Source organism: Rhizobium leguminosarum (assembly GCF_001679785.1).
GTDB lineage: Bacteria > Pseudomonadota > Alphaproteobacteria > Rhizobiales > Rhizobiaceae > Rhizobium > Rhizobium leguminosarum_R.
Genome location: NZ_CP016287.1, coordinates 57672 through 114094 on the forward strand (window position 1 = coordinate 57672; position 56423 = coordinate 114094).

General features: G+C 60.8%; 54 protein-coding genes and 3 pseudogenes (1 of these 57 only partly in view). 25 read left to right on the top strand and 32 right to left on the bottom strand.

What is annotated here, in order from left to right; translation table 11 throughout:
- The 3 genes in view from BA011_RS24685 to BA011_RS24695 are tightly spaced (at most 11 nt apart) and all read left to right on the top strand, a layout consistent with a single transcriptional unit that may run on beyond the window.
- Window positions 1–303 carry the 3' portion of a DeoR/GlpR family DNA-binding transcription regulator gene (locus BA011_RS24685; RefSeq protein WP_029871591.1) on the top strand. It extends 474 nt beyond the left edge of the window, so only the last 303 of its 777 coding nucleotides appear in the window; its start codon lies off the left edge, out of view; the stop codon is at window positions 301–303.
- Complete coding sequence (locus BA011_RS24690) at window positions 300–1070, top strand: triose-phosphate isomerase (protein ID WP_065282692.1); 771 nt, start codon at window positions 300–302, stop codon at window positions 1068–1070. Before BA011_RS24685 ends, BA011_RS24690 begins: the two co-directional genes overlap by 4 nt.
- Window positions 1071–1081: 11 nt before the next feature.
- Complete coding sequence (locus tag BA011_RS24695; protein ID WP_065282693.1) at window positions 1082–1537, top strand: RpiB/LacA/LacB family sugar-phosphate isomerase; 456 nt, start codon at window positions 1082–1084, stop codon at window positions 1535–1537.
- A 99-nt stretch (window positions 1538–1636) separates the two neighbouring features.
- Here the strand turns inward: BA011_RS24695 and BA011_RS24700 are convergent, their stop codons facing one another.
- On the bottom strand, window positions 1637–1819 hold the full coding sequence (locus tag BA011_RS24700; protein WP_065282694.1) for a hypothetical protein: 183 nt from the start codon (window positions 1817–1819) through the stop codon (window positions 1637–1639).
- 197 nt (window positions 1820–2016) lie between these two features.
- Between BA011_RS24700 and BA011_RS24705 the strand changes: the two genes are divergently transcribed.
- The 5 genes from BA011_RS24705 (at window position 2017) to BA011_RS24725 (ending at window position 5631) form a co-directional block, all read left to right on the top strand.
- The gene (locus BA011_RS24705; RefSeq protein ID WP_065282695.1) at window positions 2017–2916 is read left to right on the top strand and encodes a Ku protein; all 900 of its coding nucleotides are present in this window, start codon (window positions 2017–2019) and stop codon (window positions 2914–2916) included.
- A gap of 12 nt (window positions 2917–2928) precedes the next feature.
- The gene (locus BA011_RS24710; protein WP_065282696.1) at window positions 2929–3747 is read left to right on the top strand and encodes a Ku protein; all 819 of its coding nucleotides are present in this window, start codon (window positions 2929–2931) and stop codon (window positions 3745–3747) included.
- Between the two features lie 8 nt (window positions 3748–3755).
- Window positions 3756–4814 carry a non-homologous end-joining DNA ligase gene (gene ligD, locus BA011_RS24715; protein ID WP_065282697.1) on the top strand — a complete coding sequence of 353 codons (1059 nt, stop codon included), beginning with the start codon at window positions 3756–3758 and terminating at the stop codon, window positions 4812–4814.
- Between the two features lie 147 nt (window positions 4815–4961).
- The gene (locus BA011_RS24720) at window positions 4962–5195 is read left to right on the top strand and encodes a BrnA antitoxin family protein (RefSeq protein WP_065282698.1); all 234 of its coding nucleotides are present in this window, start codon (window positions 4962–4964) and stop codon (window positions 5193–5195) included.
- 40 nt (window positions 5196–5235) lie between these two features.
- Entirely contained in the window at window positions 5236–5631 is a 396-nt protein-coding gene (locus BA011_RS24725; RefSeq protein WP_065282699.1) for a hypothetical protein, read from the top strand.
- Window positions 5632–5731: 100 nt separating this feature from the next.
- On the opposite strand, the gene BA011_RS24730 is transcribed toward BA011_RS24725, so the two are convergent.
- From BA011_RS24730 to BA011_RS24755, 6 genes are all read right to left on the bottom strand, one after another.
- The gene (locus BA011_RS24730; RefSeq protein WP_020485891.1) at window positions 5732–6631 is read right to left on the bottom strand and encodes a carbohydrate ABC transporter permease; all 900 of its coding nucleotides are present in this window, start codon (window positions 6629–6631) and stop codon (window positions 5732–5734) included.
- 40 nt (window positions 6632–6671) lie between these two features.
- Window positions 6672–7604: a carbohydrate ABC transporter permease gene (locus BA011_RS24735; RefSeq protein WP_065282700.1), complete on the bottom strand. Its 933-nt coding sequence runs from the start codon at window positions 7602–7604 to the stop codon at window positions 6672–6674.
- An 83-nt stretch (window positions 7605–7687) separates the two neighbouring features.
- A complete protein-coding gene (locus BA011_RS24740; protein WP_065282701.1) occupies window positions 7688–8992 on the bottom strand; it encodes an ABC transporter substrate-binding protein in 1305 nt (434 codons plus the stop codon).
- A 146-nt stretch (window positions 8993–9138) separates the two neighbouring features.
- On the bottom strand, window positions 9139–10206 hold the full coding sequence (locus BA011_RS24745) for an ABC transporter ATP-binding protein (RefSeq protein ID WP_065282702.1): 1068 nt from the start codon (window positions 10204–10206) through the stop codon (window positions 9139–9141).
- Between the two features lie 166 nt (window positions 10207–10372).
- On the bottom strand, window positions 10373–11359 hold the full coding sequence (gene denD, locus BA011_RS24750) for a D-erythronate dehydrogenase (RefSeq protein ID WP_065282703.1): 987 nt from the start codon (window positions 11357–11359) through the stop codon (window positions 10373–10375).
- A 21-nt stretch (window positions 11360–11380) separates the two neighbouring features.
- Entirely contained in the window at window positions 11381–12109 is a 729-nt protein-coding gene (locus BA011_RS24755) for a FadR/GntR family transcriptional regulator (RefSeq protein WP_065282704.1), read from the bottom strand.
- 209 nt (window positions 12110–12318) lie between these two features.
- On the opposite strand from BA011_RS24755, the pseudogene BA011_RS45230 reads away from it, so the two are divergent.
- Both BA011_RS45230 and BA011_RS24765 read left to right on the top strand, forming a co-directional pair.
- Window positions 12319–12614: pseudogene (locus tag BA011_RS45230) on the top strand (PRC-barrel domain containing protein).
- Window positions 12615–12687: 73 nt separating this feature from the next.
- Complete coding sequence (locus tag BA011_RS24765) at window positions 12688–13323, top strand: hypothetical protein (RefSeq protein ID WP_065282706.1); 636 nt, start codon at window positions 12688–12690, stop codon at window positions 13321–13323.
- Window positions 13324–13386: 63 nt separating this feature from the next.
- On the opposite strand, the gene BA011_RS24770 is transcribed toward BA011_RS24765, so the two are convergent.
- On the bottom strand, window positions 13387–13866 hold the full coding sequence (locus BA011_RS24770; RefSeq protein ID WP_065282707.1) for a hypothetical protein: 480 nt from the start codon (window positions 13864–13866) through the stop codon (window positions 13387–13389).
- 323 nt (window positions 13867–14189) lie between these two features.
- Window positions 14190–15068: an alpha/beta fold hydrolase gene (locus BA011_RS42115; protein ID WP_151343561.1), complete on the bottom strand. Its 879-nt coding sequence runs from the start codon at window positions 15066–15068 to the stop codon at window positions 14190–14192.
- Window positions 15069–15281: 213 nt separating this feature from the next.
- Between BA011_RS42115 and BA011_RS24785 the strand changes: the two genes are divergently transcribed.
- Window positions 15282–15836: a methyltransferase family protein gene (locus tag BA011_RS24785; RefSeq protein ID WP_065282710.1), complete on the top strand. Its 555-nt coding sequence runs from the start codon at window positions 15282–15284 to the stop codon at window positions 15834–15836.
- A gap of 340 nt (window positions 15837–16176) precedes the next feature.
- Here BA011_RS24785 and ligD (BA011_RS24790) read toward each other — a convergent pair whose 3' ends face one another.
- Window positions 16177–18822, bottom strand: coding sequence for a DNA ligase D (gene ligD / locus BA011_RS24790; RefSeq protein ID WP_065282711.1), 2646 nt, complete (start codon window positions 18820–18822; stop codon window positions 16177–16179).
- Between the two features lie 178 nt (window positions 18823–19000).
- Here ligD (BA011_RS24790) and BA011_RS24795 point away from each other — a divergent pair, with 178 nt between their 5' ends.
- Window positions 19001–20698 (top strand): SLC13 family permease, encoded by a 1698-nt coding sequence (locus tag BA011_RS24795; RefSeq protein WP_237352727.1) that lies wholly within the window; start codon window positions 19001–19003, stop codon window positions 20696–20698.
- The gene (locus BA011_RS24800) at window positions 20644–20889 is read left to right on the top strand and encodes a DUF6429 family protein (RefSeq protein ID WP_041365332.1); all 246 of its coding nucleotides are present in this window, start codon (window positions 20644–20646) and stop codon (window positions 20887–20889) included. The genes BA011_RS24795 and BA011_RS24800 overlap by 55 nt, the downstream gene beginning before the upstream one ends.
- Here BA011_RS24800 and tnpC read toward each other — a convergent pair.
- Genes tnpC through tnpA form a run of 3 tightly spaced genes read right to left on the bottom strand, consistent with a single transcriptional unit; the run spans window position 20858 to window position 23324 of the window.
- Window positions 20858–22501, bottom strand: a complete 1644-nt coding sequence (gene tnpC, locus BA011_RS24805) for an IS66 family transposase (protein ID WP_065282712.1) — start codon at window positions 22499–22501, stop codon at window positions 20858–20860. The genes BA011_RS24800 and tnpC overlap by 32 nt on opposite strands.
- Window positions 22502–22548: 47 nt before the next feature.
- The gene (gene tnpB, locus BA011_RS24810; protein WP_064246224.1) at window positions 22549–22899 is read right to left on the bottom strand and encodes an IS66 family insertion sequence element accessory protein TnpB; all 351 of its coding nucleotides are present in this window, start codon (window positions 22897–22899) and stop codon (window positions 22549–22551) included.
- On the bottom strand, window positions 22896–23324 hold the full coding sequence (gene tnpA, locus BA011_RS24815; RefSeq protein ID WP_065282713.1) for an IS66-like element accessory protein TnpA: 429 nt from the start codon (window positions 23322–23324) through the stop codon (window positions 22896–22898). Before tnpA ends, tnpB begins: the two co-directional genes overlap by 4 nt.
- Window positions 23325–23414: 90 nt before the next feature.
- Here tnpA and BA011_RS42120 point away from each other — a divergent pair.
- Window positions 23415–23603: pseudogene (locus BA011_RS42120) on the top strand (SLC13 family permease); the annotation flags it as partial.
- A gap of 60 nt (window positions 23604–23663) precedes the next feature.
- On the opposite strand, the gene BA011_RS24820 reads toward BA011_RS42120, so the two are convergent.
- The 7 genes from BA011_RS24820 to araD form a co-directional block, all read right to left on the bottom strand.
- Complete coding sequence (locus tag BA011_RS24820) at window positions 23664–24725, bottom strand: Ldh family oxidoreductase (protein ID WP_065282714.1); 1062 nt, start codon at window positions 24723–24725, stop codon at window positions 23664–23666.
- A gap of 71 nt (window positions 24726–24796) precedes the next feature.
- Entirely contained in the window at window positions 24797–26317 is a 1521-nt protein-coding gene (locus BA011_RS24825; RefSeq protein ID WP_065282715.1) for an ABC transporter substrate-binding protein, read from the bottom strand.
- Between the two features lie 123 nt (window positions 26318–26440).
- Complete coding sequence (locus BA011_RS24830; protein ID WP_065282716.1) at window positions 26441–27346, bottom strand: 5-dehydro-4-deoxyglucarate dehydratase; 906 nt, start codon at window positions 27344–27346, stop codon at window positions 26441–26443.
- A gap of 12 nt (window positions 27347–27358) precedes the next feature.
- Window positions 27359–28834: an aldehyde dehydrogenase (NADP(+)) gene (locus tag BA011_RS24835; RefSeq protein ID WP_065282717.1), complete on the bottom strand. Its 1476-nt coding sequence runs from the start codon at window positions 28832–28834 to the stop codon at window positions 27359–27361.
- A 66-nt stretch (window positions 28835–28900) separates the two neighbouring features.
- Entirely contained in the window at window positions 28901–29611 is a 711-nt protein-coding gene (locus BA011_RS24840) for a ribonuclease activity regulator RraA (RefSeq protein WP_065282718.1), read from the bottom strand.
- A 22-nt stretch (window positions 29612–29633) separates the two neighbouring features.
- Complete coding sequence (locus BA011_RS24845) at window positions 29634–30824, bottom strand: L-talarate/galactarate dehydratase (protein WP_065282719.1); 1191 nt, start codon at window positions 30822–30824, stop codon at window positions 29634–29636.
- Between the two features lie 9 nt (window positions 30825–30833).
- Window positions 30834–32570 (bottom strand): L-arabinonate dehydratase, encoded by a 1737-nt coding sequence (gene araD / locus BA011_RS24850; RefSeq protein WP_065282720.1) that lies wholly within the window; start codon window positions 32568–32570, stop codon window positions 30834–30836.
- Window positions 32571–32713: 143 nt separating this feature from the next.
- On the opposite strand from araD, the gene BA011_RS24855 reads away from it, so the two are divergent.
- The gene (locus BA011_RS24855; RefSeq protein WP_065282721.1) at window positions 32714–33433 is read left to right on the top strand and encodes a GntR family transcriptional regulator; all 720 of its coding nucleotides are present in this window, start codon (window positions 32714–32716) and stop codon (window positions 33431–33433) included.
- Window positions 33434–33460: 27 nt separating this feature from the next.
- Here BA011_RS24855 and BA011_RS24860 read toward each other — a convergent pair whose 3' ends face one another.
- The 7 genes from BA011_RS24860 to BA011_RS24890 form a co-directional block, all read right to left on the bottom strand.
- Window positions 33461–34408: a 2-hydroxyacid dehydrogenase gene (locus BA011_RS24860; protein WP_065282722.1), complete on the bottom strand. Its 948-nt coding sequence runs from the start codon at window positions 34406–34408 to the stop codon at window positions 33461–33463.
- On the bottom strand, window positions 34405–36039 hold the full coding sequence (locus tag BA011_RS24865) for an ABC transporter ATP-binding protein (RefSeq protein WP_065282723.1): 1635 nt from the start codon (window positions 36037–36039) through the stop codon (window positions 34405–34407). The genes BA011_RS24860 and BA011_RS24865 overlap by 4 nt, the downstream gene beginning before the upstream one ends.
- The gene (locus BA011_RS24870) at window positions 36032–36958 is read right to left on the bottom strand and encodes an ABC transporter permease (protein WP_186806585.1); all 927 of its coding nucleotides are present in this window, start codon (window positions 36956–36958) and stop codon (window positions 36032–36034) included. The genes BA011_RS24865 and BA011_RS24870 overlap by 8 nt, the downstream gene beginning before the upstream one ends.
- Before the next feature lie 3 nt (window positions 36959–36961).
- Window positions 36962–37876 carry an ABC transporter permease gene (locus BA011_RS24875; protein WP_065282725.1) on the bottom strand — a complete coding sequence of 305 codons (915 nt, stop codon included), beginning with the start codon at window positions 37874–37876 and terminating at the stop codon, window positions 36962–36964.
- A gap of 159 nt (window positions 37877–38035) precedes the next feature.
- Window positions 38036–38911, bottom strand: a complete 876-nt coding sequence (locus BA011_RS24880) for a DMT family transporter (protein WP_065282726.1) — start codon at window positions 38909–38911, stop codon at window positions 38036–38038.
- 268 nt (window positions 38912–39179) lie between these two features.
- On the bottom strand, window positions 39180–39461 hold the full coding sequence (locus tag BA011_RS24885; RefSeq protein ID WP_025397396.1) for a hypothetical protein: 282 nt from the start codon (window positions 39459–39461) through the stop codon (window positions 39180–39182).
- Window positions 39462–39634: 173 nt separating this feature from the next.
- Entirely contained in the window at window positions 39635–40099 is a 465-nt protein-coding gene (locus BA011_RS24890) for an NUDIX domain-containing protein (RefSeq protein WP_025397397.1), read from the bottom strand.
- 392 nt (window positions 40100–40491) lie between these two features.
- On the opposite strand from BA011_RS24890, the gene BA011_RS24895 reads away from it, so the two are divergent.
- Window positions 40492–41172 carry a peroxiredoxin-like family protein gene (locus tag BA011_RS24895; protein ID WP_065282727.1) on the top strand — a complete coding sequence of 227 codons (681 nt, stop codon included), beginning with the start codon at window positions 40492–40494 and terminating at the stop codon, window positions 41170–41172.
- A 90-nt stretch (window positions 41173–41262) separates the two neighbouring features.
- Here the strand turns inward: BA011_RS24895 and BA011_RS42125 are convergent.
- The 3 genes and pseudogenes from BA011_RS42125 to BA011_RS24910 form a co-directional block, all read right to left on the bottom strand.
- Window positions 41263–41600 (bottom strand): annotated as a pseudogene (locus BA011_RS42125) (TOBE domain-containing protein); the annotation flags it as partial.
- A 144-nt stretch (window positions 41601–41744) separates the two neighbouring features.
- Complete coding sequence (locus tag BA011_RS24905) at window positions 41745–42704, bottom strand: HD-GYP domain-containing protein (protein WP_186806586.1); 960 nt, start codon at window positions 42702–42704, stop codon at window positions 41745–41747.
- An 83-nt stretch (window positions 42705–42787) separates the two neighbouring features.
- Window positions 42788–44605, bottom strand: a complete 1818-nt coding sequence (locus BA011_RS24910; RefSeq protein ID WP_065282730.1) for a putative bifunctional diguanylate cyclase/phosphodiesterase — start codon at window positions 44603–44605, stop codon at window positions 42788–42790.
- Window positions 44606–44986: 381 nt separating this feature from the next.
- Between BA011_RS24910 and BA011_RS24915 the strand changes: the two genes are divergently transcribed.
- From BA011_RS24915 to BA011_RS24955, 9 genes are all read left to right on the top strand, one after another.
- A complete protein-coding gene (locus BA011_RS24915) occupies window positions 44987–45310 on the top strand; it encodes an antibiotic biosynthesis monooxygenase family protein (RefSeq protein ID WP_065282731.1) in 324 nt (107 codons plus the stop codon).
- A gap of 105 nt (window positions 45311–45415) precedes the next feature.
- On the top strand, window positions 45416–46426 hold the full coding sequence (locus BA011_RS24920; RefSeq protein WP_065282732.1) for a LacI family DNA-binding transcriptional regulator: 1011 nt from the start codon (window positions 45416–45418) through the stop codon (window positions 46424–46426).
- 42 nt (window positions 46427–46468) lie between these two features.
- Window positions 46469–47743, top strand: coding sequence for an ABC transporter substrate-binding protein (locus BA011_RS24925; RefSeq protein ID WP_065282733.1), 1275 nt, complete (start codon window positions 46469–46471; stop codon window positions 47741–47743).
- Window positions 47744–47815: 72 nt separating this feature from the next.
- Window positions 47816–48667, top strand: a complete 852-nt coding sequence (locus BA011_RS24930; protein ID WP_039618440.1) for a carbohydrate ABC transporter permease — start codon at window positions 47816–47818, stop codon at window positions 48665–48667.
- The gene (locus tag BA011_RS24935; RefSeq protein ID WP_065282734.1) at window positions 48664–49521 is read left to right on the top strand and encodes a carbohydrate ABC transporter permease; all 858 of its coding nucleotides are present in this window, start codon (window positions 48664–48666) and stop codon (window positions 49519–49521) included. The genes BA011_RS24930 and BA011_RS24935 overlap by 4 nt, the downstream gene beginning before the upstream one ends.
- Before the next feature lie 13 nt (window positions 49522–49534).
- Window positions 49535–50593 (top strand): ABC transporter ATP-binding protein, encoded by a 1059-nt coding sequence (locus BA011_RS24940; protein ID WP_065282735.1) that lies wholly within the window; start codon window positions 49535–49537, stop codon window positions 50591–50593.
- Between the two features lie 19 nt (window positions 50594–50612).
- Window positions 50613–51881 (top strand): MGH1-like glycoside hydrolase domain-containing protein, encoded by a 1269-nt coding sequence (locus BA011_RS24945; RefSeq protein ID WP_065282736.1) that lies wholly within the window; start codon window positions 50613–50615, stop codon window positions 51879–51881.
- A 90-nt stretch (window positions 51882–51971) separates the two neighbouring features.
- Complete coding sequence (locus BA011_RS24950) at window positions 51972–52247, top strand: ribbon-helix-helix domain-containing protein (RefSeq protein ID WP_065282737.1); 276 nt, start codon at window positions 51972–51974, stop codon at window positions 52245–52247.
- Between the two features lie 66 nt (window positions 52248–52313).
- Window positions 52314–52556, top strand: coding sequence for a type II toxin-antitoxin system RelE/ParE family toxin (locus BA011_RS24955; protein WP_237352729.1), 243 nt, complete (start codon window positions 52314–52316; stop codon window positions 52554–52556).
- Between the two features lie 38 nt (window positions 52557–52594).
- Here the strand turns inward: BA011_RS24955 and BA011_RS24960 are convergent, their stop codons facing one another.
- Both BA011_RS24960 and BA011_RS24965 read right to left on the bottom strand, forming a co-directional pair.
- On the bottom strand, window positions 52595–55222 hold the full coding sequence (locus BA011_RS24960) for an AAA family ATPase (protein ID WP_065282739.1): 2628 nt from the start codon (window positions 55220–55222) through the stop codon (window positions 52595–52597).
- Entirely contained in the window at window positions 55219–56343 is a 1125-nt protein-coding gene (locus BA011_RS24965) for a metallophosphoesterase family protein (protein ID WP_065282740.1), read from the bottom strand. Before BA011_RS24965 ends, BA011_RS24960 begins: the two co-directional genes overlap by 4 nt.
- Window positions 56344–56423: the final 80 nt, after the last annotated feature.

The window sequence follows — 56423 nt, forward strand, 5'->3', positions numbered from 1 at the left end:
GAGGCCCTGTCGCGGCTGAGGGCCGATATCGCCTTCATTTCGACGCCCGCCGTCAGCGGCGGGCGCGCCTATCACATGGACGACAACGTCGTGCGCGCCAAACGGGCGATGATCGCGTCGTCGACCAGGACCTGCCTTCTGGTCAACCACCAGCGCATCGGCCACACCGCCCTGCATGTCATGGCGGATCTGGCCGACTTCGACGCGATCATCACCGACAGCGCACCGGATGCTGCTGTCCTGGAGGAATTCGAGCAGGCGGGCATTACGCTCACCATCGCATCAACGCAGGATCCGACATGACCGAAAAGCCGCGCTTCTGGATTGGCACCAGCTGGAAGATGAACAAGACGCTTGCTGAAGCAGAACACTTCGCCCGCGGTCTCGAAGCTGCCGATGCCACACGCGACCCGCGTATCCAGCGCTTCGTGATTCCATCTTTCACGGCCGTGCGCGAGGTCAGGGCGATGCTTGCCAAGACCTCGGTGAAGGTCGGCGCCCAGAACATGCATTGGGCCGACCAGGGCGCCTGGACCGGCGAAGTCTCGCCGGTGATGCTGAAGGACTGCAATCTCGATCTCGTCGAGCTCGGCCATTCCGAGCGGCGCGAACATTTTGGAGAGACCGACGAGACCGTGGGGCTGAAGACCGAAGCGGCCGTTCGCCACGGTCTCATTCCGCTGATCTGCATTGGCGAGACGCTTTCCGACCGCGAAGGCGGAAAGGCTGCCGACATCCTTGCGACCCAGGTGCGCGGCGCGCTTTCGAAACTTTCAAGCGCCCAGAAAGGCGTCGAGATCCTGCTCGCCTACGAGCCCGTCTGGGCGATCGGTGAGAAGGGCATTCCGGCGACTGCGGATTATGCGGATGCCCGCCAGTCTGAAATCATCGCCGTTGCCGAAGCTGTGCTGGGCCGGAAGATCCCCTGCCTTTATGGCGGGTCGGTCAACCCGCAGAACTGCGAAGAACTGATTTCGAGCCCGCATATCGACGGGCTCTTCATCGGCCGTTCGGCCTGGAATGTCGAAGGTTACCTCGACATCCTGGCCAAATGCGCCGCCAAACTCTGAGGAGAAAGACAATGAAACTTGCCATTGCAGGAGACAGCGCTGGCGAAGGTCTCGCCAAGATCCTGGCCGACCATCTGAAGGACCGCTTCGACGTCTACGAAGTCTCGCGCACCAGCGCCGGCGCCGATCCGTTCTACGCCAACCTCTCGGACCGCGTTGCCTCGGGCGTCATCGGCGGCACCTATGACAAGGCGATCCTCGTTTGCGGCACCGGCATCGGCGTCTGCATCTCGGCCAACAAGGTTCCGGGCATCCGTGCCGCCCTGACGCACGACACCTATTCTGCCGAGCGTGCAGCACTTTCCAACAATGCGCAGATCATCACCATGGGAGCCCGCGTCATCGGAACCGAGCTTGCAAAGTCGATCGCTGATGCATTTCTTGCCCAGACCTTCGACGAGAACGGCCGGTCTGCCGGTAACGTCAAGGCCATGGATGATCTCGACGCAAAGTACAGCGCTCGCTGATCCTGCCGCGAAGAGAAAAGGGATGTCGGCGGCAAGATGACCCGCATCGGCTGTCTGGCCGGGGAGGCCGATGCGTGAGATCGATGCGGCTGGCGACCGTCAATGCTTGATGTTGCGATCGCCTCGATCGCCCTCGCCGGCCTTTGCTTTCGTCTTGGCCGTTTGGCGGGGATCGGCAGCTAGCGAGCGACCGACGTCATCACTCTCCTTAAACTGTCCCTGCTTATTACGGCGGACATAGCGTTTGTCGGTGCCGGTATCGATAAATTCGCGCTTGGTCATGTCATCTATTCCTGTGGTTGCCGTCTTCTTGAAACGCAGGCTGTGGCAAAAAGATGCATCGAATCAAGAACATCTCCAGACTCGGAATCCGGGAGGCTGTCGTCCGTTAAGTCCTTGAAATTAGATTCGTTTCGCGGCGGAACAATCAGCCGGGTGATTGAGTTGACTCGCGTTGGTTGTGTGAGGGAGTCGCGCAGATGGTTGCCCCGCGGGCGAATTGGAAAGGCTACATCAAGTTTGGAGAAGTTGCGTTTCCCGTCGCGCTCTACACGGCCGCATCCTCGTCCGAACGGATCGCATTCAACACCCTGAACCGAAAGACTGGCAATCGGGTTCGGCGTGAGTTCGTCGACAGCGAAACCGGCGATCCCGTCGAGCGCGAGGATCAGGTCAAAGGTTTCGAGATCGAGGACGGGCGATATGTCGTCCTTGAACCCGACGAAGTCGCGGCCGCGATTCCGAACAGCGATAAGACACTTACGGTCGAGGCGTTCATTCCCTGCGATGAAGTCGATGATGTCTATTTCGACAAGCCATACTACCTTGCTCCCGACAAGTTGGGCGGAGACGCCTATAAACTGCTGCGCGACGGCATGAAAAAGGCCAAGGTTGCTGCAATTGCTCGTACGGTCTTGTTCCGGCGTCTGCGTACCGTTCTCATTCGGCCGCACGGCAACGGCTTGGTCGGCTCCACCTTGAACTATGACTATGAGGTCCGTTCGTCGCAAAAGGCTTTCGAGGAAATGCCGGACCTGAAGATCGAAGGTGAGATGCTGGAACTCGCCAAGCACATCATCAATACGAAGAAAGGTGAATTTGATCCGAAGCAGTTCGATGACCGCTATGAGGAGGCGGTCGCCGAACTGGTCAAGGCCAAGATCGAGGGCCGGACGCTGCCGAAGAAGAAGGCGCCCCCCGCATCAAAGCCGAGCGACCTGCTTCAGGCGCTGCGTGAAAGTGCCGGAATGGCCTCGCCCGCCAAGAGCAAGCGCACTGCAGCTAACGCCAATGCCGGAAAAGGTCGCCAGAAGGCAGCGCGTGCTACATCGGCGAAGTCGCGTGGCACCGGCGCCGCTCAACACCGCCGCGCCAGCTGATCGGAGGATGCCATGGCCCTTCGTCCCCACTGGAAAGGCTACCTCAAGCTCTCGCTTGTCACCTGCCCCGTGCAGATGATGCCGGCGACCTCGGAAAACGAGAAGGTCCGCTTCCACACCTTGAACCGAGAGACGCAGAACCGCGTCGTCAGCCATTATGTGGATTCCGTCACCGGCAAGGAGGTGAAGGATGAGGACGAGGTCAAGGGTTATCAACGCGGCGAGAACGAGTATGTTATTCTCGAAGACGAGGAACTCGAAAGTATCGCGCTCGACAGTACCAAGACAATCGACATCGAAGTTTTCGCACCGCGCGACGGCGTCGACTGGATTTGGCTCGATACGCCCTACTATCTTTCTCCGGACGATCCGGTCGGCCAGGAGGCGTTTTCGGTCATTCGCGACGCCATGGCCGCCGAGAATATGGTCGGCATATCGAGACTGGTGATCTCGAGACGGGAACGCGCCGTCATGTTGGAGCCACGCGGCAAGGGCATCGTACTTTGGACGCTGCGTTATGGGGATGAGGTGCGCGATGCAGAGACCTATTTCGAGAGAGTCGATGACCAGCCTGCCGACAGCGAAATGATGCCGCTTGTCCAGCAGCTCATCAAAAAGCAGACGCAGCACTGGAGCCCGAAGATGGTTTCCGATCCGGTTCAGGACAAACTCCTCGACATCATCGACGCGAAGAAGAAGCAGATGAAAAAGCCGAGCAGGACAACGTCCAAGTCCAAGGAAAAGCAAGAGCCGGCACCGAGCAATGTCATCAACATCATGGATGCCCTGCGCAAGTCGGTCGAAGCGGAAAACCGCCCGGGGAGGCGCTAGACCTGATCATGACGCACCCGCGCCGCCCAATTCTGCCCTTGCTCGACGAATCTCACTCAACGCTGCAGTCTCGTCCGATCCGCAAGCGCGATCCTGACCAGCCCAGTCTGCCCTTCGATCCAATGCCGTCGCGCATTGAGCCCTGCCTTGCACTGCTGAAGCCGACTGTGCCCGTGGGGCCGGATTGGCTCTATGAGGTGAAGCTGGATGGCTATCGATTGGCGATCCATATTGAGCCGAAAGGCGTGCGGGTCATCACCCGCGGCGGCCATGACTGGACCCATCGCTTCCCCACCATCGCCGCGGCAGCGAAACGGCTTGGCGTAACGACCGCCATTTTCGATGGCGAGGCCGTTGTGCTCGATAATCACGGCCGATCGGATTTTGGCGCCCTGCAACGTTCGCTCGGCGGGCGGGGCGGCAAGCGGGTATCGACCCAGTCGATCCTCATCGCCTTCGACCTTCTCTATCTCGATGGACACGATCTGACCGGCACCGAGCTTGACGTACGCCGGCACCTGCTTGAAGACCTGATACCGGAAGGCGATGATCAGGCGATCCGCCTCTCCGAGGAGATAGAGCTGCCGGCCGAAGATCTCCTCGAGCATGCCTGCCAACATCATCTGGAAGGCATCATCGCCAAGCATCGCGGCCGGCCCTACGGCAGTGGTCGTACCGGCGACTGGCTGAAGATCAAATGCGTGCAGAGCGAGAGCTTCATGATCGTCGGTTATGAGCAGTCCGCATCCGCCCGCGGCGGCATCGGCAGGCTGCTGCTGGCCGGCAGACGAGGGCTCGACTGGATTTACGTTGGGTCGGTCGGAACCGGTTTCGGTGCCAGAGATGCTGAATACCTGAAAAAGACGCTGGACCGGTTGAAGACGAGCCGGCCGGTCGTTCCCCTGAAGGGCAAGCGTCTCGTCCTCGTGCAGCCGACGCTGATCGCCGAGATCGAGTTTCGCGGCTGGACAGATGACGGCAATCTCCGCCATGCCTCGTACAAGGGGCTGCGCGAGGTTCAGGATAACGCCGCGGTCTTCGATATGAACGGCACCATGAGCAGTTGAGGACCGCGATCACCGCGGCCCCACAGGGGCGGCCGAGCAGGCCGGCTAGAGTCCCGTGTCGTAAAACAAGCTAAATAGTCGACGAAGCAGCCGAGATCCCGTATGCCGCTCATATGTCGATCCGACAGGCAATAGAAAGTCATAACGATGGCAAATTCACCCCGCAGACCTGTCAATCCAATGGATGCTGCCGAAGCATTGTTCAAACCCGCGAAGAAGAAGACGGAACAAGCTGTTGAGCGGCCCGCGCTGCCGAATACAAAGGAGCTTGTTTCGCTCAAGATCGACAGTGATGTGCTTGCCTATTTCCAGGAAGATGGCCCTGGCTGGCAGGATCGGATCAACGATATATTGCGCGCCGCGATGAAGAACAGGCTCTGACCCTGTTGCACCATCTTGTCCGCCACGGGTGGTCGTTGTGATGCCGAATGCACTGCACCGGCTTCTCCGCAGCGGCCTTGTCCATGTTCTCTTGGCCTTTTTGGCAATGGGCAGCTGGGCGGTCTTCGCCAATCGCGCGCACGCCATGCCATTGCCGCTCTATGCCGGCCTTGTGCAGGGTGCGATATCCGCCTGCCTGACGCTTTTCCTGAAATCTGTGATCGATTGGCTTTCCAAGCGTTTCGTCGGATCTGCACGATTTTGGGCGCCGCCTCTGATTGCTTGTCTTGGCTCAGCCAGCATTCTCGTGGCAATCCATGCGGCAACCGGTACGCCGGAAATACTCAAGACCATCGCATTTCCGTTGCTCGTATCAACGAGCTATGCGGCGATTTACAATTATTCGATCTCGGCAAGACGAGGTTTCGACACATGATGGGAAGGCCCCTGATCCCATTTTGCGGACACTCCTCCTGCACACGATAACAAGCAGTCGCAACTGCTGCAGGAGCAAGAGGCGTGTCCGCGGAAGACTGTCACTCCTTTACCGCCCCGGTCATCGATGAGACGTAGTAGTCCACGAAGAACGAGTAGAGGATGACCACCGGGAGCGAGCCGAACAATGCGCCCGCCATCAGTGCCCCCCATTCGAAGACGTCGCCGCGCACCAGTTCGGTCAGTACGCCCACAGGAATGGTTTTGTTTTCCGACGACTGGATGAAAGTCAGCGCATAGATGAATTCGTTCCAGGACAGCGTGAAGGCGAAGATGCCAGCCGAAATCAGCCCGGGTACTGCGAGCGGCAGGATGATCTTGGTGAGAATCTGCCATCTGTTGGCGCCATCCACCAGCGCGCTTTCCTCCAGCTCGAATGGGATCGAGCGGAAATAGCCCATCAGCAGCCAGGTGCAGAAGGGAATGAGGAAGGTCGGGTAGGTGAAGATCAGCGCCAGCCGCGAGTCGTAGATCCCGAGCTTGAAGACGATGAAGGCAAGCGGGATGAAGAGGATCGACGGCGGCACGAGATAGGCGAGGAAGATGACGAGGCCGACCGAACGTGACCCTGTGAAGCGGACCCGCTCGATGGCATAGGCGCCGAAGACCGAGGCTACCAGCGAGAGAAAGGTGGAGCAGACCGCGACCAGCATCGTGTTCCACAGCCAGCCTGGGTAGGATGTCTCAAGGAACAGATATTTGATGTGCGCGAGCGTCGGTCCCACCACCCAGAAGGGGCTGTAGTTGCTGTAGTCGGTCAGCTGCTCGTTCGGTTTCACGGCGGTGATCGCCATCCAGTAGAACGGAAAGAGCAGCACGAAGACAAAGACCGCCATCGGCAGGTAGAGCATCACGATCCGCCGCGGCAGACGGTTCAGATAGCTCATGCCTTCGGCATTATCGGTCACGACCTGATCAGCGGCGTTTGAATTTATCGACATCATCACTCTCCCTAACCCCAATTTGGCTCTAACCCTGGCCTTAATCCTGGCCGCCCTGTTGCCATTTGCGCCGTTGCAGGCCGAAGAAGCTGAACATGATGGCGCCGAGCAGGAAGGGCACCATGGCGACCGCGATGGCGGCACCCTCGCCAAGCTGACCGCCGGGAATGCCGCGCTGGAAGGATAGCGTCGCCATCAGATGCGTCGCATTGACGGGTCCCCCCTTGGTCAGCACGTAGATGAGCTGGAAATCCGTAAAGGTGAAGAGCACCGAGAAGGTCATCACCACGGCGATGATCGGCGTCAGCATCGGCAGCGTCACATAGCGGAAACGCTGCCAGCTCGTGGCGCCGTCGAGCGAGGCGGCCTCCTGCAGCGACGCCGGAATAGTCTGCAGCCCCGCAAGCAGCGAGATCGCCACGAAGGGAATGCCGCGCCAGACATTGGCGATGATGACGGATATGCGCGCATTTATGGGATCGCCGAGGAAGTTGATCGGCCCGCTGATCAGCCCCAGCTGCATCAGCGACCAGGAAATGATCGAAAATTGGGAATCGTAGATCCACCAGAAGGCCAGCGCCGAAAGCACCGTCGGCACGACCCAGGGAAGCAGCACGATTGCCCGGAAGAAGGACTTGAACGGCAGGTGCTGATTGAGCAGCATCGCCAGCCAGAGGCCGAGCGCGAATTTCAGCACCGAGGCAACGGAGGTATAGAGAATGGTGTTGAAGACCGACAGCCAGAAGACGCCGTCGTCCATCAGGAACTGGTAGTTCTCCAGCCCGATGAAGATGCCGTCGCGGCCGATCCTCGTATCGGTGAAGCCGAGCCAGACGCCGAGCCCCAGCGGATAGGTGAGAAAGCAGACGAGGAACACCGCCGCCGGCAGCATGAACAGGAAGCCGAGCACGTTGTTGTTCTGCAGGAGCGAAGAGATCGGCCCGCGTCTATCCTCCGGATTCACCATCGACATTGCTTATCTCCAGATTACGTTTTGAACTCGCAGAGTGCTTGCGGCATGCCGCAGCCGGCATGCCGCTTGCTTTGAAGCGCGGCTCAGACGCGATAGTAGCGGTTTGCCCGGCGTTCAGCTTCCTTCATCGCATCTTCGGGCGACATCTGGCCGGTGACGGCCGCCGCATACATGTCGACCAGAACGTAATCGGCCATGGTCGCAGCCGAGGCATAACCGAGTGGGCCGGCATAGCCGTTCGGGCGCAGCTTTTCCGAGGCACGTGCATAAGGCGCGTGGATCGGATCGGATGTCCAGATCGGGTTCTTGGCGAAAGCCTTGAGCGGCTGGCAGCAATAGGCGCTTGAGCCCTGGATCCAGGCATTCATCTGGTCGGCTTCCATCATGAACTTGATGTAGGCCTTCGCCGCTTCCGGATACTTCGTATGCTTGAAGAGAAGCAGTGAGCTCGTCTGGAAAAGCTCGACGCTCTGGCCAACCGGGCCGACGGGGAAATTCGTCGTGCGGATGTCCTTGGCGATCTCGGCGAGCTTCGGGTCGTTCTTGGCCGTGTAATAGACCGAGACGCCGTTGGCGATCAGCGACACCTGGCCTGCGAGGAAGGCGCGGTTGTTGTTGACGTCCTGCCAGCTTTCCGTGCCCGGAATGAAGGTCGCATAGAGCTCCTTGGCATAGTTGATCGACGCCAGCGTTTCCGGGCTGTTGATCGTCACCTTGCCGCCTTCGTCGACCATCTTGCCGCCGTGGCTCCAAAGCAGCCAATGGGCGTAGTTGTTGCCGTCGCCGACGGCCTTGCCGTGCGGGAAGCCGGCCGGCGTGCCCTTGGCTTTCATCGCCTTGCAAAGCTCGAGGAAGCCTGCCGTGTCTTTCGGGAACTCGCTGAAGCCGGCCGCCTTCACGTGAGTGTCGCGATAGACCACCGCATTGCCGATTGCCGCCAGCGGCATGGCGATGAAGGTGTCGCCGCGCGCCGCATAACCCTTCACGCCGTCATACCAGCCCCCATACTTGTTTCCGAGATAGTTGGCGAGCTCGGTCAGGTCGACCAGCTTGTCGGGATACTGATGAGCGTCGTCGAACCAGCACATGATGAGGTCCGGGCCGGAGCCGACATTGGCCGCGACGGCAGCCTTCGGGCGGATATCTTCCCAGCTTTCCTTGTCGATGCGCACCTCGACGCCGGTCGCTTCGGTGAACTTCTTGGTGTTGGCAAGCCATGCCTCCTCGTCGCCCTTGACGAAAGGTGTCCAGCGCAGCAGCCGCAGGCTGGCGCCGCTTTCCGGCGTATAGGTCGGTTCGGCCTGCGCGAAGGTCGGCCGGATGCCGAGGCCGGCGGCGCCGGCAACGGCAGCCGAGGCGGTAAGAAAGTCACGTCTCTTAAACCTCATGATATTCCTCCTCTTCAAAAAGCGGGTGCGAACTCCCCGCCATTCACCTCCCGCTTGGTGAACGACGGTCCTTGCATCCCTGAAACGGGGTGCTGCCGGCCTGCGGGCGGCGGGGCTCCTCCGCCCCGCGCAGCCGCCGGACGGCATCAGTCGGTCAATCTCCGGCCGCTCTCGGCATCGAAGAGATGAACATGCGCGGCGTCGATCGCAACGCGCAGGGTCTCGCCCGGCCGCGCGCTGACGCGTTCGCGGAAGACGCAGCTGAGATCGCTGCCGCCGAGCCTGAGAATAAGATGCGTCTCGTAGCCGGTCGGCTCGATCACCACGATTTCACCGGGCAGGCCATTGGCATCGAGCAGGATGTATTCCGGGCGCAGCCCGTAGACGAGGTCGCGCCCCAGCGCGTCGGCAGGCGGATTGGCAACCGGGAGCGCCGTGCCGTCCGGCGCCTTGAAACTTTTAGGGTTTTCGGGGTCGAGCCTGCCCTTGATCATGTTCATCGCCGGCGAGCCGATGAACCCGCCAACGAAGAGATTGGCCGGCTTGTCGTAAAGCTCGAGCGGCGTGCCGATTTGCTCGACGACGCCGTCATGCATGACGACGATCTTGTCGGCCATGGTCATGGCCTCGATCTGGTCGTGGGTGACGTAGACCGTCGTCGTTTTCAGCCGCTGGTGCAGTTCCTTGATTTCGGCGCGCATGGCGACGCGCAGTTTCGCATCGAGGTTGGACAGCGGTTCGTCGAATAGGAAGACTTCCGGATCGCGGACGATGGCGCGGCCCATGGCGACGCGCTGGCGCTGGCCGCCGGATAGCTGGCGCGGATAACGGTCGAGCAATTTGTCGAGACCGAGGATGCCGGCGGCATATTTCACTCGCTTCTCGGCTTCCGCCTTCGGCGCCTTGTTCAGCATCAGCGAGAAACCCATGTTCTCCTGTACAGTCATATGCGGATAGAGCGCATAGTTCTGAAACACCATGGCGATGTCGCGGTCCTTGGGCGGCAGCGTGTTGACCACGCGCCCGCCGATCTTGATCTCACCGCCGGAAATATTCTCAAGTCCCGCCAGCATCCGCAGCAGCGTGGACTTTCCACAACCCGACGGGCCGACCAGGATCACGAACTCCCCGTCGGCAATGTCGATATCCACGCCTTTGATCACCGGAAATGACCCGAATGATTTCCGCACATCCGCGAATTGAACGCCTGCCATACCCACTCCTCCCAGAAATCGAGCGCTACATGCTATGTCTTCGTATTTTCGTATATCTTGCCGGCGGCCTTATCTTCTCAAGTCCTTCTGCCGCTGCAACCTCGCATATGCGGGTGTGCCATGGCAGTCATCTCCTCCTATCGGGCGATTTTAGCCCACCTCAATCTCATCCGGACGCACCCGGAGCGTCTTCGGCGAGATAGACCTCGATCAGCTCGTCCACCGTGGTTTCGGCGGAAAAACCCAGTTGCGTCGCGCGTTCGGGCGTAAAGGACTTCGGCCATCCGGCGACGATCCCTTCAATGACCTCGTCGGGGCGACGATCGATCAGGTCCGCCGCCTCGGGACCGGCAGCACGGCGCAAGGCGGCAATCTGGTCGGCAACGGTGGCGGCGACGCCCGGCATGGTGAGGGTGCGCCGAACACCCAGCGCCGCCGTGTCGAGCGTGGCCGCATGGATCAGGAACTTGATGGCGGAACGCGGGCTTGCCAGCCAGTGCTTGACCGTTTCTTCGACCGGGAGAACGGCCCGCTGGCCTGCAAGCGGTTCACGCAGGATTCCGGAAAAGAAGCCCGATGCGGCGGCATTCGGCGCACCCGGCCGGATCACGATGGTCGGCAATCGAATTCCGACGCCGTCAATGAAGCCGCGCCGCGAATAGTCCGCAAGCAGAAGCTCGGATATCGCCTTCTGGACTCCGTAGCTGGTCAGAGGTGCGAGCACGTAATCGTCGGGAATGGGATCGGGAAACGGCGAGCCATAGACCGCGATCGACGAGGAGAATACGAACCGGGGAACATAGGCCTGGCGGGCTCCTTCTCGGCGGATCGCTTCCAACAGCAATCGCGTGCCGTCCAGATTGACCCGGTAGCCGAGTTCGAAATTGCGCTCGGCTTCGCCAGAAACGATCGCGGCGAGATGGAAGATCACGTCGGCACGGCGAGCCGCCAGGGCTTCCGCTGCCCCGCTTTCGGAAATATCGGCAGCTAGCGCTTCCACCGGCACGGAGACGTTGGCGGGCAGCGGTGGAGGCGTTACATCCACAAGCGTCATCCGCTTGATTGTATCGCCGCCGAGGGAACCGCTGCGCCCCAGTGTGGCGGCGAGCTTCCGGCCGATCATTCCTCCCGCTCCGATAATGAGAATATGCATCGTGTTTCGCCTCCCTGCGAACTACGAGAAGAGTAACTTGGTCGTCGTATAAATGCGGGTTTCGTGGATCGCGAAGGCCGCGCATGCGGCGTCCGGATCCTGCCTCTCCAAGCCGGCGAGGATCAACCGGTGATCGGCGATGCTGGTGGCGATACTCCCGGGCTGCGAAACGACGCGCTTTCGGTGGCTCAGGAGATAGGAATAAAGGTCGGCGGCCATATCAGCCAGCACCGCGTTGCCGCTGGAACGGTAGATAACGGTGTGAAATTCCCGGTCACAGATCAAAAAACGAACAGGATCGTCACAGGCGGCCTCCTGCGCTGCGATCGACTTGCGGAGATAATCAAAAGTTGAAGGCTCCATCTTGAGCGCGGCAGTCCTGACGACCTGTGCTTCGATAAGAAGCCGAGCCTCATGAACATTGTCGAGACTGTAGGCCGCGATGTCGCGATACCGCGCAGCCTGGACGGCCAATTCGCCAACGTCCTCTGATGCCACCACCGTGCGCGTTCCGTGCACAACCGAGAGAATCCCATGCGTGGAAAGGATAAGGATCGCCCCACGGACGGTCTCGCGGCTGACCGAGAGTGCGGAGGCGAGTTCACGTTCGCTTGGCAGCGGATCGCCCACCTTGAGAATGCCGGTGGCAATGAAGGTCGCAATCTTCTGGACGACGAAGTCTTTCATCGACTTCTTCGGCGCTCCACCGAGCGCCGCAACGTCGTCTTCGAGCATCGCTCGAACGTCCATTGCTTTCCCCTCCCCGCGCTCTGGTCTACTGGTCCGGTAAGTGGACCAGTAGACCAGAGCAAAAGAGGATTGTCAACGCATGACGGCGCGCGATCTACCCAACCGTTATTTGGAGCAGTTTTGTGAATGGCAATATCAGCACGCCGAGAAAACCAGCTGATCACAGCGCCGGACGGACTGACCCCTCCTTCACAAAGGAGGAAACGATCATGGAACACACCAACCACGTACGTTTGACGACTTCAGAACTTACCCCTGCCGCCCTCGAAGGTGCCACCATCTATGGAGCCGACGATCACAAGGTCGGCAAAGTCGATCATATCCATGGCGCGGGCGCCGGCGGCTCCGCGGTCAGCGACGTCGGCGGCATTCTGGGTATCGGCGCGAAGCCTGGTTGCAGTCCGGTCTCGGATCTTGAGTTCATGCGCGATGAAGACGGCGACGTTCATGCCGTTACGAGCTGGACAAGGACGAGCTTAAACAGATGCCCGAGTACCGCGACTGAGCGTAATCACATGATGCCTTCCGTCCTGACGTAGTCGTTGACGCTGCAGAGCGGAAGGCCCATCTACTCGTACATGGCAAAACCCAAAACCACTGACGATGCGGAGCTGATCAAGGAGTGGCCCCTATCGACCGCAGCCACGCTCGGATCATCCGTTCGCGCGAAGGGGATTCTGCTGGAAATTCGCGCACGTCTGCCTTTGGCGGTGAGAAAGTCGCTCGAAATCGAGGCGGGTGCTCTGACATTGGCGATGGCTGAAACGGCTAAAAGTGCGTTCCGTGCTGCTTCGTCAGTCGTTTCCAACGCGCTCGAAGACATCGAAAACCTGCCTGTAATCCCCCGTGAAATCCAGGATATCCTGACGATCTCTACTACCGAGAGACAGCGCTGGCTCAGCGACGGGCGCTTGCCCAGTGCAGGAACCCGCACGGTGAAGCTGCGTGGGCGGGCGAGGAAAATTACCTTCCACGTATTCGACCCGCGCGTGGTGGAGGACATCCTCGACCGAGACCTGGTGACAGTCTGGCGCGAAGAGGATGCTGAAGCGACGGCCGAGAAACGACGACGGGCAGCCTTGAAAGCGAAGTTGACGCGTTCGCTGAAGACCAAGGCCAAGACCCCTTCGAAACCTGATGCCGACCACGACGATGCGTCACGTTCGAAACCTCTCGGCTGGGAAGAGTTCAGTCGCGATGGGTTGCTCCGCTGAGGCGGCGGAACCTCTGCAACGCAGTCTTCGATCCCTTCCTGTCTAACGGTGTCGATCCGCTGATCACTTCTCGCAAAGCTTGGCCACGTTCTTCTCCAGACTTCGCCGGAGGGCGCCAGAGACTTCAGTCTCAAGTCCTTTGACGATGTCGCCGAACCGGCCACCGGTCTTCACGATCTCGATGGAGGTCCCGGTCATCTTGCAAGTCGTAAGGTCGACCTTCAGCCGAACCTCAGCGGTCGCTGAAAACCCTCCTTCTACCAGCGCTTCGTCCGAGGTCTTGCAAGCAAGCGTGCCGCGGGCGCTCGCCTCCGCGGTGTTGCCATTCACCGACAATTGCAGGTTTTCGATCTTCACGGAATCGAGCTTGTCGACGCCTACCTCCACACTGATGCCGAAGCTCGATACCTTGGTCTTCAACGACCTGCATGGCTGCGCATCTCCGATGGCCCTCTCCAGGGCATTCGGTGCCTGTGCGTTGGCGAAGGAGCATAGCTGGAGGAGAGAGACTCCTGCCGCTAGCAGGCCTAAACAATTCCGCATCGCTCTCCCATCTCTGTGGCTTTCATGCAGGCGCCTCTGAATAATAGGGCGGGATCGGTCTGCGGGAAAGGCAATGGCGGTTGGCCGACCATGACCGTCGCATAATGAACTTAGACGTCAAATATTGTTTTACGACCGATGGAAACCACGTCGTTTGCAGTACGAGCTCGTGGCCGCGGCGAATGGCGAGCCACATCCCTCGCTTTCCGATCCGATTACCTGCCCTGAAAGATCCTGTGCCGTCTTTCGACCCACTCGTCGATCTTCCCGCGACATGTTTCGGAAACTGTAAGCACAGGAGACCGCAGCTCCGCGGATCGCTCTTAGAACACTGATCTGTTCGAAAGAAAGTGATGATCTTTCAGAGCGGTATTGGTTTCATGAGCGGCGACTGTGTTCAGGAACCGGTCGAGCATCGAGTTGAAGCTCTCCGGTTTTTCCCAGAAGGGCGCGTGACCAGCACCTTCCATTACATGCGCTTTGTCTTCGAAGAGCAACTGGATGTTCAGGCCCGAAAAATAGCTGAGTTTGACAAAGGGGTCATGAAGTCCATTTACAAAAGCAATGGGTATATCAGCCTGTTCGACGGTGCGCCGCTGATCCACCCCCTGCCCCCGCAACATTGCGCGAGAAAAAACGCTCCGTAGTCTCCCGTCTGCGCGCGCTATGGCGTCACGAAAAGAGGGGTTGCTCGTGTCTCCAAAGCAAAGAGACTGAAACCGCTCCACATCACGCGATGTAAAGTTCTCTTTTGATGCCAGAAGAATATCAAATGATGGATGGAATCCCCGCAGCATTCCGATGAGACCGCCGGGGACCGGTGGCGTGCCGCACAACATCAGGCCCGAAATGCCGTTGCCGCGGCCCGCCATCTCAATCGCGACGTGACCGCCAAGCGACCATCCCAGCACGGGAAAGCGACGAAGACCCAAGCGGGCTGCCACCTCTCCTACGCACTCGGCAAGACCGGTGGCGGTGTAAGTCGACTGCGGATCTCGAGCGTCGCTCGATTCGCCGTGCCCCGGAAGATCAAGCGCAATCAGACGCCAATTTCGGGACAAATGGCTGTGTATTTGCCGTGAAAAGACCGTCCGCGAGCTGCCGGAACCGTGTATCATAATCAGTGGTGCAGCGCCATCGATAGTGTCACTTATGCGCACGGCGCCGTGGCTGGTGTCGATTGTACAGTGAAATACGTCCATAAGCTGCGACCCCTAAAGCCCAGCCCGAAGTCTTGCACGAAAATATCTACGGCAAGTGCATGATTATCGTAAACCAGAGCTGAACCAGGTCGTGCATCACGTCGCGATTCAGTGCGGTTGCGTTTCATGCGTCGATCAGTTGCCTCGGCGTTGCATACAGGTTAGGTCTGTCGCAGCAGCAACTGTAACCAACCTTTCAAGCTGGGCATCGAGATGCAATTTCTTCTGGACTTCATTATTTCGATCACCAGCCTGATTATCGTCGGGTGCTGGGCGTGGTCGTTGCGAGGCCACTTCAACTCGCCGAAGATGGAAGCCGGAGCAAAGCTGATCACCGTCGGCGTCATCGCGACGACGGCGTTTTTCCTGTACCTGGTTTGGTCTGGGCCACAGACGCTATGGGTACAGGTAGTAGGACTCGGATTTGAACTCGGGGCGGCGGGCTTGTTCTGGTGGGCGGTGTCGGCCTCGCGACAGGCCAGGTTGCGCTTTGTGTTCGACCGCGATCACCCAGATAGTCTTGTCACCGACGGTCCCTATCGCTACCTGCGGCACCCTTTTTACACCTCCTACCTGCTCTTCTGGTCGGGGTGGGCGCTGGCATCTTGGTCGATATGGTCGATCCTGCCGGTCTTGTTTTTTACGATTGTCTACGTGATTGCAGCCCGCAATGAAGAGAGGAAGTTCTCCCTATCACCGCTGGCATCCGAATATGAAGCCTATCGGCGCAAGACGGGCCTGCTGACACCGTGGTTCGATTGGCGGTAAACCTGCCTCCTAGGCAGGGTACGCATGGCGGAACCGCGTCAGTCGCGATGCAGCTGTACCACGAGGCAGCGGCCCGATAGGCGACTGACCTCTCGACGATGCGATAAAGCAATCAGCGTCGAAAGCCTCCGACCGATGGACTTTTCGGACTGCTCCACGGAAACTGTCGATCGTGGCCAGGCGAGTGTCGTTGCCTGCAACAAATCCAACTTGAACACCACGGCATTAATCCGACGCCTGGCCCGACTGTCGCCACGGTGGATCGCCGGGCGCGAACTGCCAAAGCAATTCCGTTCGGGCTAACTATCACCTCGAACCCGGTCCGCGGTAAGCCCCTCAATCAAGCCGCGACCCGCGCCTTGGCGAGGCGCTTGATCGCCTGTTCCAGTGGCCGTTGGCCGTCGCAATAGTCTTCCCAGGCCGACGATTTCGCCAGAAGAGCAGGAACGGTGCGGATGGTGAAGCGCTTGGGGTCCAGGTCCGACTTGACCTGGGTCCAGGTCAGTGGCATCGAGACGGTGGCGCCCGGCCGGGCGCGCGGTGACAAAGGCGCCACCGCCGTCGCCATCCGGTCGTTGCGCAGATAGTCGAGGAAGATCCGGCCGTTCCTCAGGCTCTTCGTCATTTTGATCAGATAGAGATCGGGATTGTCGCGCGCCATCTGCTGGCACACATCGTGCGCAAAACCCTTCGCTTCAGCCCACGAAAGGGGCTTGCGCTTGTTGACCGCGAGTGGAGTGACAACGTGCAGACCCTTGCCGCCAGTCGTCTTGCAAAAGCTGATCAGGCCCAGCGCGTCGAGACGGTCCCGCATTTCCCGGGCCGCCGAGACCACAGCGGAGAACGGCACGTCCGGACCTGGATCAAGGTCGAAGACGAGACGCCCGGGCACCTCGGGCTGATGCGGTTCGCAATTCCAGGGGTGCAGCTCGACCGCGCCGATCTGCGCGACGGCGGCCAAGCCTTCGACCCGGTCGATTTGCAGATAGGGCTTTTTATCGCCGAAGACCTTGACCAGTTCGAGGAGGTTTGAGGTGCCGGGCATCGCATGGCGCTGGAAAAATTGCTCACCGCCGATCCCGTCCGGTGCGCGGATGACCGAACATGGGCGTCCCTTGATGTGCTCGATCAGCCAGGAATCGACGGCTTCGTAGTAGCGGGCCAGCTCTTCCTTGGTGACGGGGCCGCCGTCATTCGCATCCTGCCATAGCGGCTTGTCCGGGTTTGAAATCAGCACCCCCATGACCTCGGCCTTGGCGCTTTTTCGACGGGCGGGTCCGGCCTTCGCCTGCACCGCCGGCTGCGGCACGTCAGTTTGCCCGGGCTTCGCCGGCCGTTCAGCCTTGACCTCTTTCGCCGGCTTGTCTTCCCGCAGTCCCTTGAAGGCCGCCTGCCGGACAATGCCGTCTGCGGTCCATCCTGCGAATTCGATTTCCGCCACGAGCTCGGGCTTCAGCCAGGTGACCTCGGCCTCCTTTTTCGGTGCGCCGACGCCGGTGAAAGGCGATTTCGCCGTCTCGAGCGCCTTCAACTTCGGCAGCAGCGTTTCCACTTTCTTTGCGCCATATCCCGTGCCGACGCGGCCGACATAGACGAAGTGGTCGCCACGATAGACGCCGACCAGCAGGGATCGGAATTTCCCGTTGGTCTTGGCGTAAGCGCCGATTACCACCTCATGGCCGGCGCGGCATTTCGACTTCGCCCAGCTTTCGGTACGGCCGGATTGATAGGGTGCATCCGCTTGTTTGGAGATGATGCCTTCGAGCGAGAGCTTGCATGCAGACCGGAGAACTGCATCGCCGCCAGTCTCGAAATGCTCGACGAACCGGATGCGCGGATCGCTGCCGGCGTCGGACAGAAGGCTTTGAAGCCGCGCCTTGCGCTCGACGAGCGGCAGAGATCGCAAATCCTCGCCTCCCTCATAGAGTAGATCGAAGGCGAAATAGACGAGATCACCAGTCTTGCCTTCCGAAAGGGCTGCCTGGAGGGCTGCGAAGTCCGGTGCGCCATGGTCGTCGAGGGCGCAGATCTCGCCGTCAATGATCGCATCGGGCAATGTCGATGCCGCCTCGGCGATCTCCGGATATTTTGCTGTCCAGTCGAGCCCTTTTCTGGTTTTCAGCGTCGCCTCACCATCCAGCACGCGCATCTGAATCCGGTAACCGTCGAACTTGATCTCGTGAATCCAGCCGGTGCCGGCCGGAGGGCGTTCCAGGGTCCGGCAGAGCTGCGGCGCGATGAAATCAGGCAGATCGACCTTTGTGGCCGGGTTTGATTTCCGACTGCCTCCGGCGTCCTCTTTTCGCTCTTCGGCAGCCAGTCCGTGATTGCTGTCCCAGACGGCATCAGCCTGAACGTCGCCATCCTCGACCATGAAAGGCTTGGGCTTTCGTCCTTTGCCGGCGGCAATCATTTCCATGGTTCGGCCGGAGGCAACGGAGGTGTCGTTTTCCTCGAGGATCGCATCGCCATTCTCCTCGACCGAAAACTCGTCGTGGTGTTTGATCAGCAGCCAGTTCGTGCGCTTGCCACGGTCGCGATCGTTGCGCATCCGCACCAGCACGAAGCTGCCGTGCAGGCGTTTGCCTTCCAAGGTGAACTTGAAGTCACCCTTGGCGAGGGCCTGCTCCGGGCTCTTATTTCCTTCCGGTTCCCAATAGCCCCGATCCCAGAGCATGACCGTGCCGCCGCCATACTGGCCTTTCGGAATGGTGCCTTCGAAGTCGCCATAGTCGAGCGGATGATCCTCGACCTCAACTGCCAGCCGCTTGTCGTGCGGGTCGAGAGACGGGCCTTTGGTGACCGCCCAGGATTTGAAGACGCCATCCAGCTCGAGCCGCAGGTCGTAGTGCAGCCGGGTGGCATCATGTTTCTGGATGACGAAGCGACGGCGATTGCTGCGCGCGAGGCGTTTTTCACCGCTCGGCTCATCCGTTTTTTTAAAGTCGCGCTTCGACCGATAGGTCGATAGTTTGTCACTGGCCATGGTCGTTCCCAAAAGCAACCCCGACAGCGAAATGCCGCCTGGCGGCTGGAAGTTCCATCAGGGTGCTCCTCCAGCCGTCAGCGGATAAAACGGCTGGGAATAGACGAGAAAAAATGTCTCCGTCTCGTCGTATCGTTCTCTTGCTTCAAACGTTAATTGCTACCACCGGGATGCAAACATGCGCGCTGATCAATGGCTTTCGCTTCTCATCATCGCGCTGATGATGGGCGCCTTCGTATGGGGTCGTTATCGATACGATATAGTCGCCGTGAGTTCCCTTCTCGCTGCAATCATTGTCGGCATCGTCCCTGCCAAGAATGCTTTCTCCGGCTTTTCGGATGACATTGTTATCATCGTTGGCAGCGCGCTCATCGTCAGTGCGGCGATATCCAGATCGGGGATCATGGACGTCGCCTTGCGCAGATTTTCTCCCGAACGACGCGGGCCACGAATGCAGCTGATCATTCTGGTTGCCATTGTCGCAGCCCTGTCGGCTTTCATCAAAAACATTGGTGCGCTGGCGATCATGATCCCGGTCGCTGTGCAAATGGCCCGGAAATCACGTGTATCACCGTCGATGTTCCTGATGCCGATGTCTTTCGCCTCTCTGCTCGGAGGGCTTATGACGCAGATCGGCACGTCGCCAAACATCATAGTTTCCCGGGTGCGCGAGGAGATCACCGGGCAGCCGTTCATGATGTTTGACTATACGCCTGTCGGCCTGGCGCTCTCGGTAGCCGGCGTTATCTTTCTGGCGCTGTTCTACAAGCTGCTGCCTGAAAGATCACGGGTCGAAACGTCGATGGATGAGGCGGTGGCGATCAAAAACTACACGACCGAGGCCAAGGTCACCACGCCATCAGGGGCAATCGGGCGGTCCGTCAGCTGGCTGCAGAAGCCGGCGGGCGGCGATGCGATGGTGACTGCGATTATCGGTGGCAACGGCCAAAGACGAACGCCCCTTCCCGACACGGTGCTCAAGGATGGCGACCTTCTTATTATCGAGGGGGAGCAGAGTGCCCTCGACAAGATCGTCAGTGAAGCCAAGCTTCAACTGTCCGACCGTAAACACGAGCCTGAGACACGCCAAGACATCAGTTCTGTTGAAGCTATTGTTGGCGAACATTCCCGATTGATCGGCCTCAGCGCAAAAGACGTTTCTCTCTTCCACAATACCGGGCTCAACCTTCTTGCCGTCAGCCGCCGCGACAGGCGCTTCACCGAGCGCCTGGGCGAGATCAAGATCCGCAATGGCGACGTCGTGGTCTTGCAGGGCGACTTGCAGAAACTACCGGATCTTCTACGCGAATGGGGATGTTTGCCGCTGGTCGAACGAGATATGAAGCTCGGCAACGCCCGCAATGGCATGATCCCCGTCATTATCCTGATGGCAACGATGGGGGCGACAGCCTTCGGGGGCATTCCCGTCGCGACAGCGTTTTTCGCCGCCGCTTTTCTGATGGTGGTCACCGGATCCGTTCCTTTGCGGGAAGTCTATCAGCATCTCGATGCGCCCATTCTGATCATGCTGGCCGCTCTCATTCCGATCAGCGACTCGCTCAGGACCACTGGAACCACCGACATCATCGCGGATCTCCTCTCGCGAACTGCCGAAATGCTCCCGCCCTTCGGCGCTTTGGCTCTGATCCTGGTTGCGGCCATGGCGGTAACCCCGTTTTTGAACAACGCAGCGACGGTTCTGGTCATGGCCCCGATCGCCGCGACCTTTGCCGAGAAGCTGGGCTTCAGGCCCGATGCCTTTCGTATCCATCCGAGGTGGGCCGCAGGACTTAATGGGGTTCGCGTGGTAACGTCGGGTTCATGGAGATCGATGAGGACAAGATCGACGATGCCGTTTTGGCGCTGTTGTGGCTAACGCTGCATAACGAGCGTTGTGCCTGGAAGGGCTTTGACTGGGCAACGACGGATCGCTTGCATCAGAAGGGCATGATCGGCGACCCGGTGAACAAGTCGAAGTCGCTGGTGCTGACGGACGAGGGTCTGCGGCGGTCGGAGGAGCTGTTTCGGACGCTGTTTACGCGGCAACCGATATCGCCACCGCCTTGATCCTCTTCCATTCCCAAGGCAAGAGCTCACGCAGGCGGGAGACGGGAAGATCTGCGATGCGCGTCAGCACATCTGCGAGCCAAGCCTTCGGGTCGATGTCGTTGAGGCGGGCCGTCGTAATAAGGGTCAGCATGATGGCCGCCCGGTCGGCGCCCCGCTCGGATCCGGCGAAGCTCCAGTTTTTTCTTCCACATGCAACCCCGCGCAGGGCTCTTTCCGCCGCGTTATTCGTCATGCAGATCCTGCCGTCGTCGGCGTATCTGGCAAAGTCGGCCCAGCGCGACAGCATATAGTTGATGGGTTCAATCACCGGTGAGGATCGCGACAGGCCTTCGAGTTCCAGCCTGAACCAAGCCTCCAGTTCGTCGAGCAGCGGCTTGCTCTTTTCCTGGCGCACGGCAAGGCGCTCTTCGGCGCTTTTGCCGTTGATGTCGCGCTCGATGTCAAACAGCGCATCGATGCGTTTGACCGCTTCCAGCGCCGTCGCAGAGACAGGCCTCAAGCCCTTGCCCCGCCGGGCACTGCGAGAGACATCGGCCAGCTCGAAGAACTTTCGCCGCGCATGGGCAAAACAGAAGGCTGGCGTTACCGGGATTTGTTTCCTGCTCCGGTCGAAGAGCGGATTGAAGCCATTGTAGCAATCGGCCTGCAGGATGCCGGTGAACTCGGCCAAATGTCGTTGCGGATGTTCGCCACGCCGGTCGCTGGAGGCGTAGAAGACGGCAGCCGGCGGCGACTGCCCGCCAAATGGCCGGTCGTCGCAAACGTAAGTCCATATGCGGCCGGTAATGCACTGCCCCTTGGCCAGGATCGGGATGGTGGTGTCATCGCCGTGGAGGCGCTCGGCCGCAAACACGTGGGTTTCGATCATATCGAAGAGTGGCTTGACGGCGGCGCTGACGTAGCCAACCTGGTCGGCGAGCGTCTGGGTTGACAGATCAATCCCCTCGCTGCGGAACCGGCGACTTTGGCGGTTCAGGGGCTGATGCTCGGAGAATTTGTCGAAGACGATGGTGGAAAGAAGGTTGGGGCCGAGGAAGCCGCGTGGTGTTGCATGGAAGGGTGCGGGAGCCTGGCTGATGCAGCCACAGTCCCGGCAGGTAAATTTCTCCCGGACGGTTTCGACGATCTTGAAGCGGCGCGGGACCTCCTCCAGCGTCTCGGTAGTATCCTCACCAAGCTTCGACAGACGCTCGCTGCCACAATGGGTGCAGGCGGTCGGCGCGTCGACGACGAGACGTTCGCGCTCAATATTTTCTGGCCAGGGTTTGCGCACCGGGCGCTTGCGGGTGAAGGCACGAACGGTCTGTGTTTTCGCTGAGGCCGCCTCTGACGCAAGCTCATCCTCGGTCGCATCAGCGACCAGTTCCTCAAGCTGCAATTCCATCTGGTCGATCAGCCGCTGGGTGCGCTCCCGGCTCGGACCGTGTTTGTCGCGCTCCAACTTGGCGATCAGCAATTGCAGATGGGCGTTGAGCGCCTCAATGCCGGAAAGTTTTGCTTTTGCACTGCTCGCTTCAGCCTCAGCGCGTATCCGCGCCTCGCGTTCCGCCAGCAACGCGGCGTGGGCGCTGGCAAGATCGTCCGGCAGTGAGAGAGGCGGTAACGACATGCTGTCATAGAAGCATATTTATCCAACAAATTCAATGCAAAAGACGTTCAAACCCGCGTCGGGCGCCAGGTTTCCTGAGGGGCTCGCCAGTCAATTCCGGACAGCAAATAAGAAAGCTGCGCCGGCGTGATTGCCACCGCGCCGCCCTCTACATTCGGCCAGATAAACCGGCCGCGTTCCAATTTTTTCGTGAACAGGCATGCGCCCTGGCCATCATGCCAGATCAATTTTACCAGATCACCTCGGCGGCCCCGGAAGCAGAACAGATGACCGCCCAGCGGGTCATGCTTCAACACTTCCTGCACCCGAAGGGCTAGCGAAGGAAAGCCGCACCGCATGTCTGTATGTCCGGTCGACAACCAAACCTTGACACCCGTTCCCATCGGAAACGGGTTCATCGCAACGTCTCCAGACCCCGCATAATCCGCAGCAGGACGTCCACGTCGACATCCCGACCGACGATCACACGCCGGTCGTTCGCACTCACCACCTCCATGCGACCGTGGTCGCTGACAGGCGGCGGCACAGCGACAGTCGCCGCAGGTGGCGTGTTCGCAACAACCGGCTCGGCAACGACGATCGCTGGAACAAACCCGTTTGTCGAGCGGTGGACAAGCCGTCCTTCCCGGGCGGCCCTGCGCCAGGCATTCAACTGCCAGCGCGTGATCCCATGACGCTGCGCCGTGGCCGTCACCTGCCGCGGGCCGTTATAACTCTCAGCCACAATCGCTAGCTTCCCTTCATCCGTGAAACGCCGGCGACGCCCGCTATCGACAATCTCCATCCGGCTAAAATGCCCGGTGAGATCATTCATCAAGTCCATGTGTGAAGCACCGTCTATATTGCCGTCTATATAGACAGAGCATCCACACTCTCACTCACTCCACAATGCGGCCCAACTCGGATGCGTACTGCCTTTCTGATGGCGGTGGCAATTGGAGCCGGCTGTGACTTCCTCACGCCCATCGGACACCAATGCAACACGCTCGTGATGGGACCGGGCGGATATCGATTTGGTGACTACGCCCGACTGGGTCTGCCGCTCTCGCTCATTGTGGTGGTCGTCAGTGTGCCGATCCTGTTGTTGGTTTGGCCGATTTGATTACAACCGACACCGGGCATTGCGGCGACCGATAGAAGTTTCGAAGCAGAGATGTGTTCCTCACGCGGCGAGGTCGGGAATAGGCAAGCCTAGGATCTCGGCATGTTTGCAAAGCTTCTGCCAAGCTGCATCGCCGACCGGCACGCCCTCTTCCAACGCCGAGCGGCGCTTTCGCGCTGCGCTGTCGCCCGGCATGCGAACGGGGCCATTATTCCAGGGCGCCGGAGGATTGCTGCGGCAGGCAGAGGCGAGAAAGTCAGACTGCGCCGTAAAGGCATCCAGCCCGGCAAAAAAGGCGGGATCGATGACCTGAAGGAAAGCGCTTTGCGAAAAGACACCGGACGGCGTGTTGGCCCGTCCCTTGCCGGAAAGCCCCTGCCCCAGCAATTCGACGATCAGCCCGAGCCCAAAACCCTTGTGCCCCTTCAACTGGCCGCCAAGAGGCATCATTGTCCCGCCCCGTTCGGTCACCTCGCGCGGATCATCGGTTGGCTCGCCTGCGGCCGTGAAAGCCCAGGCCTCAGGAAATTTCTTGCCGGCCTTCGCCAGGTTTTGCGTCATGGTCGTGGTGGTGATGGAGGCCGAGACATCGATCAGGATCGGATCCTTAGACGTCGGGAAGCCGGCCGCCATCGGATTGGGCGTCAGGAGCGGCTTCGTGCCGCCATAGGGCGCAACGCGGCTTGCAGCGGGATGCGAGACCGACAGCTGAACGATCAGGCCCCGGTCGGTTACCTGCCGCATGAAAGCTGAAAGAGCGCAGGTATGATGGCAGTTGCGGATTGCGGCGGTGACGACGCCATGATCGCCGACCCGTTCGCAGGCCTGCTCGATCGCCTTCGTCAGCAGCCATGCACCGGGCAAGGATTTGCCGTCCCAAACAAAGGCTGCGCCGCGGTCGTTGACCACCTCATAGCTGCCGGACTTCGCCAGAGAACCGTCTTCCAACGCCTCGACATACCAGTTCAAAAGGCTGACGCCATGAGTTTCGTGGCCGATCATGTCGCCTTCCACCAGCACGGCGGCAGTCGTTTCGGCCTTGTCGGGCTCCATGCCGGCGCGGGTCAATATCTGCTCGGCGAATTGGCTCAGGGCAATGCGGTCAATCAGCGGCATAGGCATATCTCGCTCACGTCATGGAAAGCACGGGCCGCTATTTGCGGGCGGCCCGTGCTTAAATGCGGCATACCGGCTTACTTGAAGCGGATCTGCGACAGCTGCAGTTCGGAATTCGTCGCGATCGTCGGTTTGAAGTCGAGACGCGGCGAGACGCGGGTGAAACCGACCATGTGAAACATCGGGATGTCCGCGATGATTTCGGTGTTCACCTTGGCGAACAGCTCCTTCCAGAGTTTTGTGCGCTCGTCGCCGGTGGCAGACGTCGCCTTGGCGATCAGAGCGTCGACGGCGGGATCGCGAACCATGGAGTGGGAGCCGTCGGTCGCATATTTCACAAAAGCGGTGAAGACGGGATCGCCGGTCGCATTGTCGTGCTGCGACTGGGTCAGCGTCGGACCGGAATCGGCGACGAAGGGTGCAACGAAGTAGCCGTTCCACACGGAGACGTCATACATGTCGAGCTTTACGTTCAAGCCGACTTCCTGAAGCATCGCCATCATCGCTTCCATCGCTTCGGTGGCATTGGGATATTGCCCATTGCGGCCGATGATGCGGATCTCGCGATCGACCGGCACGCCGTCTGCTTTCGCTGCGGCGACCAGTTCCTTGGCTTTTTCGGGATCATAGGGCCAGGCGGGAATATCGGCATTGTAGCCGATCGTGGTCGGCACGACGAGCTGTGTCGCGATCTTCGCCTGTTCGGGGAACAGCGTTCCGAGCATCGCCTGACGATCGATGGCGAGGTTCATCGCTTCACGGATGCGCCGGTCGTTAAGGGGTGCTGCGCGCGTATCGATGCGCAGCGATGTCGTCTCCGAATTCGGATAGGCGAAATCGGTTTCCTTGTTGGTGGCATCCTGCACGGATACGGCCGGAACGATATCGGCTTCGCCGGCATCGACCATCGCGGCAGCAACGGCGCTGTCGGAACGAAACAGATAGGTCGCCTGTTCCACCTGCGGCTTTTCCCCCCAATATTCCGGATTGCGTTTCAGCACGATCGACTGGCCGATTTCCCATTTGTCGAACGTATAGGGGCCAGTGCCAATCGGCTTGCGGGTGAATTCGTCTGCCGGCGTCGCCTCGGCCGGTTCCACCGCCATCACGGTCATCAGAAGCGGAAGAATCGGTTGCGCCGGTTTTGTCGTGATGCGGATCGTATTGGCATCGGGCGTTTCGAAGCTGAACTCCGTGCCGCCGAAATATTTGCCGCCGGTTTCGCAGCTGAGCTTCTTGTTCTTGTTGCGCTCGATGGTGAATTGGACATCCTTGGCGGTGAACGGCTTGCCATCGTGCCATTTGACATTCGGGCGCAGCTTGAACTCCCAGGTGTCATCGTCGATCTTCGACCATTCCGTCGCCAGGCGGGGCTTGAGGCCGCCATTGACGTAGTCGAATTCCACCAGCATCTCATTGACGTTTTCAGAAATGACCCGGCCGACGTCCTGGCGGGCAGCCATACAGGGCTCGACGACATCGACGGTTTCGGCAAGCACAATAGTGACGTTGCTCTTGGCATCCTGCGCCTGAGCCGAGCCGAAACTCAGCGCGAGCACCGTTGTTGAAAAGCAGGCAGCTAACAAATGCAGTTTCATTTCGTTCTCCTCCCATGCGCCTTTGGCGCTCCTCACAGTAGATCTGCGTCCCGTTTTCCGGTGCTCCGGCATACTCTGGCGCTCCGAGTTCGGAGCCTTCGACCGCATCTGGCGCGCGAAAATTTACCTGGCCGAAGCAATCAGTTCGCGCATCATCTCGACTTCCTCGTCGGTAAGATCCGTCAGCGGCGCCCGCACCGGACCGGCATCAAAGCCACGCAAACGCACGCCTGCCTTGACCGCGGATACCGCATAGCCGGCCTTGCGATCGCGGATACGGGCAAAGGGATAGTAGAAATCGCGCAGCAGCTGCTCACAGGCCGCGTCGTCACCGGCAAGGAATGCCTTGTGGAATCTCAGTGCCGTTTCAGGCACGAAATTGAAGACCGCCGAGGAATAGGTCGGCATGCCGGCTCCGCGATAGGCTTGAGCAAACAGTTCGTGTGTCGGCATACCGCCGATATAGGAAAGGCGGTCGCCGAGCGCGATCGTGACACGGCGCACCGTATCGATGTCGCCGGTTCCATCCTTGAAGCCGATCAGATTTGGGCATTCGTCCGCAAGCTGAGCAAGCTGTTCGGCCGACACCCGCGCCTGGCCACGATTATAAACGATGACGCCCATATTGGTGGCCTTGCAAACGGCCCGTACACGCGCGGCAATGCCATCTGCCGGCGCCTCGGTCAGGTAATGCGGCAGCAGCAGAATGCCGTCGCCGCCCGCCGCCTCGATGTCGCGCGCCATGTCGCAGGCAATCCGCGTGCCGTAGCCGCATCCGGCAATAACGGGCGCATCGCCGGACACGGCGCGGGCGGCCTTTACCACCTCAACCACCTCACCCGGCGTCAGTGAAAACAGCTCGCCGGTGCCGCCGGCAACGATCAGGCCGGCAACGGGGTAGGATGACAGCCATTCCAGATGCGCTGAAAATGGCTTGGCGGCAAACCGGTCTTCGGCATCAAAAGGCGTGACAGGGAAGGACAGCAGGCCGTTGCGAATGATCTCGCGAAGTTCAGTCGGGGCAATCAATTTGGCACTCCTTCAATTGCGCAGGTCTTGGGGCAACAGGTCCGCGGGGAAATTCTGGTAGGCAACGGGTCGCAGAAATCTACGGATCGACATGGTCCCGACGCTTGTTGCGCCGAAGTTGGTCGAGGCCGGGTAGGGTCCGCCATGCACCATGGAATCGACAACCTCGACACCGGTAGGGAAGCCATTGACCAGCAATCTGCCCGCCTTTCTTTCGAGGATCGGCAGCAGGTCGCGGGCAAGGCGAAGGTCGGCGTCGTCCATATGGATCGTCGCGGTCAACTGTCCCTGGAAGCTTTCGGCAAGGGCGAGCATCTTTTCGGGCGAGCCGACGCGTACGACGAGACCGAGAGGACCGAATACTTCTTCACTGAGCGAGTGATCGGCAAGCCAGGCCGAGCCGTTGGTCTCGAACAGGTTCGGCGCTGCGTCGCGGCCGGCACTCTCTGCAGCGAGAACCGGCGCGACGGCATTGCTTGCCCGCAGGCGGTCCACACCGTCGTGATAGGCTGTGGCGATGCCGTTGGTCAGCATCGTCTGCGTCGCCACCTTTTCAAGAGCCGCCTTGGCGGCACTGGTGAACTTGTCCGCCTCCGGCCCGTCGACGACAACGGCGATGCCGGGCTTGGTGCAAAACTGGCCGGCACCAAGCGTCAGTGAACCAGCCCAGCCTGAACCGATTGCCTCCGCCCGGGCAGCGGTAGCGGCCGGCAGCAGGAACATCGGATTAACGCTGCCCAATTCCCCGTAAAATGGGATTGGCTCAGGGCGCTGGGCGCAAAGGTCAAAGAGCGCCCGCCCGCCGGCAAGCGAGCCGGTAAAGCCAACGGCTTTGATGGCCGGATGGGTCACCAGAGCCGTTCCGACATCACGGCGGCCGCCCTGGATCAGACTGAAGACGCCGGCCGGCATTCCGGTGCGTTCGCTAGCAGCGGCGATCGCCTCGGCGATAATTTCTCCGGTGCCGGGATGGGCTGAATGTCCCTTCACCACGACCGGGCAGCCCGCCGCAAGCGCGGCTGCCGTATCGCCGCCCGCCGTCGAGAATGCCAGCGGAAAATTCGAAGCGCCGAAGACGGCGACGGGGCCGATCGGCCGTTGCACCAGGCGGATCTCGGGGCGCGGCGCCGGTTGTCGGTCCGGTTGCGCCGCATCGATGCGCGCGTCGAGATGCGCGCCCTTGCGGATATGGTCGGCAAACAGCCTGAGTTGGCCGGTGGTACGAGCACGTTCGCCGTTGAGCCGGCCCTCTGGAAGTCCGGTTTCCTGCGTTCCGATGAGGGTGACGGCCTCGCCGCGCTTCTCGCGTGTCGTCGCCGAAAACGCTGCAAAAGCAGCTTCGGCGGCGCGGCAGGCGCGGTCGACCAGTTCCGTTGTGCCGACAGCGAAGTCATGTGCCTGCCCATGCGCCGGCTCGGACCGAAATGTCGTCGTTCCGGCAATCCACTCGCCGGCGATGAAATGCCTGCCTGAAGGGGTCCAGTTCATTGTTATTCTCCTCGGCGGAGCCTCGCTCCGTCCTGATGCGTGAAGTGTTGTTCAAGATGCGCCGCCTTAGCGGCCATTCACCTTCCGCCATTCGGCAAAGAGCGTCAGATTGCTTTCGTCGGTGGCCGGGTAAAGGCCAATGATCGTGTGACCTTGCTTGACGCGTTCTGTCACGAAATCCTCGTAAGCGGTCATCTCCACTGCTTCATCGGCGATCTCGTCGGCGATCTCGGCAGGGATGACGATCACGCTGTCGTCGTCGCCAACCATGATGTCGCCCGGGAAGACCGCAACATCGCCACAGCCTATCGGCACATTGATGTCGATTGCCTCGTGCAGCGTCAGGTTCGTCGGGCTGGAGGGACGGTTGTGATAGGCGGGGATATCAAGGCCACCGATCGTCATGGCGTCCCGGAAGCCGCCGTCGGTGACGACACCGGCTCCGCCGCGCATCATCAGGCGGGTAATCAGGATGTCGCCGGCAGACGCTGCGCGCGGATCCTTGCGGCTGTCCATCACCAGAACAGCGCCGTCCGGGCAAGTCTCGATCGCAAGCCGTTGCGGATGTTTCGGGTTCCGAAAGACGTTCATCGCGTTGCGGTCCTCGCGCGCCGGCATGTAGCGCAGCGTGAAGGCGGGTCCGACCATATTGCGGCCCTTCGGCTGGATCGGTCGAACATCCTGGATCGTCTGGTTTCTCAGGCCGCGCTTGAACAGGGCCGAGCAGAGCGTCGCGACGGAGACACCCATCAGTTTTTCACGGGTTGCGGGGTTCATACTTCCTCCTCCTCGTTCTCGTTCAGGCGCCGAAGCTGCGGGTTTCCACAGTCCAGTCACGCGCCTTGCCTGTCAGGCTGCAGCCGAGTCCAGGACGAGCCGGCACGATCATCCGGCCGTCCTTGATGTCGAGTTGTTCGTTAAACAGTGGCGCCAGCCAATCGAAATGCTCTACCCACGGCTCATGCGCATAGGCGGCCGCCAGGTGTAGATGGATTTCCATGGCGAAATGCGGGGCCAGGCGCATGCGTTTCGCCTCGGCGTGCGTGCAGATGCGCAGAAAGGGCGTGATGCCGCCGACACGCGGCGCATCCGGCTGAATGAAGTCGACCGCATCGGCCCGGATCAGCGCCATGTGCTCGTCGGCGCTTGCCAGCATTTCGCCGGTGGCGATCGGCGTGGCAAGTTCCCGCGCCAGTGCCGCATGGCCCTCGGCGTCATAGGCATCGAGCGGCTCTTCGATCCATTCGAGGTTGAGCGGTTCGACCAGCCGGCCGAAGCGCAAGGCCGTCGTGCGGTCCCATTGCTGGTTTGCATCGACCATCAGCGGGACACGGCCATCGATATGGCTGGTCACCGCATCCAGCCGGCGAAGGTCGATCATCGGGTCCGGCTGTCCGACCTTGATCTTGATGCCGCCGATACCGGAGGCGATCGAGTGGTCGATGGCATCGCGGATTTCCTCGACGCTCGATGACAGGAAGCCGCCGGAGGTGTTGTAGCAGGCGACACTGTCGCGATGGGCACCAAGCAGTTTTGCAAGCGGCAAGCCGGCGCGTTTCGCCTTCAGGTCCCAGAGGCAGATGTCGATGGCGGCGATTGCCTGTGTTGCAATGCCGGAGCGGCCGACCGAGGCACCGGCCCAGCAGAGCTTGTCCCAGATGCGCGCCGTATCGTTGGGATCTTCGCCGATCAGGTTGTCCGCAAGCTCGCAGGCATGTGCATAAAGGGCAGGTCCGCCTGCCCGCTTCGAGTAACTGAAACCGAGACTGCTATGGCCGGCCTCGGAGACGATCTCGCAAAATAGAAAGGCCACCTGCGTCAGCGGCTTCTGGCGGCCCGTCAACACCTTGGCATCGCTGATCGGCCGCGCCAAAGGCAGGTAAACGAGCGACAGGGTGACCGACCGGATGGCGTCCAACTTGGACGGACCGGCAGCGAAGCCAGCCTTGGGGGGCTGTGCGGGAATCGTACGTCGATTGGGATCAAACATCGTGGTGCCTCAGTTGATAGCCGGTTCCGGCGTCTTGCCACCGAATTGCGTCGTCAGGAAATCAAAGTCGCAGCCTTTGTCGGCCTGCTCGATATGGCGGGAGAACATGAACCCGTAGCCGCGCTCGTAATGCCGCGTCGGCGCCACCCAGGCGGCCCGCCGCGCTGTGATCTCTTCTTCGGAAACCAGCATATTGAGGCTGCGTGCCGGAATATCAAGCTCGACCATGTCCCCCGTTCTCAGCAGCGCCAAAGGCCCGCCAACATAAGATTCCGGTGCGACATGCAGCACGCAGGCACCGAAACTGGTTCCGGACATGCGGGCGTCCGAGATCCGCACCATGTCGCGCAGGCCGAGCTTCAACAGCGCCCTCGGCATCGGGATCATGCCCCATTCCGGCATGCCCGGTCCGCCCTGGGGGCCGGCATTGCGGAGAACGAGAACCGTGTCCGGCGTCAGCGGATAGTCTGGATCATCGATGATCTTCTTCATCTCCGCATAGCTGTCTGCGACCAGCGCCGGGCCGCAATGGCGATGGAATTTCGGGTCGCAGGCCGCCGGTTTGATGACCGCGCCGTCGGGACACAGGTTCCCCTTGAGCACGGCCAGCGAACCTTCGTGATAGACCGGGTTCGACAATGGCCGGATAACGTCGTCATTGTAGATCTTCACCTGGTCGAGACCTTCCACCAAGGGTTTGCCCGTCACGGTGATCGCGGTGGGATCGAGCTTGTCGCCGAGCTGCTTCATCAGAGCGCGCAGGCCACCCGCATAAAAGAAATCCTCCATCAGGTAGGTCGAACCAGAAGGCCGGATGTTGGCGAGCACCGGCGTCGTGCGACCAATGCGATCGAGATCATCGAGCTCCAACGGGACGCCGGCGCGCCGCGCCATGGCGATCAGGTGAATGATGGCATTGGTGGAACAGCCGGTCGCCATGGCGACCGTGACTGCGTTGTCGACGGCCGCGGGAGTGATGATCTGGTCCGGCGTCAGATCCTCCCACACCATATCGACGATGCGGCGGCCGCAGGCCGCCGACATTCGCTGGTGGTTGGCGTCGGCTGCGGGGATCGAGGATGCGCCCGGCAGCGTCAACCCCATAGCCTCGGCGATCGCCGTCATCGTCGACGCCGTGCCCATGGTCATGCAATGGCCGTAACTGCGGGCGATCCCGCCTTCGATGCCCTCCCACTCCTCCTGGGTGATCGTGCCGGCGCGGCGCTCGTCCCAGTATTTGAAGCCGTCGGTGCCGGAGCCCAGCGTCTTGCCGGCATAGTTGCCGCGAAGCATCGGGCCGGCAGGCAGATAAATGAAGGGAATGCCCATGCTGACAGCGCCCATGGCAAGGCCCGGTGTCGTCTTGTCGCAGCCGCCCATCAGAACGGCGCCATCGACAGGATGGCTGCGCAGCAGTTCCTCGGTCTCCATCGCCAGCATATTGCGATAGAGCATCGTCGTCGGCTTGACGAAGTTTTCGGAAAGGGAAAGAGCGGGCAGTTCCATGGGGAACCCACCCGACTGAAGAATTCCCCGCTTCACCCATTCAACGCGTTCACGGAAATGCATGTGGCACGGCTGCGCATCGGACCAGGTGTTGATCACGGCAATGATCGGCTTTCCCTGCCAATCCTCCGGCGCGTAACCCATCTGCATGGTCCGCGACCGGTGTCCGAACGAGCGCTGATCATCCGGCAGCATCCATCGGGCGGACCGCAATTGCTCGTAGGTTTTCCTGGCGGTCACTGTTCTCTCCCACCTTTTCGCTTGCTTATCTCAGCGTTTGCACCAACTGATATTTTAGTTTCACATATATATCAATGGAAAGTTTGCGTTCTTGTGCATTAGGTCGTGCAAAGCTATGAATGGAGTCGAAAAGGACGCCTCACATGAATTCCCAGTTCGCCTCCACATTCGGCCTGACCGCTCCCGGCTTTCCGGTCGTTGCCGGCAGTACCGTCCAGCGGGTCTATGATGATCTGCGAAAGCGCATCATCACCATTCAGCTGCCGCCGGACACTACGCTGTCGCGCACTGAACTCACCGAGACTTATCAGGTCAGTCAGACTCCTATCCGTGACGCATTGCAGCTTCTCAAACAGGAGGGTCTGGTTCGCATTTATCCGCAGTCCCGCACTGTGGTGACCAGGATTGATGTCCTGCAGATTTACGAAGCACATTTCCTTCGTGTTGCACTGGAAACCGAAGTTTGCCGTCGCCTCGCAACCGATCCGGATCCGGATCCGAGCGTCATTACCCGCGCCCGGTCGATCATCAAGATGCAGTCGGCAGTCGCCGACGACGCCGATCAGATCGCGATCTTCCAGGAGCTCGACGAGCTCTTTCACCAGACATTGTTCGCAGGCGCCAAGCGCAGCAGCCTCCACCAATTGATACGCGAGCGCTCCGGCCATCTCGAGCGTATTCGTCGCCTGCATCTGCCCGAGAAGGGCAAGATCGTCAGCATTCTCGATGGGCATCACGCCATCATCGATGCGATTGCCGCGCGCAACGAACAGGGTGCGGTCGATGCGATCCGCGAACATCTCAGCCGCACCGTCGCAAAAGTGGAAGACCTGCGGAAGGAGTTCCCGGACTACTTCGTCTAATCTGCCGCGCCGCGGATTTGGCCGGACTCAGTTGACCGGCGTCAGTAGCGGCCTGCCTGCGAAGAAGGCCGCAAGGTTGTCGACCGTCAATTGCGCCATCCTGTCGCGTGTTTCCTCGGTACCGCTGGCATGATGGGGATAGAGTACAATGTTGTCGAGCGCTGCGAAGCGTGGATCGGGGTTGGGTTCGTTGAGGTAGACATCGATGCCGGCCGAGGCGATCCGCCTTTCCTGCAAGGCCTTGATCAAGGCCGGCTCGTCGACCACGGTGCCCCGGGCGATGTTGATGAAGCTGCCCGTCGGTCCGAGCGCATTCAGCACGTCCGCCGAAATCAACCCTTCGGTCGAGGCCCCGCCAGGCGTCGCGACGATCAGGATATCGGCCCAGTCCGCCAGTTTTACCGGCGTGTCGAAATATGCAAAATCGTTGCCTTCTTTCTTCCTCCTTCCATAATAGCCGACCGTCAGTCCGACAGCTTCGCATCGCTTGGCAATCGCCATCCCTATGCGGCCGAGGCCGACGATCCCCGCCTTCTTGCCCGAGGTCGATGTCGTCAGCGGCATCATCCCTTTCTGACCCCAGTCGCCGGAGCGCACATAGCGATCGCCTTCCGGCAGGCGCCGGCGTGCCGCAAGCATCAGAAGCAGTGCCATATCGGCAACATCGTCGCACAGCACTTCGGATGTGTTGGTGAGCTTGATGCCGCGCCGTGTCATCGCCTCGACGTCCATCTGGTCGTAGCCAGCCGAGGAACAGGCGGCGAGCTTTAATGCCGGCAATTTCGAAAGCAGGGCTTCGTCGATGGTCACATGGCCGTTGCAGACCAGCGCGGAAGAGACCGGGCCGGCTTGCTGCAAGAGAGCATCCCGCTCTTCGCCTTTGACAAGATCGAGCCGGTGCAGCGTGTAGCTTTCCTCGAGCATCGCCATCTGATGGGGCCGGAGCGGATAGGCGACGATAACATCGGGCTTCATGCGGAAACGAGTCCTTCCTGTCGTTGGCGGGCGGCGCGTCGGGTGGCCTGGATCTCAGGATCGGGATCGAGGCTCGCGGCAAGAAGCGCCTGCGTGTAGGGGTGGGATGGCGCGTTGAAGATCTGTTCGACGGGCCCCTCCTCGACTATCTCGCCGGCCTTCATGACGATGACGCGATCGGCAAAATCGCGAACCACCGGCAGGTCGTGTGCGATGAAGAGGTAGGACAGGCCGAATTCGCGACGCAGGCCCTCAAGCAAGGCGATCACCTGCGCCTGGATCGACACGTCGAGTGCCGAAACCGCCTCGTCGCAGATGATCAGTTTCGGCTCCATCGCCAGCGCCCGGGCAATCGCAATGCGCTGGCGCTGGCCGCCGGAAAACTGATGTGGATACCGGTCGGCCATATCCGGTTTCAGGCCAACCTTGACGAGCAGCTCGGCCACTCTCTCCTTCCATCTCGCTTTCGGCAGGATATCCGGGTGAATAACCCAGGCTTCGGAAATCAAACGGAATACGCTCATCCGCGGGTTCAGTGACTGGGTGGGGTCCTGAAAGACCATCTGCAAATCACGGCGCAGCCCGAATATTTCCCTCGGGGTCATCGCAAGCAGATCGTTTCCGCGGTAGAGAACCTGGCCCTCCTGCGGATCATCGAGGCGAACGATCGCCCGGGCAAGGGTTGATTTGCCGGAACCACTCTCGCCGACAACGGCAACCGTCTCGCCGGGCATGATGACGAAGTCCACGCCCTTCAGCGCCTGGAATGCGCCAAAACTCTTTTTCAGGCCTATGGCGCGCAGCAGCGGTTCGCCCTGCCGGTCACGCTGTTGCGCCATCGCACCCTTCCCCGGTGCAGCGGCTATCAGCTTCTTCGTGTAGGTGTTCTGCGGGTTGCGATAGACTTCGGCCGCGTTGCCGGTTTCGACCACGCAGCCGGAGTTCATCACCACGACCCGGTCGGCGATCTCGGCAACGACGCCCAAATCGTGAGTGATCAGCAACAGGCCCATGCCGGTTTCCTGCTGCAACTCCTGCAGAAGTTCGAGCACCTGCGCCTGCACCGTCACATCAAGCGCGGTGGTGGGTTCATCCGCGATCAGAATATCGGGCTTGCAGGCGATTGCCATGGCGATCATCAGGCGTTGCCGCTGTCCGCCGGAGAACTGGAACGGATATTTTCGCATCGCTGCCTGCGGATCGGTTATGCCGACGCGCCCGATCAATTCGAGCGCCCTCGCGCCGGCGCGCTCCGCCGACTGGCCATGCGTCGTCATCATCTCGGTGATTTGCCAGCCGACCGGATAGACCGGATTGAGGTGGGCGAGCGGGTCCTGAAAGATCATGGCGATCTTGGCGCCGTTGATCGAGCGCCGCTCCTCGGGCGTCATTTTCAGCATGTCGCGGCCGTTGAGGAGAATGGTGCCGCTGGTGATCTTGCCGGGCGGCATGTCGATCAGGTTCATGATCGCCGAGGCCGACACGGATTTGCCCGAACCGCTTTCCCCAAGGATCGCCAGCGTCTCGCCGCGATCGAGATGCCAGCTGACATCCTGCACCGCCTTGACGGTCCCGCTGGCGGTGTGGAACTCGACCGAGAGGTCACGCACTTCCAAAAGATGTTCAGCCATTTTTCCTGCCCCTCATTTCAAGGCGCCAGCGTTGTGTCGGATCGAGCGCGATGCGCAGCCAATTCGACAGAAGGTTCAGCGACAGCGTCGTCAGAATGATTGCAAGGCCCGGCCAGAAGGAAAGCCACCAGGCATTGGTGAGATAGGGTCGTCCTTGCGCAACCATGAGACCCCAGGTGATCTGCGGCGCCTGAATGCCGATCCCAAGGAATGACAGGGAGGATTCCGCCAGCATGACGAAGGCGAAATCCAGCGTCGCGATGGTCACCAGCGTGGGGAAGATCACCGGCAGGATGTGATGGAATACAATGCGCCAGTACGATGCTCCCATGACCTTCGCCGCCTGCACGAACATCCGCTCGCGCACTTCCAGCACTTCGGCGCGCGTGGTGCGCAGATAGATGGGAATGCGGGTGATCGCCAGGACGAGGACGATATTGGTGACCGAGGGCTCGAGCATGTAGAGCACGATCACCGCCAGAAGCAGCGACGGAAAGGACATGATGACGTCGCCGAGGCGCATGATCCATTGAGCCGCGGAGGAGCGGCTGTAACCTGCGACCAGACCGAGCGCCGTACCGACGACGGATGATGCGAGGACGGCTGCCGCGGCAACCAGGATGGTGTTTTGCGCCGCCACGATAACGCGGGCAAGAAGCGGCCTGCCGAGCGCATCGGCGCCGAGGACATAAAGCATTCCGCGGGTGATATCGAACGGCGGCGCGTTCCGGCCCCGCAGGTTCTGCTTGGTGGCGATGGCCTCCAGCAGGAACGGGCCAAACAGCGCACAGAGCAGAACGATCAAGAGGAACAGCGCCGCGAAGAAAGCGAGCTTGTCCGCCCACAGCATCGTCAGCCAGCGCCCGATCGGGCCGCTTGGTTTTTTCTCGGCGAGGATTTGTGTGTCGGCCATCGTCATCGCTCAATACCGGATGCGCGGATCGAGCAGCGCATAGGCGATGTCGATCAACAGGTTCATGATGAAGATCGCCAGTGCAGAGACCATGATGACGGCCAGCACGACGGCGAAATCGCGAAGCAAAATGGAATCGATCATCAGCTTGCCGATGCCCGGAAAGCCAAACACCGTCTCGACGACGACGGCACCGTTCAGGATGGCGGCCGCCTGGTCGCCGATGACTGTGATCACCGGCAGCATGGCATTGCGCAGTCCGTGAATGAAGATGATTGAGGTCGAGCGGACCCCCTTGGCGCGGGCCGTCTTCACATAGGCGGAAGACAGAACGCTGATCATCGAGCCGCGGACCACCTGCAGGATCAGGCCGAAAGGCCGGATGAACAGCACGCTGACCGGCAGGACCCAGTGCCAGAAAGTTCCCGTTCCCGATGTCGGCAGGACATGCAGTTTGACGGCGAAAATGACGATCGCCACGATGGCCAGCCAGAAATCCGGCGCCGCAGCGCCGATCAGCGAGAAGAAAGTGGCGAGGCGGTCGAAGACGCCGCCGACGCGAAACGCCGCGAGCGAACCGATGACGATCGCGGCGACCGTGACCAGCGCCATGGTGATGACAGCCAGCCAGAAGGTCCAGACGAAAGCCTCCAGCACCACATCCATGGCCGGACGGGCCTGTCGCAGTGACTGACCGAAATTGCCTTGGGCAAGATCCGAGACATAACGACCGAACTGGATGATCAACGGATCGTTGAAACCGTTCATCTCACGGAATTGCTGGCGCATTTCGGTGGTCGCATCGATCGGCAGATAGAGGTCGGTCGGATCGCCCGTCAGTCGGGACAGGAAGAACACGATGACGATAAGCACCACGAGCGATACGCCACTGGCGATCGCGCGTTTGCCGATGAAACTCTTCATGCCACTCCTCCCGAGTGAACCCCATGGGGGTCGTGATGTCCGGTTTCGTCTTCGTCTGCGCTGCCCGTGATACCCCTCCGGCAACAGGCACAGCTCGACGACCAGTCGCTAAAACTGAAATATTAGTGCATCTAAAATTTTTGTGAACCCCAAAAATGATCAGGGCTTGTCAACCGGCGGCTTGCGTCGCCATGTCATGCCGCGGGTTCCGATAATGGCCGCGCCGATGATCACCGCAGCGCCGATCCACGTCTGTGCGGCCGGAACTTCCGAGAAAAATGAGAAGGCCATGAGGGCCACGACGGGCAGTCGGAGAAAGTCGAGCGGCGCCAGAACGCTTGCGGCCGCCATGCCGAAGGCGCGCGTGATCAGCGTCATGTTGAGTGCGCCGAGCGCCCCTTGCAGGGCAAGCAGTGCGAGTTGGTTCCAGGTCGGCATTGACCAGACCGGCAGCATGAGGATCAGGCCAAGCGGCACCGTCGCTATCAGATTCCATGCAACAAGCCGGTCGGCACTATCCCTCAAGGCCATCCGCCGCAGCATCAATTGGCTGGCCGCCGTCAAGACCGCTCCTGCCAGCGCAAAAAGCAGCCATTGGTCGAAACCGGACGCTCCAGGGCGAATGATGATCATGACGCCGATAAAACCTGCGACAATGCCGGCCACGCTGGAGATGCCGACATGCTCCTTGAGCACCAGCCACGCGCCGAGAACGAGAAACATGGGCATGGTGAAATTGATCGCCGTGGCATCGGCGAGTGGCGCGTGCGCAAAGGCGACGAACAAAGCAACCAGTGAGGCAAGCTTCAGACCTGCACGCACGACATGCAGAACACGATAGGGAGAGGATTTCAGGTCGACCCGTGAGACGATCCAGGGCGTGACGACAAGAAGCCCGAAAAACGACCGGAAAAAGCCGATCATCAATGGATGCACGTCACCTGCCAGCAAACGCACAATGACTGCGTCGAAACTATTTAAAAAAGCGGCAGCCACCATCATGCAGACGGCAAGGCCTGTGCGACCAGGCTGCATCACGCTTCTCCTGACCGAACCAAGGTGAACCCTGCTATATCGGCTATTCGATACAGCGCGTTGAACCGGCAATCCATTGGAAATAAAGCCTTCCTGGCGTGTCTGCTAATCTCCCGCTCTCACGGTTTGCCGCGGCGGAGACCACTCGTTCTCACCAGGGGCCGGCGGCATCCGCTATTCCCCGGTACGGATCAACGGCTTTATCTCAATCCTTCAGCCTCCGTCACACTGACAGAGCGCATTGCTGACGGGAGCGCCTCGCTCACTGTTAGTGGATCATTCCGTTCGTCTTCGCCCGGTTCGAGAACTGGTGGACGAGCATGATGCCCTGCTCAAGGAGCAACTCGGCCGCCTGCAGATCGCGGGGCGTCATGTCCCCGGATAGTCCGCGAATCGTATTGGCGACGCAGATGGAGTTGGCGACAAAGCGGGTGTCGCCCTCACCTTCCGCCTCCTCGGCCGTTGCTTCCAAGGCGTCGGCGACGGTGTCGAGCAGGCTCGAGCGTTCGACAAGCGTCATGTCGTTCAGGGTTTTGGAAATGCCGTTCATGATTGTCTCCTCGCGCGTGCTCAAGGCGGATCGCAGCTCGATTTCTCGATTTCAGTCATATGGCGGTGACTGTCAGATAGGATAGCTGTCTTCAGAAGCAACTCATGGCTGCCGCGCACCTCATGCATGGGTGCAGCGAAATGGCGCGGTTCAATCAATAAATTTCGAGCCTATCATTTCAGATGCGTCAGGAGGTCGGCAAGCATCGATCGCTGCCCTTTCAACAGCTTTATGGCTGCGTCGGGAGGGGAAAACCACCCCGCCCGATCGACTTCAGGAAAGCTCTTTACCTGGCCCGACCGTGGTGGCCATTCCATTTCGAATTGGCAACTTTGTATCGCATTCACGTCGAGTATCGGATCGGCTTCGATCGCCCACGCGACGACTATCTTTCCGCCGGGTTGTCGGTATTCGCCCAACGGTGTGAACCTGCCATCGACTGCTACACTCAGCTCTTCGGCAGTCTCCCTTATTGCCGCCGCAAGCTCATCTTCTCCAGGTTCGACCAGCCCCTTCGGGATCGACCACGCAGCCTCGTCTTTCCCAGCCCAGAAAGGGCCGCCCGGATGGACGAGAAGCACTTCGATGTCGCTGGAAACACGCCGGTATAGCAGAAGTCCGGCGCTGCGGATTGCCATCGTCTTGTGCCCTTCTTTTGTCGATCACGAGGCCAAGCATTCCTCACAGATGCCGCAGCCGTCATCGTCCATCCACTGACGCCGGCGCTTACAGCAAAGGCAAGCACGACTATCGGGTTGTTCCTTTGTGTCTTCCGGTGGAATGATCTCGATCGTCATGTCGATTAGAGTGTCGGCCACAAGCTCCGCCATCTCGTTGCTCCATCAGTCTATTCTAAATAAGATAGGAGCGGCGATCGATACCGGCAAGGCTCTCGACGCCGGTCGGAAGGCCAAATGGCATGCCGAACCACATTCGGCGATCTCAGTATCGAACGCTGGGCCTTCTTGCGACAAGTGATATAGTTAAATTTCGGTCGTCTACCTAGACGATACGACAAAGGAACTATTCCATGGAAGACCAGAAACGCCCGCTGCAACCAGGAGAAACCGCCCCCGCCTTCGCACTCGCCACGGCCAACTTCGACGGAACCGTCTCTTTCGCCGATTTGAGCGGTCGCCCGTTCGTGATCGGGTTCTTTCGCGGGCTGCACTGCCCGTTCTGCCGGCGCCAGGTCGAACAGCTTGCTGGCATACAGCCCACCCTCCGCGCCGCCGGAGTGGAGACCGTGGCCGTTATCAATACACCGGTAGAACGCGCTCGCCTGTATTTCCGCCACCGTCCGACGCCAGTAACGCTGCTATGCGATCCCGACTGCCACACACATCGGGCCTATGGTGTGCCTCATGCTGAGTTCCTGCCCGATGGGAGCACCAAGCAGCCCGAATGGCCTTATAGCGCGACGATGGCGCAGTTCCAGGCGGCGCGCATCAACCCCACGGGCGAGTTGCCGGAATTGCTACAGCCCATGGAAGCCAATACTATACTCAACGCCAAGGACCACTTCGAGCTTGATGAAGCCGATATGGCGACCTTCGCGAACCACGCTACCCAGCTCGTTGGGCACTTCCTGGTCAATGCGAACGGCACCATCGCCTGGTCGCAAATCGAGGCGCTGGACGGGCCGAACAGTCTTGGCATCTTCCCGACTGCGGCGGAGATAATCGCCGCCGCCGGCAGCCTTGAACGCTGACTTTCAACGAACCATCGGCCAGCGTTGGCGAACTCTCCGACTGTCATCAGTTTGACCTCCGCGTTCCGCCAGCCCGAGAAAATAGTCACGTTAGACAGACTTCAACCGTTGCTCGGTTTTTGCGTCGAACAGATGCAGTTTACTGAGATCCGGGGCAATGACGATCTGGTCGCCGGCGCGCAGATCAAGGCGCTCTCTTACCGTCGCAACGAGGTGATCCGCACCAAACTTCGTGGTGACCTGGATCTCAGCACCGGTGGGCTCGACGAGAACGACCTCAGCGGCAACGGGACCTTGTCCGATTGTGAGATGCTCATGGCGAATGCCGTAGATAAGCTGTGCACCGCGTTCCAATGACGCTGCTTCGGGCAGTGGCAGCCTACCTCCGCCGTCCGCGATCAACTCCGCGGCCCTGAAGTGCTGACCTGGCGGAAATCACCGCCAGGCATCGATCAAAATCGGAGGGGCGGATGAGGATCGCGCCACCAACGATGATCGCGGAAAGCAAGATCGCCCCTGCCAGCAGAATATCACTTCTGACCATGGTCCCCCAGTGCGACCGCCGTACGGCTTTAGTGGAGCGTGCCGCTGATTACCATTTTTGACACGAATGCGGAAAGAAGCTGGCTATCGAAATGGCCCGGCGAATTCATCATCATGTTGATCGCCTCTGCTTGCGAGAAGGCGCGCTTATACGGCCTGATTGTGGTCAGCGCTTCGTAAACGTCACAAATCGCCGCAAGCCGGGCGACGTAAGGGATCTTCTTTCCGGCGAGCCGGCCAGGATAGCCCGAGCCATCGAATTTTTCGTGGTGGTAGCGACAAATGTCGAGCACCGGCTTCGGGACATGCGCGACATGGGAAACCAGCTCATATCCCCGCTGAGGATGCCCGCGGACAAGATCCATTTCCTCGGCCGTCAGCTTACCGGGTTTCGTCAAGATGTCGTCCGGCAGCGCCATTTTTCCAAGATCGTGAACCAGTCCGCCGAGTCCCAGGACCCGTACCTCCTCTTCTCCATGACCGAGGCTGCGCCCTAGGGTGATCATCAACGCGCTTACCGCCAGCGAGTGGAGGAACGTCAGCTCATCTTTTTCCTTCAGCTTTGCGACTGCGATCAGCGCGCCGGCGTTGTCGAAGGCTGCCGACATGATCCGCTCCACAGCTGCGCTTGCCGCATCACTGGCGAAAGAGGCTTTGATCCTGGCGTGGGCAAGCATTTGACGGATCTGCGGTCTCGTATCCTCGACGCATTCCCTCGCCTGCTTGATATCCTTCGCCGAAAACACGGCACGAAGCTGGGCGTCAAACGCAGCCCGGTCGATATCCTGTGGCGCACCCGGGTCGACATCTGCGCCTTTTCCGACGTCGATAACAACAGTCATCAGCCGGTTTGCCATCAAACTCTCGACCTGACCGGCGGCAGAGATCAGGAAAGGCTTGAACCGGCGTGTCCTGTCTTCTCCCTCGATTTCGACGTCCTCGACATACATTCCTACCCGCAGCTGGCTGACATGTATCCGTTTTCGCATCTCTGATCCGTTCAAAATGATCTTGGTACTCAAGCGTTGTCTCAGGTATCCGGGGCTGGCCCGAGCGCGAAAACTCGCTCAAGCTATAGGGCTCCGGCCGCACGGGTCTTGTCTTGCTTGAGCCGTTGTCCATGCTGCTCTAAGATGGCCGTGGCAACCGTTCGATCGACTGCTTTCGAAAACAGATAGCCCTGTCCGAGCTTGCAGCCGAGCTGGCTCAATTGAACAGCTTGGGGTTCTGTTTCAATCCCTTCTGCGACGACCCGGATTCCCAGCTTGTGAGCTATTCCGATCAGGCCCTCAACGATGAAGGTCCCAGCGTCGCCCGGCACCATGCGGTCGATGAAGGACTTGTCGATCTTGATGATGTCGACCGGCACCGTCAGCAGGTGGGTCAAAGACGCGTAGCCAGTGCCAAAGTCGTCGAGGGCAACCCGCAAGCCCTTGGACCGAAGAGCCTTTATCTCGTCCGCTACGACATAGTCCCGTTGTCCGAGATAAACCGATTCCGTCACTTCGAGGATGATGTGCTTAAGAGGAACCTCCGCTTCCCCGAAAATTCGGCACAGCCTGTCTTGCAGATTACCGCCACGAAAGTCTGCGGCGGACAGGTTGATGCCGACATGCTGGAGAGGAAGGCCTCGGGCGAGCCAGCTGCGGATGTCTCTCGCGACCCTCAGCAACATCCGTTGGGTCAGCTCAGCAGCAATATGCGCGTCTTTCGTCGCCTCATGGAAATGCGCTGCAGCTATGATTTCGCCGGAAGGCGTGGTCATTCGACATAAGGCTTCGAAGCCTACAATTTCCCGTGTATCGAGGCGCAAGATCGGTTGGTAATGCGCATCGATCCGATCGTCTTCCAGGGCGACACCCACATCGCGAACCGCCCTGAAGCGTCTGGTCAGGGCGGTGCCCAGGCCGGGATAGTGTTGCACGTACCGGCCACGACTGTGTTCTTTCGCATGATAGAGCGCCACATCGGCGTTCTGGCGGATCTGGTCAGAGTTTGTTTCCGTCTCCGCCAACGCACCGCCAATCGTCGCGGCGGGAAAGACGACATGACCGTCGCACGTTGAAGGAGAAGACAGCGCTTTGAGGATGTCGGAGGCCCTCGCACTCAGATCAAGGTCTTTGTCGTCCGACACAATGACAGCAAACTCATCTCCACCAAGCCTAAAGGTGTTTTTGGCGCCTGCTGTTGCGGCGATCCGGTCTGCAACCACTTGAATCAATGCGTCGCCGGCTGCGTGCCCGAACGTGTCGTTCACGAGTTTCAAGTTGTCGATGTCAACAAGCAGGATGCCCCAGGCGCGCCGGGATCGAGGCAGCTCTTCGGCGAGAAGCTGGTTGAAACGAGCGCGATTCGACAGTCCCGTCATAGCGTCGCTGTATGTCAGCCGCTGACGTTCCATCACCCGCTCTTCGCGATCGATGGCGATTGTGCAGAGATGGACACAAGCTTCGACGAGGTCTCGTTCGACGGCCTTCGGACCGCCGTGTTCTCGATAGTAGAAGGCAAAGGTGCCGATCACCCGCTCGCCACGCTTGATCGGGCTGGACCAGCAAGCCCGCAACCCCAGCGGAAGGACCAGGGACTTGAAGTCCTGCCAACGAGGATCGGTCTCGATATCGGTGACAACGACCGGTGCTCCAAAATAAGCGGCAGCGCCACAGGAGCCCGCAAGAGGACCGGCTTCAAGATTGTCGACAGCCGCTGAATAGTCGGGCGGAAGGGAGGGGCCAGAAAGTGTGTGAAGACGGCTCCCGTCGAACGTCAGCACCGAAGCGATGATCCCAGGAACGGCGGCCTCAACCCTGAGGCAAAGTTGCTCGATCGTTGCTGCCAGCGGTTCCCCTTTGGCAATCATTTCCAGAATGGCATTCTGCAACTCAAGGATCATGGCGTCACTTCCCGGAAGGAGACCCTCCGTACCAAACCGACTTTCAAATCAGGTTACGCCGTTGATTAGATTTTGATCGAATGAACGCACTCGCAAGCCATCAACGGCCGAGCCCCGAAGCGGAGTTAGAAAGTCCAGACAAGAGGGCAGGGTCGGTCGGCTCACGCAGGCCTTGAATAATCGATCGTGGGACTCATCTCCTTTTGCTCGTGGAACAGACGTTCCGGGCTGAACGGGTGTGATGCCCGGATTGGCGCATGCCTGGCGCATAATCGCCTCTGATTGGCAGGGCTTGGTGCCCTGTTCCACGATGCCATGCCGTTTGAGGCAGACGTCCTCGACCGTCGGCCTGCTTCATTCAAATGTCACGGGGTGCAGAACATGACGAAAGTTCCAACTATCGCCCGTATCTGGCGCGGTCGCACGAAGCCGGAATTTGCTGATGAATACGAAGCTTACAATCGCGCTGAGGGAATTCCGCCACTGCTAAAGACGGCACTCGGCGTCCAATTGCTGCGCGAAGATCGAAAGGATGAAACATGGTTCACGACGATCTCCTACTGGGCCAACATGGAATCGATGACGGCGTTTACGAAAGGTGATCCGGAGCAGGTTCATCATCTGGCGCGAGATGCAGAACTGCTGTGCGAACTTCCGGAGCGTATCCAGATACACAAGATAGTGGTTCCTCCCAATCTGCGTTGAGTATCTCTGGCTGTCTTCGACAGACCTCTCATTGGAACCAAAACGTTTTGGCTTGACTCCCAAAACGTTTTGGAGAATCCTTTCCTCACTTTCGGGAGGAAGATCTTGGCCAATCTCAAACAGCTCGCGCAATCGCTGGGACTGTCGATCACCACGGTGTCGCGTGCTCTCGACGGTTATGCCGATGTGTCGGCCACCACGCGCGAGCGGGTTCGCGAGGCCGCCGACAGGGTCGGCTACCGGCCGAATGCTTCGGCCCGCCGCCTCCGCAAACAGCGAGCCGAACTGGTTGCCGTCACGCTGCCGAGCGATCCCGGCCATATCGGCCCTCCGCATTTCCTCGATATGTTGTCCGGCTGCGCCGAACATCTTGCTGCTGCCGGCCTCAATCTGGTGATTGCACCGGTGCCGCGCGGCGAGAGCGAACTCGACATCTGCCGCCGCTTCGTCGATGGCCGCCGCGTCGACGCCATGCTTCTCGTTCGCACCAAGCGGAAGGACGAGCGCGTCGAATTCCTGCAGTCGCGCGGCATCCCCTTCGTCACCAACGGCCGCACAGAAAGCCTGCTGCCTCACCCCTTTATCGATGGCGACGGCTTTGCCGGTTTCCGTGCCGCAACGCAGCGCTTCCATGCCGCCGGCCACCGCCGCATCGGCCATATCGCTGGCCCGCAAGAATATTACTTTGCTCATGACCGCTGCCGCGGCTGGCGGGCGGCGATGGAGGAATGCGGCCTCGCGACCGATCTCTGCGCCGAAGGCGCGCCGCTGGAACAAGGCGGTTATCTCGCAGCACTCGAACTTCTGCGCCAACCGTCGCGTCCGACCGCACTCGTCTGCTCCACCGACGAAATGGCGATCGGGGCACTGAGGGCGCTGCGCGAGGTCGATGGCGGCAATCAGATCAGCATTGTCGGCCATGACGACCTGCCGATGGGCGCCTTCACCAGCCCGCCGCTCTCGACGATGCGCATGACCGGCGAACACCTCGGCGCAAGTTTCGCCTCGCTGCTGCTGCGCGCCATTGCCGGCGAGCCTGCCGAAGAACTTCAGGAGCTTCACGCGATCGAATTCGTCGATCGCGACAGCCATCGCCGTCCGCTTAGAGCGGCATAGACAGCAGTGCATCTCAAACAAAGAATAATGAAGGAGGAGAAGATGAAACATATCATGTCATTTGGAATTCTGGCTTCCACCGTGCTGGCCTTCGCCTCGCCGGTGCTTGCCCAGACGGTTTTCGTGTCCACCCAGCTTCGTCCGATCGAGGAGGCGACCGTCGTCCGCGAGGAGCTGCTGAAGGACGTCGGCCCGGTTGACTACGTGGTCGAGGAGCCGCCGCAGTTTGCCGTCCGCATGGAGGCCGAACGCCAGGCCGGCAAACACACCGTCAGTCTGGTCGGTGCGCTGCATGGCGAGCTCTCGCCGCTTGCCGACAAGGACACGCTCGAACCGCTCGATGACCTTGCCAAGAAGCTGGCAGCGAGCGGCATGCCACAGTCGCTGCTCGACCTCGGCAAACTCGGCAAGTCGACCCAGCAGTACATCCCCTGGATGCAGGCGACCTATGTGATGGCTGCCAAGAAGGAAGCGTTGCAATACCTGCCTGCCGGCGCCGACGTGAACGCGCTGAACTACGATCAGCTGATCGAATGGGGCAAGAATATGCAGGAGGCGACGGGCCAGCCGCAGATCGGTTTCCCGGCCGGCCCGAAGGGGCTGATGGCGCGTTATTTCCAGGGCTATTTCTATCCGTCCTTCACCGGCGGCGTCGTGCGCACCTTCCAGAGTGCGGATGCGGTCGCCGGCTGGGAGAAGCTGAAGGCGCTGTGGGCCTATGTGACACCGAACTCGACCAGCTACGACTTCATGCAGGAGCCGCTGGCTGCCGGCGAAGTCATGGTCGCCTGGGACCATATCGCCCGCCTGAAGAATGCCATTTCTGCCGCACCGGATGATTATGTCGTTTTCCCCGCTCCCGCGGGTCCCAAGGGTCGCGGCTACATGCCAGTCGTTGCCGGTCTCGCCATTCCGAAGGGTGCGCCTGACAAGGCCGGTGCAGAAAAGATTATCGAACACCTGTCCACGCCGGACACGCAGCTTCTGACCGCCTCCAAGGTCGGCTTCTTCCCGACCCTCAAGGTCAAGCTGCCGCCGGATCTCGACGCCGGCGTCGCCCTTCTCGCCGGTGCGGTCACGGCCACCCAGGCGTCCAAGGACGCGGTCATCTCGCTGCTCCCGGTCGGCCTCGGCGACAAGGGCGGCGAATTCAACAAGGTCTACATGGACAGTTTCCAGCGCATCGTGCTGCAGAATGAGCCCGTTGCAGACGTGCTGAAGACCCAGGGCGCCACGATGGCCAAGCTGATGGCCGATACGAAGGCTGCCTGCTGGGCGCCGGATGCCAAGAGCGACGGCCCCTGCCCGGTCGAATAAATCCGCCCGAGACGCGTCCGGGCGAAATGCCCGGGCGCTCCTTCACCACTCTGCTCGTCGAGGCAGGAGCCGATGACCAATAGCCGACCCTGGATCCCCTATCTGCTGATCCTGCCATCCGTCGCCTTTCTGGCACTGCTCTTCGTCGTGCCGCTGGTGCAGACGATCTGGCTGGCGGTTTCGGACAATGGCGCGCCATCGCTCGCAAATGCCGAGCGCATGGTAACCGACATCAATTTCACTCGCTCGGTGAAGAACACCTTCCTGCTGACGATCGCGGTCGTGCCGGTGCAGATCGCCATTGCGCTTGCCATGGGCACGATGGTCGCCAAGGTCGGCCGCGGGCGGGAAACGATCCTGTGGATCTGGACGATCCCGCTCGGCATTTCCGACCTCGCCGCCGGTCTCGTCTGGCTGTCGATCCTGCAGAATACCGGCTATCTGAATTCGCTGCTCTTCGGCCTCGGCATCATCAGCAGGCAGGCAAGCTGGCTCTCCTACCAGACGCCGGTCGCGCTCTTCATCGCGATTGCGGTTGCCGAAATCTGGCGCGGCACGGCCATCGTCATGGTCATCATCGTCGCCGGTCTCAACCAGGTGCCGAAGGAGTTCAAGGAGGCCGCCGAAATCTTCGGGGCTGGCCCGTGGACGCGCTTCTGGCGCATCACCCTGCCGCTGATCCGCCCCGCCCTGCAATCGGCGTTGATCCTGCGCACCGTGCTCGCCTTTGAGGTCTTCGCGGTGGTCTATGCGCTCGGCGGGCGAAACTTTCCTGTCCTCGTCGGCGAGGCCTATAACTGGCAGAACCAGAACCAGAACTACAGCGTCGCTGCCGCCTACGCGGTGCTGATCATGATCATCTCGCTTGCCGCCACGCTTATCTATCTGAAAGCCTTGAAGGTCGATCCGGAGCGCCTGCCATGACCGCGGATACCATCAGCACGGCCGCGGACAGTAGCAATGCCGCCGGCTTCGTCTCCTCGCGGCGCTGGCTGCTCTGGAGCGGCATTGCCGCACTCTGCGCCTGGGTGCTGGTGCCGATCTATCTGGTCGCGCTCGGCGCGCTTGGCGGTCGCCAGGGCGTCTATATCTGGCCGAAGACCGGCCTTCCCACGGGCATTTCGCTCGAGCCCTTCATTCTCTTCCTGAAGACCGAAGGCGTTGTCCAGTCCTTCCTCAATTCGCTGGGTGCGGCAGGCATTACGGTGGCGCTTTCGATCCTGCTCGGCGCGCCGGCAGGTTACGCGCTCGCCCGCTTCGATTTCCGCGGCAAGGACAGCTACCGGCTTCTGGTGTTGCTGACCCGCGCCTTCCCGCTGGCAATCCTGGCGCTGCCGCTGACGGTCTCCTTCATCCGGCTCGGCCTCTACGACACGATCCTCGGCGTTGGCCTCATCCATACGGTCCTGGCGCTGCCTTTCGCGGCACTCGTCACCCAGGGCATTTTCCTCGGCGTGCCGAAAGAGTTGGAGGAAGCCGCCTGGGTGTTTGGCTGCACCCGCATCCAGGCCTTCTTCAAGGTGGTGGCACCCTTGGCCCTGCCCGGCATCGTCGCAACTGCGGTCTTTGCCTTCGTCATATCCTGGAACGAGGTTTTTGCCGCCTCGGTGCTGACGGTGCGCAACCGCACGCTGACCGCCTACCTGCTGACCGTGCTTTCGGAAAGCCCGATGCACTACCGCTTCGCCGGGGGCCTGATGCTCATCCTTCCCTCGGTCGTCTTCATCTTCGCGGTCAGGCGCTACCTCTTCGCGATCTGGGGCATTTCCTCCAAATAACGGGACCAGAGATATGGCCAATATTGTCATCGACCGCATCCGCAAGAGCTTCGGAGCCTTCCAGGCGCTGAAAGAGGTCTCGTTGACGATCAATGACGGCGAATTCGTCTCGCTGCTCGGTCCGTCCGGCTGCGGCAAGACCACGCTGCTGCGCATCATCGCCGGCCTCGAGACCGCAACATCAGGCGATGTCCGCATCGGCGACAAGTCGGTGATCGGCTTGCCTCCCAAGGATCGCGGCCTTGCGATGGTTTTCCAGAACTATGCCGTCTTTCCGCACATGACGGTTTACGAGAACGTCGCCTTCGGGCTGCGGATGCAGAAGGCCGACGACGCACGCGTGAAGGCGCAGGTCGAAAAGGCCGCCGGCCTCCTGCATATCGAACAATATCTCGACCGCTACCCGAACAAGCTTTCCGGCGGCCAGCGCCAGCGCGTCGCGGTCGCTCGCGCCCTTGCCGTCGAGCCGAAGGTTCTGTTGATGGACGAGCCGCTTTCGAACCTCGACGCGCTGCTCCGTCTCGAAATGCGCACCGAACTCAAGACCGTACTGCAATCGGCAGGCACCACGACGATCTATGTGACCCACGACCAGACGGAAGCGATGGGCCTTTCCGACCGCATCGCCGTCATGCATGGCGGCGTGGTCGAGCAGGTCGGCCATCCGGTCGAGATCTACAATCACCCGGCGACACGTTTCGTCGGCGGCTTCATCGGCAATCCGCCGATGAACTTCATCAAGGTGCCGGTCGCAAACAGCCAGGTGGCGGCAGGCGCCGAGCAGCTTGCGGCGCCTCAAGGGTCCGGCAGTGAAATAATCCTCGGCCTGCGCGGCGAGGCGGTCGAACTCGCGCCGCTGCCGCAGGGTCTCGAAATGCGGGTGCGCGTTGCCGAGCCGATGGGCTCGCATCTGCTTTTGACAGGCTCGATCCATGACCAGCCGGTCCGCGTCATCCTGCCGGCTTCGGAGACCGTGAAGAGCGGCGACACGATCGGCCTGAAGCTCGACCAGAAGCGCATTACCTGGCTTTCGCCCGAAAGCGGCAAGTCCTTTCCGGCCGTTTTGGCCTAAGAATACCGGAGCATCCAGAATGAACACGCATATCGACCGGGCGAAGCGCATCCTCGCCGTGAACGATCGCGGCGGCTATACCGTGCCGACCGACCGGCTCTATCCCTTCCAGTGGAACTGGGATTCAGCCTTCGTCGCCATGGGCTTCGCGCTCTACGATATCGATCGCGCCTATCGCGAACTGGAACGGCTGGTCGAGGGCCAGTGGGCGGACGGGATGATCCCGCATATCGTCTTCCACGCGCCAAGCGAAACCTATTTCCCGGGGCCGGATGTCTGGCGCACGAAGCACACGATCCCGACCTCCGGCATAACCCAGCCGCCGGTCTTCGCGATCGCACTGCGCAAGCTGCATGAGGTCGCCGGCAAGGAGGACGAGACGCGCACCCTGCCCCTTTACGAGGCGGCGCTGAAATGGCACCGCTGGTGGTATTCCGCCCGCGACCCTGAAGGCACGGGGCTCGTAGCACTCCTGCATCCCTGGGAAAGCGGCAGCGACAATTCTCCCGCCTGGGACATCGCGCTCGCTCGTGTACCCACCACTACCGATACCCCCGTCGTGCGCAAGGATACCGGCCATGTCGATGCCGAAATGCGTCCGCGCGACGAGGATTACCGCCGCTTCATCCATCTCGTCGATACCTATGCCGCCTGTGGCTGGGATCCGGCGAAACAATGGGAAAAGGCGTCCTTCAAGGTCGCCGAGATCCAGACGACCGCCATCCTGCTCAAGGCCGGCGAAGACTTGGAAGCCCTTGCCCGCAAGTTTGGCCGGATGGACGACGTCGCCGAGATCGCCGCACTGAATGCGCTGACCCGCAAGGCTATCCTCGCCCAGTGGCGCCCCGCCCTGTCACGCTTCGTCTCGCGCGATCTGATCTCCGGCGAGGATGTCGAAGCCGCGACGCAAGCCGGCTTCATACCGCTCCTCTCGATCGACCTCGAAAAGCCCGTCACGGATGCCTTGGTTGAAGAGATGAAGGCCTGGTCCAAGGGCCTCAAGGTCGCCTTCCCCACCACCAAGCCGGGCATTGCGGGCTGGGAGCCAAAGCGATACTGGCGCGGCCCCGCCTGGGCGATCATCAACTGGCTTCTGATCGACGGCCTCAAACGCAATGGCCATGCGGATGTGGCCGAAGAGCTGCGGAAATCGACCGTCACGGCGATCGAAACGGAAGGTTTCGCCGAATATTTCGATCCGGTCACCGGAGAAGGCTGCGGCGGCCTCGGCTTCTCCTGGACGGCTGCCGCGTATCTGTGGCTTGAGGGAGGCACAGTCCATGCTTGAGTGTAGAGCCGCGCCCAGCTGGGTCGCCTACATATAAAGCGTATGATTTAATCATACGGTGGGTTATAAGGAGATAACCGAGGACACACTATGCGTACAACCCAACCCCTTAACATCACCCTCCCGCTGGAAATGGCGCAGATGGTGAAGGCCAAAGTCAGCTCCGGCGAATATGCGACCGAGAGCGAAGTCATCCGCGACGGCCTGCGCACCTTGGCCGCCCGCGACGCCGCCGTTGAGAAATGGCTGCGCGACGAGGTCGTGCCTACTTATGACGAGATGAAAGCCCACCCCGAGCGCGCCCTCTCCGTCGAGGAAGTCCGCCGGCGGCTCGATGCCCGTATTGCCGCTCACGCCAAGAAATAGCGCAGGGCATGAACTACAACGTCATTTTTTGCGCCCAAGGCGAGCGACGACCTCGAAAACCTGCTGGTGTACCTGATAGACGAGGCCGGGCCGGAGACGGCTCGCAACTACGTCGGTAAGATTGTGGATTACTGCCTCAGCTTTGAGATGTTTCCCGAGCGAGGCGCAGTGCGTGACGACCTGCGGCCGGGACTGCGCGTCGTTGGGTATCGCGGCAAGGCAAGCATCGCGTTTGTGGTGGAAGAGAACATCGTATCTATCCTTCGTGTTTTCCATCGCGGCCAAGACGTCCGCTTCGACGATAATTAGCAAACGACTTAATCCAGACGACAGATCGACTGCTCGCCCTATTCCGGCTGCCATGGCTGCATGGTGAGCACATTGCCGCCCAGCTTGGCGAAGGCGCGCTGGCGGCAGGAGAAGACGAGGATCTGCTGGTCGCGCGATTGGCGGTGCAGCGCATCGAACATCCGCTCGATCCGGTCGTCGTCGGAATAAACAAGCGCATCGTCGAGGATGACGGGCGCTGGCCGGCCGTCGCGGGCGAGCAGCCTTGCGAATGCAAGGCGGGTCAGCACCGAGAGTTGCTCCCGCATACCGCCGCTCAGCCGGTCGACATCCTCGTCCAGGCCGTTGCGGCGCACGATCTGCGGCAGCAAGGTGTCGCCGTCGAAGGTAATCGAGATGTCGTCGAACAGCAGGCCGAGCAGCGGGGCGAGTTCGTTCATGACCGGCTTGAGATAAAGGTCGCGCGCTGCTGCCCGCGTCGCCGTCAGCGCCTTGCGCAGGCGATCGAGCACGGCGACCTCCGTCTCGAAACGCTTCACCTGCTCGCGCGCGGCTGCCAGAAAATCCCGCGTTTCCGACCAGTTTTCTTCCAGCGCACTGTCCGAGCGGGTGCGGATCTGACCGCCGAGATCGGCAAGCTCTTCGCGAAGCCTGGCAATTTCGCGGCCTGCGGCGTCGGCGACCGAGCGCGCCCTGGCAAGGGCGGCCTCTGCGCCTGCGAGGTCCCGTCCTGTCCTGCGCAAAGGCGCGGCCCGAAGTTCGACAGCATCGACCTGCTCTTTGGCGCTGGAAAGTCTTGCCGCAAGGTCCCGTTGCAATTCCGGTCGGCCGGCTTCGGGACCGATGATCGCCGCGATGGCCTCGAGGTTCTGGCCAAGTTTGGCGTGCTCCGTCTGCGCTCGCAATATTGCCTCGCCGGCCTCCATGCGCATCACCGACGCTTCCCGCGCCCGGTTTCGCGCCAGGTCGATACGCTGCGTCGCATCCGCGAGACGGGCGAGCACCTCTTCCGGGTCGGCGTCGAGTTCGACTGGACCCTGGCTGAGTTCCGCAAAGCGTGCGGCATCGAGGTGAAGCTGGTCGATGCCATTCGGAGCCACGTCGGCGAACCGCTGGCGTGCCCGCCCCAGTTCCTCCTGCTTGTTCCGGGCGGAAATATCGCGCTGTCGCGCCGCCCGCAAACTGTCGACACCGAGCCTGGCAAGCAATGTTTGGCGCGTAGCTTCCGCGGTTTCGAGCGCGCCGTCCTGATCTGCCTGCCGGCTAGAATGGATCGTCAGGGTGCCGACGCCTGCTATGTCGAGCCTCGCCACCCCGGCAAAGCTCTTGTCTTCTCCCCCCGGCAAAGGTTGGCGATCCATGCTCACCGATCCGGAGGCGTCTTTCAGGTAGTCGATCCTGAGCCTGGGAAGACCGACTTCGGCTGCTGCACGCAAGCCAACGATCTTGAGATCCAACGCTTCGAGCCGTTCGATCGCATCGGCTGGAATGGCGAGCAATGCGTGCGCAGCCTCTCCGTCCTCGATCTGCCGCCGCGCCGCTTCCGCCTGTTCGAGATGCTGACGAACCTCCGCCAGCCGCTCTGCGGCGTGGCGTGAACGGAGTGCTGCCTCCAGCCGCGCCAGCAATTCGCGGTTTACCCGCTCTTCCTCTTCGGCTGCCTGAACCTCCGCCGTTGCGGCCTCGCTTTCGGCCAGCGATACCGCGCGTCGCTCGGCTGCATTTGAAAGCTCTTTTTCCGTCACGGCGAAACGCCGCGCGAGTTCGTCACTGCGGTTCAATGCCGCGTGGAAGCGGTCGAATGCCTGCTGCGCTTCATCGCGGCGGCTGACGGCCAGGGCAGCTTCGGCATCGAGTGCCTTGAGTTCCCTATCGTGCAGTTTAGCGGCCTCGAGCACCGACTCGGCATTGGCAATCGCCGCCTTCCGGCCGGCCTCTTCGTCCGAATTTTCCAGTTCGCTGAGTCTCGCCTGCACTGAGCGGCGGCGGTCGAGCGCGCCGTGCAGCATCTCCACCTCCTTGGCCAGCCGCGCCTCCTCCGCCTGCAGCCGGTCACGATCGTCGAGCGCGGCGGCAAAGCGGCCTCCGGCCTTTGGCCGGAGCGTCGCGGTGACCAGGCGATTGAGTTCATCCTCGCAGGCTTCGAGCACTGCCGACATGCGCCGTCCGCCCGTCAGCGCCTCCACCTCGCCTTGCACTGAAGACAGCAGGCTTTCGCGCACCCGCTTGTCGTTTTCTTCCTCGCTCTTGCTGCGATTTTCGATGCCGGTGACGCCCTGGCGCACCCAGAGCAGGCCTGCCGGGCCGGCAGTTCCGCCGGAAATGAGATCGCCGATGAAAGCCTCGGCCTCGTCGGCCTGGGCGACGAGCCGGCCGCTGCCGAGATCGGTGACGCTGGCGCGCCGTCCGCCATAGAACTGCTTGGTCAGGCGGTAGCGGCCGGCTTCGATCGTGATATCGGCCTCGACGATCGGATTGCCGCCGCTATAGGGGCGCAGCATCTGCACGCTCTTTGGCGTGCCGCCGTGCGGCTGGAAGAACAGCGCATGCAGCGCCTCGAAACAGGTTGATTTGCCGTGTTCGTTGGCAGCGCTCAGCACATTGACGCCGTCGGCGATTCCTTCGACGGATATGCCGCGGCCGGCGAAGCGTTTGACGTTGTGAAGGCGAAGAGCGTTGAGTTTCATCGATCAATCGCCTCGCAATAGGAAAACAGGCGGATCAACGCCTCACGCGCCACACCTCTGTCATCGCCCGAGCGGGATTGGTCGCGGCTTTCGGCAAGCAGCAACTCCGCAGTATCGCGCAGCGGACCGGCTCGGTCGATGATCTCGAGATCATCGCTCTCGCAATCGGTCCCCAGCAGTTCCGTATCGATCTCCAGATAGGCAAATTCCGGCGCGACCTGCTCCAGCAGGCTGGTCATTGCTGTGCGCCCGTTCAATCGGGCACGGCCGGACAACGCGACGCGCAACAGGGTTTGTCGCCGCGCGAACGGTTCCGGCAGCGCCGCCTTCAGCGCTTCAACACCGTCTTCCGATGCCAGCAGCGGAAGCTGCAATGTCTGCCAGGAAAAGCTGGCGGTCGCGATAGCCGTCGTCGTCGGCATTGCCCCCTGCCCGGCAATGGAAACGATCATCGCCTGCCCCGGCCGGTCATGCTTGAACCGGTCGGGCTCGGGCGCGCCGCTGTAATATGTTCTGGCGTCCACCGCCACCGATCCGTGCCAATCGCCGAGCGCCATGTAATCGAGGCCGGCCAGCGCCGCGCGGTTCGGTGCAATCACGTTGGTGGCCGTGGCATCCTCCGAAAATTCCTGGATCGGGCCATGTGCGAGGCCGATGCGGATGGAGCCGTCCGGTGTGGCAGCACCCGTCATCCATTCGGTCAGGTCGCGGCCCGGCCGCCTGGTCGTGCAAGGCGCCGGCAGCAGGATGACATCAGGTCCAAGCGGAAGGGGCGCCGCTTCCGTCGCCAGGATGACATTGTCGGGCACCACGCCGCGCGCAGCACTCCAGAGCTGGTCCGCCAGCAGCGAATCGTGGTTGCCAGGAAGCAGGACCCAGCGTAGCGGCGTATTCCGGGCCATCTCGCCAAGCGCTTGGCGAAGCACGGCAGGCGTCGGCGTCTCGGTATCGAACGTGTCGCCTGCGAGCAGGATGACACCTGCCCCATGCTCACGTGCCGCACCGGCGAGTCTCCCGATCACGCCATGCCGGGCCTCGCGCAGGCGCCCTCTCAAATCCTCCGGAAGATTGCCAAATCGTTTGCCAATATGAAGGTCCGAACTGTGCAGGAAGGAAAACATCAACCAGCCATGTTTGCGATGCGCCGCGAGCTTCCGAGCATGCCCTACAGCGCCGCGCGTCTTTTCGGACACACAAGGAC

Bases quoted from the DNA above. Each gene is read 5' to 3' on its own strand.
- BA011_RS24690 (WP_065282692.1), top strand. From the start codon at position 300: ATGACCGAAAAGCCGCGCTTCTGGATTGGCACCAGCTGGAAGATGAAC.
- BA011_RS24695 (WP_065282693.1), top strand. From the start codon at position 1,082: ATGAAACTTGCCATTGCAGGAGACAGCGCTGGCGAAGGTCTCGCCAAG.
- BA011_RS24700 (WP_065282694.1), bottom strand. From the start codon at position 1,819: ATGACCAAGCGCGAATTTATCGATACCGGCACCGACAAACGCTATGTC.
- BA011_RS24705 (WP_065282695.1), top strand. From the start codon at position 2,017: ATGGTTGCCCCGCGGGCGAATTGGAAAGGCTACATCAAGTTTGGAGAA.
- BA011_RS24710 (WP_065282696.1), top strand. From the start codon at position 2,929: ATGGCCCTTCGTCCCCACTGGAAAGGCTACCTCAAGCTCTCGCTTGTC.
- ligD (WP_065282697.1), top strand. From the start codon at position 3,756: ATGACGCACCCGCGCCGCCCAATTCTGCCCTTGCTCGACGAATCTCAC.
- BA011_RS24720 (WP_065282698.1), top strand. From the start codon at position 4,962: ATGGCAAATTCACCCCGCAGACCTGTCAATCCAATGGATGCTGCCGAA.
- BA011_RS24725 (WP_065282699.1), top strand. From the start codon at position 5,236: ATGCCGAATGCACTGCACCGGCTTCTCCGCAGCGGCCTTGTCCATGTT.
- BA011_RS24730 (WP_020485891.1), bottom strand. From the start codon at position 6,631: ATGTCGATAAATTCAAACGCCGCTGATCAGGTCGTGACCGATAATGCC.
- BA011_RS24735 (WP_065282700.1), bottom strand. From the start codon at position 7,604: ATGTCGATGGTGAATCCGGAGGATAGACGCGGGCCGATCTCTTCGCTC.
- BA011_RS24740 (WP_065282701.1), bottom strand. From the start codon at position 8,992: ATGAGGTTTAAGAGACGTGACTTTCTTACCGCCTCGGCTGCCGTTGCC.
- BA011_RS24745 (WP_065282702.1), bottom strand. From the start codon at position 10,206: ATGGCAGGCGTTCAATTCGCGGATGTGCGGAAATCATTCGGGTCATTT.
- denD (WP_065282703.1), bottom strand. From the start codon at position 11,359: ATGCATATTCTCATTATCGGAGCGGGAGGAATGATCGGCCGGAAGCTC.
- BA011_RS24755 (WP_065282704.1), bottom strand. From the start codon at position 12,109: ATGGACGTTCGAGCGATGCTCGAAGACGACGTTGCGGCGCTCGGTGGA.
- BA011_RS24765 (WP_065282706.1), top strand. From the start codon at position 12,688: ATGGCAAAACCCAAAACCACTGACGATGCGGAGCTGATCAAGGAGTGG.
- BA011_RS24770 (WP_065282707.1), bottom strand. From the start codon at position 13,866: ATGCGGAATTGTTTAGGCCTGCTAGCGGCAGGAGTCTCTCTCCTCCAG.
- BA011_RS42115 (WP_151343561.1), bottom strand. From the start codon at position 15,068: ATGGACGTATTTCACTGTACAATCGACACCAGCCACGGCGCCGTGCGC.
- BA011_RS24785 (WP_065282710.1), top strand. From the start codon at position 15,282: ATGCAATTTCTTCTGGACTTCATTATTTCGATCACCAGCCTGATTATC.
- ligD (WP_065282711.1), bottom strand. From the start codon at position 18,822: ATGGCCAGTGACAAACTATCGACCTATCGGTCGAAGCGCGACTTTAAA.
- BA011_RS24795 (WP_237352727.1), top strand. From the start codon at position 19,001: ATGCGCGCTGATCAATGGCTTTCGCTTCTCATCATCGCGCTGATGATG.
- BA011_RS24800 (WP_041365332.1), top strand. From the start codon at position 20,644: ATGGAGATCGATGAGGACAAGATCGACGATGCCGTTTTGGCGCTGTTG.
- tnpC (WP_065282712.1), bottom strand. From the start codon at position 22,501: ATGTCGTTACCGCCTCTCTCACTGCCGGACGATCTTGCCAGCGCCCAC.
- tnpB (WP_064246224.1), bottom strand. From the start codon at position 22,899: ATGAACCCGTTTCCGATGGGAACGGGTGTCAAGGTTTGGTTGTCGACC.
- tnpA (WP_065282713.1), bottom strand. From the start codon at position 23,324: ATGGACTTGATGAATGATCTCACCGGGCATTTTAGCCGGATGGAGATT.
- BA011_RS24820 (WP_065282714.1), bottom strand. From the start codon at position 24,725: ATGCCTATGCCGCTGATTGACCGCATTGCCCTGAGCCAATTCGCCGAG.
- BA011_RS24825 (WP_065282715.1), bottom strand. From the start codon at position 26,317: ATGAAACTGCATTTGTTAGCTGCCTGCTTTTCAACAACGGTGCTCGCG.
- BA011_RS24835 (WP_065282717.1), bottom strand. From the start codon at position 28,834: ATGAACTGGACCCCTTCAGGCAGGCATTTCATCGCCGGCGAGTGGATT.
- BA011_RS24840 (WP_065282718.1), bottom strand. From the start codon at position 29,611: ATGAACCCCGCAACCCGTGAAAAACTGATGGGTGTCTCCGTCGCGACG.
- BA011_RS24845 (WP_065282719.1), bottom strand. From the start codon at position 30,824: ATGTTTGATCCCAATCGACGTACGATTCCCGCACAGCCCCCCAAGGCT.
- BA011_RS24855 (WP_065282721.1), top strand. From the start codon at position 32,714: ATGAATTCCCAGTTCGCCTCCACATTCGGCCTGACCGCTCCCGGCTTT.
- BA011_RS24860 (WP_065282722.1), bottom strand. From the start codon at position 34,408: ATGAAGCCCGATGTTATCGTCGCCTATCCGCTCCGGCCCCATCAGATG.
- BA011_RS24865 (WP_065282723.1), bottom strand. From the start codon at position 36,039: ATGGCTGAACATCTTTTGGAAGTGCGTGACCTCTCGGTCGAGTTCCAC.
- BA011_RS24870 (WP_186806585.1), bottom strand. From the start codon at position 36,958: ATGACGATGGCCGACACACAAATCCTCGCCGAGAAAAAACCAAGCGGC.
- BA011_RS24875 (WP_065282725.1), bottom strand. From the start codon at position 37,876: ATGAAGAGTTTCATCGGCAAACGCGCGATCGCCAGTGGCGTATCGCTC.
- BA011_RS24880 (WP_065282726.1), bottom strand. From the start codon at position 38,911: ATGCAGCCTGGTCGCACAGGCCTTGCCGTCTGCATGATGGTGGCTGCC.
- BA011_RS24885 (WP_025397396.1), bottom strand. From the start codon at position 39,461: ATGAACGGCATTTCCAAAACCCTGAACGACATGACGCTTGTCGAACGC.
- BA011_RS24890 (WP_025397397.1), bottom strand. From the start codon at position 40,099: ATGGCAATCCGCAGCGCCGGACTTCTGCTATACCGGCGTGTTTCCAGC.
- BA011_RS24895 (WP_065282727.1), top strand. From the start codon at position 40,492: ATGGAAGACCAGAAACGCCCGCTGCAACCAGGAGAAACCGCCCCCGCC.
- BA011_RS24905 (WP_186806586.1), bottom strand. From the start codon at position 42,704: ATGCGAAAACGGATACATGTCAGCCAGCTGCGGGTAGGAATGTATGTC.
- BA011_RS24910 (WP_065282730.1), bottom strand. From the start codon at position 44,605: ATGATCCTTGAGTTGCAGAATGCCATTCTGGAAATGATTGCCAAAGGG.
- BA011_RS24915 (WP_065282731.1), top strand. From the start codon at position 44,987: ATGACGAAAGTTCCAACTATCGCCCGTATCTGGCGCGGTCGCACGAAG.
- BA011_RS24925 (WP_065282733.1), top strand. From the start codon at position 46,469: ATGAAACATATCATGTCATTTGGAATTCTGGCTTCCACCGTGCTGGCC.
- BA011_RS24930 (WP_039618440.1), top strand. From the start codon at position 47,816: ATGACCAATAGCCGACCCTGGATCCCCTATCTGCTGATCCTGCCATCC.
- BA011_RS24935 (WP_065282734.1), top strand. From the start codon at position 48,664: ATGACCGCGGATACCATCAGCACGGCCGCGGACAGTAGCAATGCCGCC.
- BA011_RS24940 (WP_065282735.1), top strand. From the start codon at position 49,535: ATGGCCAATATTGTCATCGACCGCATCCGCAAGAGCTTCGGAGCCTTC.
- BA011_RS24945 (WP_065282736.1), top strand. From the start codon at position 50,613: ATGAACACGCATATCGACCGGGCGAAGCGCATCCTCGCCGTGAACGAT.
- BA011_RS24950 (WP_065282737.1), top strand. From the start codon at position 51,972: ATGCGTACAACCCAACCCCTTAACATCACCCTCCCGCTGGAAATGGCG.
- BA011_RS24960 (WP_065282739.1), bottom strand. From the start codon at position 55,222: ATGAAACTCAACGCTCTTCGCCTTCACAACGTCAAACGCTTCGCCGGC.
- BA011_RS24965 (WP_065282740.1), bottom strand. From the start codon at position 56,343: ATGTTTTCCTTCCTGCACAGTTCGGACCTTCATATTGGCAAACGATTT.